The following is a 49,694-nucleotide window of genomic DNA, read 5'->3' on the forward strand; positions in this document are numbered from 1 at the left end:
GAGCAGAAGGAACTTGATCCGGCTTTTTTCGAGGGAGGTTTTGCTGCTCATGGCGTACTCGCGGAAGCCCCGGCCGCGGCAACAGGCTAGGCCGAAAAAGGGGGAGGTCGATGCTAGCATGCTGCGCCGCAGCATGAGGACGCGCACCCTGCGGGAAGCCCTGCGCCAAAGGGGTTTTCCCGATTGGAATTTAACAACAGTCCGTGCGCAAATGTGACGCGGCCGTGTCATCCACATGGCCTAGCATCCGCGCTTTCATTTTCCCATCAGGAGTCTTCATGCGATTCAAGACGCTCGCGCTGGCATCGGCGCTGGCCGCCACCACGCTGTTCAACGTGGCACATGCCCAGACCGAGATCCAGTGGTGGCATTCGATGAGCGGCCCGCTCGGCGAGTGGGTCAACGACCTCGCCAAGCAGTACAACGCCAGTCAGAAGGACTTCAAGGTCGTACCGACCTACAAGGGCCAGTATGACGAATCGATGACCGCCGCCATCGCGGCCTTCCGAGCCGGCAATGCGCCAGACATCTTGCAGGTATTCGAGGTGGGCACCGCCACCATGATGGCCTCCAGGGGCGCCATCAAGCCCGTGGGCGAGGTGATGACATCGGGCGGCGCCAAGTTCGACCCCAGTGTGTATGTGCCCGCCGTCTCCGGCTACTACACCGCGCCCAATGGCCAGATGCTGAGCTTCCCGTTCAACAGCTCGACGACCATCTTCTACTACAACAAGGACGCCTTCAAGGCGGCAGGCCTCGACCCGGAGAAGGCTCCCACCACCTGGCCCGAGGTGATCGCTGCGGCCGACAAGCTCAAGGCCAGCGGCCACAAGTGCCCCTTCACGACGAGCTGGATGAGCTGGACCCAGCTCGAGAGCTTCTCGGCCTGGCACAACACCCTGTATGCCACGCAGAACAACGGCTTTGGCGGCACCTCGGCGCGCCTGGCCTTCAATTCGCCGCTGCAGGTGCGCCACTTCGAGAACCTGGCCAAGATGTCGAAGGACGGCACCTTCATCTACAAGGGCCGCAACAACACGGCCGACGCCGCCTTCCCCTCGGGCGAATGCGCGATGATGACCGGCTCTTCGGGCCTGTACGCGCGCGTGGCCAAGGACGCCAAGTTCAAGTACGGCATCTCCACCATGCCCTACTACCCCGACGTGAAGGGCGCGCCGCAAAACACCGTGATCGGTGGCGCCAGCCTGTGGGTCATGTCCGGCAAGCCGGCCGACCACTACAAGGGCGTGGCAAGCTTCTTCACCTTCCTGTCCGACACCAAGGTGCAATCCGACAGCCACAAGCGCACCGGCTACCTGCCCATCACCACGGCGGCCTACAAGCTGACCGAAGCCTCGGGCTTCTACAAGGAAAACCCGGGCACCGACGTCGCAGTGACGCAAATGATCCGCAAGACCACCGACAAGTCGCGCGGCGTCCGCCTGGGCAGCTTCGTGCAGATCCGCACCATCATCGACGAGGAGACCGAGCAGATCTGGAGCGGCAAGAGGACCGCCAAGGAGGCACTCGACGCTGCCGTCAAGCGCGGCGACGAGCAACTCGAGCGTTTCCAGAAGGCGAACAAGGGCTGAGCCGGGTGTGAGGCGCCGGCATCTCCGGCGCCTCACCCACTACACTCGCAACCCGCCGCGCCCACCGCAGGGCCGGTGGGTTCTTCTTTTTCCGAGCCAATGTCCTAACTCCCCATGGAAAAACGCGTCCTCTTTCGATCTGCCTGGCTGCCCTGGCTGCTGGTCGCGCCGCAGATGGCGGTGATCCTGGTGTTCTTCTTCTGGCCGGCAAGCCAGGCCATCTGGCAATCCATGCAGACGGAAGACGCCTTCGGCACCTCCTCCGTCTTCGTCGGCCTGGAGAACTTCCAGACCTTGTTCGACGACCCGGCCTACATCGAGTCCTTCAAGGTCACGGCGCTCTTTTCTGTTCTGGTGGCCGGCAGCGGCATCGCGCTGTCATTGATGCTGGCCATCTTCGCCGACCGCATCCTGCGCGGGAGCCTGGTCTACAAGACCTTCCTGATCATTCCCTACGCCGTGGCGCCGGCGATTGCGGGCGTGCTATGGGTCTTCATGTTCTCGCCCAGCATCGGCGTGGTGTCGTACTTTCTGCACTACATGGGCATGGACTGGAACCATCTGCTCAACTCCAACCACGCTCTCGCGCTGATCGTGGTGGCCGCCGTCTGGAAGCAGATCTCCTACAACTTCCTGTTCTTCCTGGCTGGCCTGCAATCCATTCCCAAGTCGCTGATCGAGGCCGCCGCCATCGACGGCGCCGGGCCGCTGCGGCGCTTCCTCACGATCCAGTTCCCGCTGCTGTCGCCCACCACCTTCTTCCTGCTGGTGATCAACGTGGTCTACGCCTTCTTCGACACCTTCGCGATCGTGCATGCGACGACCGAAGGCGGGCCTGGACGTGACACAGCAATCCTGGTCTACAAGGTCTGGCACGACGGCTTCAAGGCGCTGGACCTGGGCGGCTCGGCCGCGCAGTCGGTGGTGCTGATGATGATCGTTGTCGTGCTGACCGTGATCCAGTTCCGCTACGTCGAAAAGAAGGTCCAGTACTGATGACCGTCCATTCCCCCGCTTCTTCCCTCGCCCTTTGCCGGATGCAACACCATGGTTGAACGCCGCCCCAGCCTCACGATCCTGTCGCATGCGGTGCTGCTCCTGGGCATTGCCATCGTGGCCTTCCCCATCTACCTGGCCTTCGTCGCGTCCACCCATACCCGCGACGCGATCCTGCGGGTGCCCATGCCGCTCCTGCCGGGCGGCCACATGTTCGAGAACTACAGCTCCGCCTTGCTTGGCGCAGACACCCAGGGCGCGCGCGTGGTGGTGGGGCGAATGATGTGGATCAGCCTGGTCACGGCGCTGGTCATCAGCATTGGCAAGATCGCGATCTCGCTGCTGTCGGCCTTCGCGATCGTGTACTTCCGCTTTCCGTTCAAGAAGATCGTCTTCTGGATGATCTTCGTGACCCTGATGCTGCCGGTCGAGGTGCGCATCCTGCCAACCTACAAGGTGCTGGCCGACCTCAACATGCTCAACACCTACGCGGGGCTGACGGTACCGCTGATTGCCTCGGCCACTGCCACCTTCCTGTTCCGGCAGTTCTTCCTGAGCGTGCCCGACGAACTGGTGGAGGCAGCCCGCATGGACGGTGCCGGGCCGATGCGCTTCTTCAAGGACATCCTGGTGCCGCTGTCGCAGACATCGATCGCGGCACTGTTCGTGATCCAGTTCATCTATGGTTGGAACCAGTATCTGTGGCCGCTGCTGGCCACCACCAGCGAGGACATGTATCCGGTGGTGATCGGCATCAAGCGAATGATCGCCTCGGGCGACGCCGCGGTGGACTGGAACCTGGTGATGGCCACTGCCATCCTCGCGCTGGTGCCGCCGGCTATCGTGGTGGTGCTGATGCAGCGCTGGTTCGTCAAGGGCCTCGTGGATACCGAGAAGTAACCGACAAAGAAGCAAACGACACAATGACTGCCATCTCTCTTCGCAACGTCATCAAGCGCTACGGTCACGGCGCCAAGGCCAATCAGGTCATCCACGGCGTCTCGGCCGATGTCAAGGAAGGCGAATTCGTTGTCATCGTCGGCCCTTCAGGCTGCGGCAAGTCCACCCTGCTGCGCATGGTGGCCGGCCTGGAGGAAATCTCGGCCGGCGAAATCTCCATTGGCGGGCGCGTGGTGAACAACCTCGAACCGTCCGAGCGCGACATCGCCATGGTGTTCCAGAACTACGCGCTCTATCCGCACATGAGCGTGTTCAAGAACATGGCCTACGGCCTGAAGATCGCCAAGGTGCCGGTGCCCGAGATCAAGACCCGCGTCGACAAGGCGGCCAAGATCCTCGAGCTGGGCCACCTGCTCGAGCGCAAGCCGCGCGAACTGTCGGGCGGCCAGCGCCAGCGCGTGGCCATGGGCCGCGCCATCGTGCGCCAGCCGCAGGTGTTCCTGTTCGACGAGCCGCTGTCCAACCTGGACGCCAAGCTGCGCGCGCAGACCCGCATCGAGATCCAGAAGCTGCACCGCGAGCTGGGCATCACCTCGCTGTTCGTCACGCACGACCAGGTGGAGGCCATGACGCTGGCGCAGCGCATCATCGTGATGAACGCCGGCGTGATGGACCAGTTCGCGACGCCCGAAGAGGTCTACAACCGGCCCGCCACCACCTTCGTCGCCAGCTTCATCGGCTCGCCGCCGATGAACCTGCTGCAGCACGCGCCCGGCGTGCGGCCCGGCCAGATCCTGGGCATCCGCCCCGAGCACCTGACGCTGGACGAGAGCGGCTGGTCCGTGCAGGTCGAATCGGTCGAGCTGCTCGGCGCCGAGCGGCTGGTGTACGGCCGCATCGGCGACGAGCAGATCATCATGCGCACCGACGAAAGCGACCACCCGCCGGTCGCGGGCGACACCGTGCGGATCGCGGCGCGCGAGGACAAGCTGCACTGGTTCGACGCCGGCTCCGGCAAGCGGGCCGACTGAACGATGCCGGCACGGATGAAGCCCTGGCCCTATCCGCGCTGGATCGCGCACCGCGGCGCCGGCAGGCTGGCGCCCGAGAACACGCTGGCGGCCTTTCGCCTGGGCGCGGCGCACGGCTTTCGCATGTTCGAGTGCGATGCGAAGCTCAGCGCCGACGGCGTGGCCTTTCTGATGCACGACGCCACGCTGGAGCGCACCACCAACGGCCACGGCACCGGCGGTGCGCAGCCCTGGAGCGCGCTGGCTCAGCTCGACGCCGGCGGCTGGCATTCGCGCGCCTTCGCGGGCGAGCCGCTCGCCACGCTCGAGAACCTCGCGCGCTTCTGCCTGGCCAACGGCCACCTGCTCAACATCGAGATCAAGCCCACGCCGGGCACCGAGCGCGAAACCGGCGAAACGGTGGCGCGGCTCGCGGCCCGGCTATGGCAGGGCGCGGCCATACCGCCGCTGCTCACCTCGTTCCAGGCCGAATCGCTCGCGGGCGCCCGGGCGGTGCAGCCCGAGCTGCCGCGCGGGCTCCTGCTCGACACGCTGCGGGACGGCTGGCTGGCCGCGGCCACCGGCCTGGACTGCGCCGCGGTGGTCTGCAACCACGCGCTCTGGGACGCCGCCACGGTGGCGCAGGTGCAGGGCGCGGGCATGCGCGCGCTGAGCTACACCGTGAATGACGAATGGGCCGCGCAGCGGCTCGTCGAGCTGGGCACCGACGGCATCATCACCGACCGGGTCGACCTGTTCAGCCCGGCCGTCTGACCGCTCCCCGCCGGCGCTGCCCGACAGACACACGCTGTCACGCCCCGCGCCGCGGGCCGGAAATGGCGCCTTCTATGATGGCAGCCATGTTTTCGATCCCCCGCCCGATTGCCTTTTGCCTGGCCGCCCTGCTGCTGATGTGCGGCGCCGCGGCGGCACAGCCGGGCACCAGCGGCGTCGGCGGCATCACGGCCGCCGCCGCGGCCCCGGCGCCCGAACCCACGGTGGCCGAGTTGCGCGAGCAGCTCACGAAGATCACCGCCTCCACCGACGCCACCGAGGACACGCGCCAGCTGCTGGCGCAGATCAACGACATCGGCACGCAGGCCGACAAGTTCGTTGCCGCGCGCGCCGGCGAGCTGGCCGACTTGAACGCCCGCCTCGGCGAGCTCGGCAATCCGCCGGCCGCAGGTGCCACCGAAGACCCCGACATCACGCGCCAGCGCGCCCGCCTCACGAAGGAGCGCAACGCGCTGGACGCCGACATCCGGCTCGCGCGGCTGCTGTCCATCGACGTGCGGCAGCGCGGCGCCGAGCTGGTGACCCAGCGCCGCGCGCTCTTCGAGGCGCAGATCACCGAGCGCGCGCCCTCGCCGCTCACCGGCGAGTTCTGGCGCGATCTGCAGGAGGCCTGGCCGAGCGATCTGGCGCGCCTGAAGACGATGGTGTCCGGCCTGCGCGACGGGTTCTCGCAGGCCATGCAGCAAGGCCCCCGCATGGCGGTGCTCTGGGCGCTGATCCTGGCGGTGCTGCTCGCGGTGCTCGGCACCTGGGTGGCCGAGCATCTGCTGACCCGGATCGCCGCGCGGCTGCTGCCGGCGGGCCGGCTGCGGCGTTCGCTGCTGGTGATTGCCGTCGTGGCGAGCCATGTGCTGCTGGTGGCCGTGGCGGCGCACGGCTTCGTGTGGGTGCTCGAGGAATACGCCACCTGGGAGCCGCAGGCGCGCAAGGCGATGCGTTCGATGGCGCAGGCGCTGGTGTTCATGGCCTTCGTCATCGGACTGGGCCGCGGACTGCTGGCCACCAGCCGCCCATCGTGGCGGCTGCCGCCGATTCCCGATGCCATGGCCACCCGCCTCGCACCGCTGCCGTGGTTGGTGGCGATGGTGGCTGCGCTGGCCTGGGCGCCGGTCGAGATCAATGCGCTGGTCGAAGCCAGCTTCGCGGCCGTGGTTGCCACGCACGTGCTCACCGCGCTGGTGCTCACCGCGCTCGTTGGCGCGGTGCTCCATCGGCTCCGGCCAATGCGCGCCGATACGCCGGACGCCGATCCGCCCGAGCGGCCGATGTGGGTAGGCCTGCTGGTGGCCTGCATCGGCGTGCTGATGGCGGCCATCTGGGTGCTGGTGGGGGTGGGCTACGTGGCGCTCGCGAGCTTCCTGGCCTCGCAGCTCACCTGGAGCGGCATCGTCGCGGCCGCCTTCTACGTGCTGTTCAAGTTCGCCGACGACGTCTTCATGGCCGGCGTGTCCTCGCGCAGCACTTTCGGCCAGCGCCTGCAGAAGAGCTTCGGCCTGGCGCCGCAGACGCTCGACCAGGCGGCCACCGTGCTCTCGGGCCTGAGCCGGGTGGCGCTGTTCTTCTACATGCTGATCGCGCTCGCGGCACCGCTGGGTACCGGTCCCAGCGAAGTGTTCCAGCGCAGCGGCAAGTTCGGCACCGGCGTGAAGGTGGGCGAATTCCAGCTGGTGCCGGGCGCCATCCTGAGCGCCGTCGCGGTGGCGGTGATCGGCTTCATCGTGCTCAGGGTCTTCAAGCGCTGGCTCGCGCGCAGCTACCTGCCCAGCACGCAGTTCGAGCCGGGCATGCAGAGCTCGATCACCACGCTGCTGGGCTACGTGGGCGGCATCCTGGTGGTCGCGTTCTCGCTGTCGGCGCTGGGCATCGGCATCGAGCGCATCGCGTGGGTGGCCAGCGCGCTGTCGGTGGGCATCGGCTTCGGCCTGCAGGCCATCGTGCAGAACTTCATCTCGGGCCTCATCCTGCTGGCCGAGCAGCCGGTGAAGGTGGGCGACTGGGTGGTGCTGGGCACCACCGAGGGCGACGTGCGGCGCATCAATGTGCGGGCCACGGAGATCCAGCTGGGGGACCGCTCGACGGTGATCGTGCCGAACTCCGAGTTCATCACGAAGACCGTGCGCAACATGACGCTGACCAACGCGGAGGGCCGGGTGCTGATCCGCCTGCCGATGCCGCTGACCACCAACGCGCAGCGCGTGCGCGAACTCATCCTGGACGCATGCCGCGCCCACGAGAGCGTGCTGGAAACGCCGGCGCCTTCGCTCACGCTCGAAGGCATCGAAGGCGGCCTGCTGATCTTCCAGGCCATTGCCTATGTGCCGAGCCCGCGCCTGGCGGGCAGCGTGCGCAGCGACCTGCTGTTCACCATCCTGGAGCGCCTGGACGCGGAGCAGCTGCCGCTGATGCCGTATGCGGCGGCGCCTGCGCCTGCGCCCGTGCCAGTCCCCGCGCCCGGTACCGCGGACGGCGCCGGCTCGGCCGGTTCCCCGGCCGGCTAGGCGCCGCACCGATCGTCCAAGCAGCGGGCAAATGCCCGCGCTGATCGATCAATTGTCCGGAGGCTCCCAAACGAACAATCAGCCATGAGCAGGCGTGCTGTCGCCAACGCTCGCCCGGAGCATCAATGGCTGAAGAAAGCGACCTCGAAAAAACCGAACCCGCCTCACCGCAGCGCCTCGAAAAGGCCCGCGAGGAAGGGGACGTGGCGCGGTCGCGCGAATTGGCGACCTTCGTGCTGCTGGGCACCGCCGTTGCCGGCCTGTGGCTCACGGCGGATTCGCTCGGTGCCATCCTGCGTGGCGCGCTGGCCCAGGGCTTGCACTTCGACCGCGCCGCGGCGTTCGATCCTTCCCACATGCTGGCGCGCGCCGGGTTCATGGGCCAGCAGGCGCTGCTCGCGCTTGCACCGCTGTTCGGCATGATGCTGGTGGCGGCCGTGGCGGCGCCGCTGATGCTCGGCGGCTGGCTGCTCTCGGCCAAGGCCCTGGCGCCCAAGTTCAGCAAGCTCGATCCGGTGGCCGGCGTGGGCCGCATGTTTTCGGCGCAGGCCCTGTCGGAGCTGTTCAAGGCGCTGGCCAAGTCGCTGCTGATCGGCGGCGTGGCCTGGCTGGTGATCATGGGCAACGTGGACGAGGTCTCCGCGCTGATGGCGCAATCGGAGCGCGCCGCGCTGCCGCAGATGATCGTGCTGGTGGCGCACAACTGCGCACTGATTGCCTCCGCGCTGTTCCTGGTGGCGCTGGCCGACGTTCCCTACCAGCTGTGGAGCTACCACCGCAAGCTGCGCATGTCGCGCGAAGACCTGCGCAAGGAACACAAGGAGAGCGAGGGCGATCCGCACATCAAGGCGCAGATCCGCCGCCAGCAACAGCAGATGGCGCGCCGGCGGATGATGTCCGAGGTGCCGAAGGCCGACATCGTGGTGACCAACCCCACGCACTTCGCGGTGGCGCTCAAGTATGTGGACCAGGACATGCGCGCGCCGCGCGTGGTGGCCAAGGGCAGCGACCTGATGGCCGCGCGCATCCGCGAGATCGCGCGCGAGAACAACGTGGCGATCCTCGAGGCGCCGCCGCTCACGCGCGCGCTCTTCAAGCACACCCGGCTCGGCGACGAGATCCCGGCCGGCCTCTACACCGCGGTGGCCGAGGTGCTGGCCTGGGTCTACCAGCTCAAGCGCTGGCAAAGCGAAGGCGGCGAAGCGCCGCGCACGCCGGCCGACCTGCCGATCCCCGAATCGCTCGAATACTCGCCGAAGACCGCCGCCGCATGAACGCCATGGCCACCTTTACGCGCCTGCAGGCGCAACTGTTCTCCGGCACCCAGTGGAAGGGCCTTGCCGGCCCCATCCTGATCGTGCTGATCCTGAGCATGATGGTGCTGCCGCTGCCGCCCTTCCTGCTGGACCTGCTGTTCACCTTCAACATCGCGATGTCGGTGATGGTCCTGCTGGTGAGCATGTACACCATGAAGGCGCTGGACTTCGCGGCCTTCCCGGCCGTGCTGCTGTTCTCCACGCTGCTGCGCCTGTCGCTCAACGTGGCCTCCACGCGCGTGGTGCTGATGCACGGCCACACCGGGCCGGACGCGGCGGGCAAGGTGATCGAGGCCTTCGGCCATTTCCTGGTGGGCGGCAACTTCGCGGTCGGCGTGATGGTGTTCATCATCCTGGTGCTGATCAACTTCATGGTGATCACCAAGGGCGCGGGGCGCATCGCCGAGGTGGGCGCGCGCTTCATGCTCGACGCGATGCCGGGCAAGCAGATGGCGATCGACGCCGACCTGAACGCCGGCCTGATCGGCGAGGACGTGGCGCGCAAGCGCCGCCAGGAAGTCGCGCAGGAAGCCGACTTCTACGGTTCGATGGACGGCGCCAGCAAGTTCGTGCGCGGCGACGCGATCGCCGGCCTGCTGATCATGGTGATCAGCATCATCGGCGGTCTGGTGGTCGGGATGGTCCAGCATGGCCTGGACTTCGGCACCGCCGCCACGACCTACACGCTGCTGGCCATCGGCGACGGCCTGGTGGCGCAGATTCCGGCGCTGGTGATCTCGACCGCCGCGGGCGTGATCGTCTCGCGCGTCACCACCGACGAAGACGTGGGCCGGCAGCTGACCGGCCAGCTGTTCTCCAATCCGCAGGTGCTCTTTCTGACGGCCGGCCTGATCGGGCTGATGGGGATGATCCCCGGCATGCCGAACCTGGCCTTCCTGCTGATCGCGGGCGGCCTCGCATGGCTGGGCCGGCGCATGCTCAAGCGCGCGCCGCAGGCCGCTGCCGAGCAGGCCGCCGCAGCCCAGGCCGCGGCCATGCCCTCGGCCGAGGCGCCCGAAGCGACCTGGGACGATGTGGCACTGGTCGACCCGCTCGGCATGGAGGTCGGCTACCGGCTGATCCCGCTGGTGGACCAGACCCAGAACGGCGAGCTGCTGGGCCGCATCAAGAGCATCCGCAAGAAGGTGGCCCAGGAGATCGGCTTCCTGGCGCCGGTGGTCCACATCCGCGACAACCTGGAGATCGCGCCCAACACCTACGTGATCAGCCTGAAAGGCGTGGAGATCGGCCGCGGCGAGGCCTTCCCCAACCAGTGGATGGCCATCAACCCCGGCCAGGTGAGCGGCACGCTGCCCGGCACGCCGACGCAGGACCCCGCCTTCCACCTGCCCGCGGTGTGGATCGACGCCAGCCTGCGCCAGGAGGCACAGGTGCTCGGCTACACGGTGGTCGATGCCTGCACGGTGATGGCCACGCACCTGAACCACCTGATCCAGACCCACGCCGCCGAGCTGCTCGGCCGCCAGGAAGTGCAGCAGCTGCTCGACCAGATCGGCAAGACCGCGCCCAAGCTCACCGAGGACCTGGTGCCCAAGATCATCTCGCTGAGCACGCTGCACAAGGTGCTGCAGAACCTGCTCGACGAAGAAGTGCCGATCCGCGACATGCGCACCATCCTCGACGTGATGGCCGAGCATGCGCCCACCGTCAAGGACGCGGCCGAACTCACCTCGCTCACGCGCCTGGCGCTCGGCCGCGCGATCACGCAGCAGCTGTTCCCGGGCGATTCCGAACTGCAGGTGATCGGCCTGGACGGCGCGCTCGACGGCGTGCTGCAGCAGGCGCTCACCAACAACAACGGCATCGAGCCCGGCTTGGCCAACAGCCTGATGCAGCAGACCCGCGCCGCCATCGCGCGCCAGGAACAGCTGGGCCTGGCGCCGGTGCTGGTCGTCCAGCATTCGCTGCGCGTGCTGCTCTCGCGCTTCCTGCGCCGCAGCTTCCGCCAGCTCAAGGTTCTCTCCCATGCGGAGATTCCTGACACCCGCAACATCAAGATCACCGCCACCATCGGAGGAAGAGTTTGAACATCCCGACAGACGTCCGCACCAGCGCGCGCAAGTTCGTCGCGCCCACCAGCCGGGAAGCGCTGCGCCTGGCGCGCCAGGCACTCGGCGACGAAGCCATCGTGCTGACCAACCGCGTGACCGCCGAAGGCGTTGAGATCGTGGCCATGGTGCAGGAAGACGTGGAAGGCGTGCGTGCGAGCGCCGCTGCCGCGCCGCCGACACCCCAGCCATTGACGGCAGCCATGGCCGCTCCGGCGCCCGCCATTGCCCCCGTCTCAGGACCCATCGCAGCGCCTGCCGCAGTCCCCGCGCCCCTGGCCGCGGACAGCGTGCTCGGCGAACTCCATTCGATGCGCTGCATGATCGAGGAGCAACTGGCCGGCGTGGCCTGGAACGAGAAGCAGCGGCGCGATCCGATGCGCGGGCGCCTGTTGCGCACTCTGCTGGGCGCCGGCTTCAGCGCCCGCCTCTCCAAGGCCATGCTGGAGCACCTGCCCACGGGCCAGAGCTATGCCCAGGGCATGGCCTTCGTGCGCTCCGAACTGATCCGCACGCTGCCGGTGCACGAGGACGAGGACGCGCTGCTGGCGCAGGGCGGCGTCTATGCGCTGATGGGCCCCACCGGCGTCGGCAAGACCACCACCACGGCCAAGCTCGCGGCGCGCTGCGTGATGCGCTTCGGCGCCGACAAGCTCGCGCTCGTCACTACCGACAGCTACCGCATCGGCGCCTACGAGCAGCTGCGCATCTACGGCCAGATCCTCAACGTGCCGGTCTATGCCGTGAAGGACGCGGCCGACCTGCACCTGGTGCTGCAGGACCTGCAGGGCAAGCACATGGTGCTGATCGACACCGTGGGCATGAGCCAGCGCGACCGCGCGGTGTCCGACCAGATCGCCATGCTCTGCAGCAGCCAGCGGCCCGTGAAGCGGCTGCTGCTGCTCAACGCCACCAGCCACGGCGACACGCTCAACGAGGTGGTGCACGCCTACCGCCACGGCGGCGGCAGCGATCTCGCGGGCTGCATCTTCACCAAGGTCGACGAGGCCACGCACCCCGGCGCGCTGATCGACACCGTGATCCGCCACCGCCTGCCGGTGCACTACGTCTCGAGCGGCCAGAAGGTGCCCGAGAACCTGATGCGCGCCGACCGCGCCCAGCTGGTGGACAGCGCGTTCCAGGCCAACAGCCGCAGCGCGCTGTTCGTGCCCGGCGAAGGCGACCTGCAGGACGGATCGGCGAATGCCGAAGCCTCCGCGGCCCACGCGGAGGCCGAACGCCAGCGGCTGCAATACCGCCAGCTGATCCGCGCCATGGCGCACGACGCGCAGGAAGTGGCCGCCGCGGCGTCGGCGCTGGCGGCCGCGCCGCTCGGCTTCGAGCAGGCGCGCGCACTCTGGCGGATGGCCGCCGACGAGGACATCGGCCACAAGGCGGTGCTGCAGGCGCTCATGGCGCATGCCGCGAGCGAGATCAGCGCAAGCTGCGACACGCACGTGCTGGCGCTCAGCGGCCAGGTCGGGCTCAAGTCCGACGAAGGCGGCGACGCCTACCAGTGCCAGGGCAGCCTGCTCTTGTCCGACCGCGGCGGACAACCGCTCGCGGCGCCCAACCAGTGGCTCTCCACCGCCGCGACCCGCAACGCCACCGACCCCACGCGCAAGCCCGGCGTGCGGCAGGTGCAGTGGCTGCGCCAGCAGGACTTCGGCAAGGCCGTGGTGCACATGCTGCCGCGGCTGCCCGCGGCCGAGCTCATGCTGCAGTGGCAGGTGCAGCGCCAGCAATGGATGGCGCGCGCACCGGGCTCCACGGCGGTGACCGATCCGCGCACCGGCGAATACGCCACGCTGACCGGCCTGGACTTCAATTTCGGCGATGCGCGCGCCGTGGTCTTCAAGGGCCGTGCCGCGCTGCAATCGGTGGCCGAGGCCCGGGTCACGCTGCGCAGCGACGGCGGCCTGCCCGGCCTTCGTTGCATTGCCACGCGCCTGACCGATGCGCGCAGCCACAAGGTGCTGGCGCAGAGCTATGCGCTCACCAACATCGGCCGCGACATCGGACCGCAGCAGCTCGCGCAGTGGCAGGGCTGGGCCGCCGAGGCCGAGCCCTGCCTGCGCCTGCTTCGCCAGGGCCTCTCGGTGCTGGGCGGCCTCGGCGAGGCGGGCGATCCGCACATGATGAAGCGCCTGCTCATCGCAGGCCAGGTGACCACCACCGTCTGGCGCCTGCAGCAGGCAAACGGCGACTGGGCCGGCCGCACCCGCGCGCTGTTGTCGCAGCTGACCGGCCGGCCCGCGCGGCCCGGCCGCCCCGTGTCGGGCAACGTGCTGTATGCCGGCATGGGCAAGCTGTTCTTCCTGCTGGAGGCGCTGGACACGTGAGCAAGCTGGTGTCGGATCAAGCCGATGGGCTGCGGCGGCTGCTTGCGCAGCCATCGGCGCGCATCATCGCGATCGCAAGCATGGGCAACCGGCCGGGCGCCACCACGGCGGCCATGAACCTGGCTGCCGCACTGGCCCACATGGGCAAGGACGTGCTGCTGCTCGACGAGCACAGGCCAGGGCCGGATACGGCGTGTGCGGCATGGGCCGCCGATCCGCTCGGAACGCTGGCCGACGTCGCCTCGCAGCGGCTGACCTGCGAGGGCGCCGCCGCGCGCGCCGAGTGCGGCGTGCACGTGCTGCCGGCGCCGCTCGGCGGGCAGCCCGACCACACCGACCCGCGCCTGCTCTGGGACGGCAGCATGATCCTGGTCGATGCGGCGCTCGACGCCGTCGGCAACCTGTCGCCGCTCGCGCGGCTGGCGGACGAGCTGGTGGTGGTGCTGCAGCCCCACCCGGCTTCCATCACCGCCACCTATTCGGGCATCAAGCGGCTGCACTACGCGCACGCGCTGCGGCAGCTTCGCCTGCTGGTCAATGGCGTGGCCGACCCCGAGGCCGCGCGCCAGACCATGGCCAACCTGGTCGACACCGGCAGCCGCTACCTGGCGGTTTCCATACAGCCGGCCGGCTGGGTCCGCGCCGACCCGCACCTGGCCGATGCCAGGCGCCTCGCCCGCACCGTGGTGGAGGCCTTCCCGGCCAGCCCGGCGGCCGTGGATTTCCGCGTCATCGCCGCCGCGGTCGCGCAGTGGCCCTGGCGCCCGACCGTGCGGCCGCAGGACAACCGGACCGCGCTCTGGCGGCCCGAGGCGCTGGCGCCGGAGCCCGCGACGGCACAAGAGCAAGAGACGGAAGAAAGGGACGGCCGTGTACACCGCGCAGGGAACCATTGAAAAGTCCCACCTGCTGAAGCAGCACCAGCCGATGGTGCGCCGCATGGCGCTCCAGATGCTGGCCAAGCTGCCCGCCAGCGTGGAGCTCGACGACCTGATCCAGGCCGGCATGATCGGCTTGCTCGACGCGTCCACGCGCTACCAGGACAACCGCGGCGCTCAGTTCGAGACCTTTGCCAGCCAGCGCATCCGCGGCGCCATGCTCGACGAATTGCGCGCGAACGACTGGGGCTCGCGCGGCCTGCGCCAATCGGCGCGCAAGGTGGAACAGGCCATCCAGGCGCTGGAACACCGGCTCGGCCGCTCCGCCAGCGAAGGAGAGATCGCCAGGGAACTGAAGATGGAGCTGGACGACTACCAGTCGCTGCTGCAGGACATCCAGGGCTGCCAGCTGCTCTACGTGGAAGACTTCGCACAGGACGGCGAATCCGAAAACCCCTGGCTCGAGCGCCAGGCGCAGGCCGACGCCCGGCTTGGCGGCGACGATCCGCTCGCACAGCTGCTCGAAGCGGGTTTCCGCCATGAGCTCGTCGATGCGATTGCCGCGCTGCCCGAACGCGACCAGCTGCTGCTGAACCTCTACTACGAGGAAGAGCTGAACCTGCGCGAGATCGGCGCGATCCTGGAAGTGACGCAGTCGCGCGTGTGCCAGCTGCACAGCCAGGCGATCAGCCGGCTGCGGGCGAAGTTGAAGGATTCGCTCTAAGCATTTCTGCCCGCACGACGACGCTTCCACATCACGCGGTCCGTCAAACAGTGATGAAAGTTCAAGGCGAAGTGCACTGTGCCCCTTGCCAGGCTGGCCTCGCCCGAATCTGGCATGGGCGGCCGCTCGATGGCGGGGCTATGCGCCAGGCGCGCCTGCGCCGAGCTGCTCGGCGAGCCCGACGATGATGCCCTCGGGTCCGCGGATGTAGGCCAGGCGGTAGGTGGCCCCGTACTGCATCTCGCCAATGATCTCGGCCCCGTGGGCGCGCATGCGCGCGACGACGGCGCCGATGTCATCGACGGCGAACATGATGCGGCGGATGCCCAGCGTGTTCACCGGCTGGTCCACGGGACCAAACCTGACCGCGTTGGGCGTATGGAACTTGTCCAGCTCGATGCCCTGTCCGTCGGGCGTGCGCATCATCGCCAGGGTGGCGCGGACATCCTCGAGCCCGATCAGTTGTCCAACCAAGGGCCCTTCCACGGTCGTTTCGCCCTCGAGCTTGAGACCCAGTTCGATGAAGAAGGCCTTGGTCGCTTCAAGATCGTCGACAACGATAAGGACGTTGTCCATGCGTTTGAGCGTCATATCCTTCCTCTCCTCACTTTAAAAGCAGGCATTCGGAGCCGCTATGGCGCCAGCGCCTTCTTCATGTACGCCATGTAGAAGCCCTGAATGTAGTCGTCGATGCGTCCGAACTCTTCGTACCCCTGCTTGAGGTAGAACGCGCGGGCCTGCCACTCGAATGTGTTCAGCGTCGCGTTGCGGGCGCCCAGCTCGCGGGCTTTCTGTTCCGCCACGGCGAGCAGCCTGCGTCCCACGCCCTGGTGCCTCGCTGCATCGTCCACGAACAGCAACTCCACGTTCAGCCAGTGCAGGAATACAAATCCGCGCAGGCCGCCTATGAGCGCGCCGCCCTGGTCTTTCGCGCTGAGCCAGACCGGCTGCACTTGTCCGTATTCGCCGACAAACCGGTAGTTGAACTGGCGCATGCGGCGACCCAGCTCGCCCGAGTGCACTTCCTCGGCCGTGGGGGTGTAGATCTCGAAGTTGTTCATGAATGGAAAGTCGGCTGCTGGCCGCATCCTGTCCCTTCAGCCCATCTCGATCGCAAGCCGCGGCCACCGCTCGCCGAACCGTTTTGCCGCAACCCGCTGCCGGTAGGTCGCAAGGCTTGCCCGCAGGGGGTTGTGCCGGACACGCAGCGCGAACAGGTCATCGAGTCCATGCGGCGCGACCACGCCCAGCGATTCATCCTCGTTCAGCCAGACGCCGACGCAGGTTGCAAACTCCGGCCAGGTCGCAACGCCTTCTTCCAGCGATGCGAGAGGAGGCACCACCTGGCCGAGGGCGCCGGCAAGCCAGCGGTGCACGCCCGCCTGATTCGTCACTTCCCAACGAAAGCCTGGCATGGCCGCATGAAGCCGATTCTCGAGGCCGGCATCGTGCTCCGGACCGGCCTTCGCGTCGAAGTAGACGACATCCAGGTCTTCGACGGCCGAGCGCCGATCGAACCCATGAAGGATGTCCCACACCAGGGACTGGATGGCGCCGGCGCCAATGCACCAGGACCGCAGCCCGAGCGAGCGCACGGCTCGCAGTGCGGCCATCAACTCGTCCGATGCCGCCACCATGGCGGCAAGCCTCTGCTCGTGGTCTGCCTGGGGGCCGGAAGTCATGCCCCGATGGTAAGCCGGCGGACCCGCACAGCCTCAGAACCCGAGGCTCTCCAGCAGGTCGTCCACCTGCGCCTGGCCCGTCACGGCCTCCGGGTTGCCCGGCACCACCTGCGGACCGTTCTGCAGGCTGCTGGCTTCGGCCTCGTGGCGCTTCTCGGCGTGCTTGTCGAGGTGCGAGTTGTCGATCAGCACCTGCAGCAGCTGCGTCTCGACGTCGTTGACCACTTCCATCATCTTCTTGATGACCTGGCCCGTGAGGTCCTGGAAGTCCTGCGCCATCAGGATCTCGATCAGCTGCGTGTTGATGGCGCCGGCCTTCTGCGGCACGTCCTGCAGATAGCCGCGCGTGTCCATCACGAGCTGGCGCGCATGGTCCAGCTCGACCGGGTTCGCAAACCATTCGTCCCAGCGCCGGCTGAGGCCCTTGGCGTTGCTTGCGAGGTCTTCCTGCAGCGGCTGCGCCAGGTCGATGGCGTTGAGCGCCCGGTGCGCCGCCCGCTCGGTCATGGAGGCGATGTAGCCCAGGCGGTCGCGTGCATCGGGAATGGCTTGCGCGGCCTTGGCCACCTGCTTGTCCAGCCCCAGCTCGCGCAGGCCTTCGCGCAATTGCCGGGTCAGCTGCCCGATGCGCCCGAGCAACTCTTCGGCCGTGTTCCCGTGCTCCGCGGGTTCGAGCGCAGCGTGTGTCATGTCAGGCCGCCTCTTTCTGGAGCTTCTCGAAGATCTTGGTGATCTTTTCCTCGAGCGTGGCCGCCGTGAAGGGCTTGACCACATAGCCGTTGGCGCCGGCCTGCGCGGCCGCAATGATGTTCTCCTTCTTGGCCTCGGCCGTGACCATCAGCACCGGCAGCTTGGCCAGCTCGGGATCGGCGCGGATGGTCTGCAGCATGGTGAGGCCGTCCATGTTGGGCATGTTCCAGTCCGACACCACGAAGCCGAAGTTGCCGCCGCGCAGCTTCTCGATGCCGGCCGCGCCGTCCTCGGCTTCGTCGACGTTGAGGAACTCGAGTTCCTTCAGCAGGTTGCGCACGATGCGCCGCATGGTCGGAAAGTCGTCCACGACCAAAATTTTGATGCTCTTGTCAATCACGATTCTTCAACTCCAACAGTTCGTTTTTCAAACCCGGTTCGTGCGTTCGCCGAAAGTGCGCAGATGGGCCAGCACGCGGCGCCCCATCTCTCCCAGCGGCGCCACTTCATCGGCGGCGCCCAAGGCGATGGCCTCGCGCGGCATGCCGAAGACCACGCAGCTGGCCTCGTCCTGCGCGAAGGTGTAGGCGCCGGCCCGCTTCATGCGCAGCAGGCCTTCGGCGCCGTCCCTGCCCATGCCCGTGAGGATCATTCCGATCGCGTTCTTGCCGGCGTGCCTGGCGGCCGAATCGAACAGCACGTCGATCGACGGCCGATGGCGATTCACCGGCGGCTCCTGGTCGAGCTGCGCCACGTAGTTGGCGCCGCTTCGCCCGAGCGACAGGTGAAAGCCGCCGGGCGCGATGTAGGCGTAGCCCGGCAGCACGCGTTCGCCATGCTCGGCTTCCTTCACGGTGATGCGGCACAGGCCGTTCAGGCGCTGCGCGAACGAGCGCGTGAAGCCGGCCGGCATGTGCTGCGCGATGAGCACCGCGGGCGCATCGGGCGGCAGCGGCAGCAGCACCTCGCGGATGGCCTCGGTTCCGCCGGTGGAGGCGCCGATGATGATGAGCTTCTCGGTGCTCAGGAGCGGACTGCGCAGCAGCGGCTCCTGCGGATCGCCGTCCGCCGCGCCCTTGGCCGAGGCGCCGTGCCGGCCCGGCAGCAGCCGCGCCGCGGCGGCCGTGCGGATCTTGCCGGCGATGAGCTCGGTGTATTGCAGCAGGCCGTCGCGCACGCCGAGCCGCGGCTTGGTCACGAAATCGATCGCGCCCAGCTCCAGCGCACGCAGCGCAATCTCCGAGCCGCGCTCGGTCAGCGACGACACCATGACCACCGGCATCGGCCGCAGGCGCATGAGTTTCTCGAGGAATTCGAGGCCGTCCATGCGCGGCATCTCGACGTCGAGCGTGAGCACATCGGGGTTCGTCACCTTGATGAGGTCGCGCGCCTGCAGCGGATCGGCCGCGGTGCCGACCACCGTCATGTCGGCCTGGCTGTTGATGATCTCGGTCATCACGCTGCGGATCAGCGCCGAGTCGTCGACGCAAAGTACCTTGATTTTCTTCATGCGATCCAGCTTCCCTTGCCGTATGTGGCAGACCATTTGCGCAGCAGTTCGCCCTCGTCGCGCTGGACCGCCTGGATGTCGACCGGCGCGCGCAGCTTGCGCACCACGGCCTTGCCGCTCGCTGGCAGCAGGCACACGCGGCGCGCATGCAGGCCGCGCAGGTCCTGCGCGGCGACGGCGATGCGCTGCTTCTCGAGGTAGCGCAGGACGAAATCGGCATTGCGCCCGCCGATGTTGAGCATGGTCATGTTCGCCAGCACTGCGGCGCCGCCGAAGACCTTGGCCTTGAGCCGTTCGCGGCGCGCGCCCGCGCGCAGCAGCTCGGCGATCAGCACGTCCATCGCATGGGCGCCGTAGCGCATGGCGCCGGCCTGCTCGCGCGAGCCCGCCTCGGCGTCGTCGGGCAGCATGAAATGGTTCATGCCCGCCACGCCCGCCTCCACGTCGGTGATGCAGGCGGCCACGCAGGAGCCCAGCACCGTCGTCAAGAGAACGCCGGCGTCGGTCACGTAGTACTCCGCCGGCAGCAGCTTGACCGCGGCGCAATCGAAGTCGCGGTCGAAGTAGTGGTGCGTGGCCACCGAACCCGGCACGGCCGCGGGCAGGAAGCCCTTCTGCGCAGCAAGATTGGTGTTCGCATGGGTGTTCATGCACGCGCCTTGCCCAGCGCGTACACCGTCTGCCCGACCGTCTTGAAGCTCTGGTTGACCAGCGAGGCGTTCTCCGAATGCCCCGCGAACAGCAGGCCGTGCGGCTTGAGCAGCGGCATGAAGCGGTCGAGCAGCTTCTTCTGCGTGGGCTTGTCGAAATAGATCATCACGTTGCGGCAGAAGATCGCGTCCACCGGCTCCTTCACGGGCCATGACGTATCGAGCAGGTTGAGCCGCGAGAACTTGACCATGGCGGCCACCTCGGGGCGCACCCGCACCTTGCCGGCGTTCGCGCCCGTGCCCTTGTTGAAGAAGCGCCGCAGGCGGTCGGTGGACATGCGGTTGGCCTGCTCCATCGTGAAGATGCCGGCCGAAGCGCGAGCCAGTACCGCGGTGTCGATGTCGGTGGCAATCACGCGCGCTGCGCTCGCACGCTCGCCGAGCGCCTCCATCAGCGTGATCGCGATCGAATAAGGTTCCTCTCCGGTCGATGCGGCCGCGCACCAGACGGTGAGCGGCTGGGTGCACTTGCGCGCCAGCTCCGCAAGCACCGGAAAGTGGTGCGCCTCGCGGAAGAACGAAGTCAGGTTGGTGGTCAGCGAGTTGATGAACAGCTGCCACTCCTGGCCGTCGCGGCTGTCTTCCAGCATGGCCAGATAGGCTGAAAATTCGGGCAGCCCGAGCTCGCGCAACCGGCGCGAGAGCCGGCTGTACACCATCTGCCGCTTGTGCTCGCCCAGCGCGATGCCGGCGCGCCGGTGGATGAGCGTGCGAATGCGCGAGAAGTCGCCGTCGGTGAAGAGGAATTCGGAGTCCATGCGCGTGCTCGCTAGGCCGCTTCGACCGGGGTCACGTCCTGCGACCAGGCCAGTGCCGACAGATGCGCGGCATTCACCTGGCCGGCGCTCAGGAGCAGCGCCTCCGCCAGGCGCGCCGCCTCGCCGGTGTCCAGCTCACAGGCCTCGGCCAGCGAGAGGAAGGGGCCGTACACGCCGCCGCGCGTGAGGATGGCCTGCTGGACCGAATCGGAAAGCTGCACCTTGTTGAGCACCTCCTGCATCGGAATGCCCAGCAGCTGGTCGATCAGCGAGAACATGCCGACCACGAACAGGTTGTCCGACTCGCCCCGCGGCAGCATGATCTCGCCCATCAGCTCGACGAAGCGGCCGCGCATGATGGCCCTCTTCATCATGAAGGGCGGGCTGCCCATGGGGTTGCTCGTGGCCAGCAGCAGCGAGAGCCAGCGGAACAGCGGCGAATAGCCGAGCATCGTCACCGCATGGTGCAGCGAATGGATCTCGACGCCCGCACCCACGGCTGGCGAATTCATGTGGCGCAGCAGCCGGTAGGTAAGCGCGGCATCGCGCTTGAGGGCGGCCTCGATCTCGCGCAGGTCCTCGTTGCGCTGGATCATCTGCAGGAGCCGCATGATCAGCACCGATTCGGGCTGCAGCGCGTGGCCGCCGGTGCTCGCCGCAGGCGGCGGCGGCAGGCCGCAGCTCGCATCGGCGAACACGTCGATGCGGCGCGCGGCGCAGGCCTCGAAGTCTTTCCACGAGGCCATGCGCGTGGCGATCGGCTGGATCGGCATGTGGTCCGGCTGTTCCTTGCCGCGCGCGGCCGCAACGAGCAGGGGATCACCGGCACCCACGTCGAAATGGCTCACCAGGCCGAGCAGCTCGGGATCTTCGGGCAGCGCCGTGGCGCGGCACAGCATGAAGCTGAACCCCTGCTCGTGCAGGAAGTGCAGGATCGGCCGCAGCTCCTCGTTGGCCAGGTCGCCGAGCTCCAGGCAGAGCACGGTGTACTCGGGCGGCAGCGATTGCAATGCGCCCAGCGCCAGCGCCTCTGCGTTCACATCGAAGAACAGTTCGCTGCGCCCCAGCCGCCATGGCGTGTCCGGCGGGTTGAGGTGCTCGGTCACGCAGGCCACGAGCGACTTGAACTGGCTGATCGCATCCGGAGCTTCTTCGGGCCTGGCCGCCGCGCGCCAGGCGAGCTTGTAGCCTGCAACGCGCTTGTGCGCATCGAGCAGCAAGGTGTAGGCCACGTAGCCCTCTGCATTGCGCGGCATCGCCAGGCCTCGGGCCCCTTGGGCTGCGGGCGTTTCCTCGGCCGCGGCGCGCCGGAAAAAATCAAAACGCATTGCATCGTCTCCGTGGGTTGTATCTGTCAGGCCGCGACCGGCTCCGTGCGGGCCGCGCGGGCCAGCACGGTGGCGCGCTCCACATGCGCACGCTGGATGCGCGGCATGGCATCGACGTCGATGATGAAGGCCACGCTGCCGTCGCCCAGGATCGTCGCGGCCGAGATGCCCGGCACCTTGCGGTAGTTGGTCTCCAGGTTCTTGACCACCACCTGGTGCTGGCCGAGCAGCTCGTCCACCAGGAGCGCGAAGCGCGTCTCGCCGGCCTGCACGATCACCAATATTCCCTGGGTCGGATCGGTCTGCGCGCCGGCCACGTCGAACACGCCGTGCAGCTCGATCAGCGGCAGGTATTCACCGCGCACCTTGATCACATGGCCGTCGCTGGTGATCGAGTGCAGGTGCTCCGTGCGCGGCTGCAGCGACTCGATCACGTAGCTCAGCGGCAGGATGTAGGCCTCGCTGCCCACCTTGACCGACATGCCGTTCAGGATGGCCAGCGTGAGCGGCAGCACGATGCGGGTGGTGGTACCCCAGCCCTCGCGCGAGCTGATTTCCACATGCCCGCCCATCTCCTGGATGTTGCGCTTGACCACGTCCATGCCGACGCCGCGCCCCGAGATGTCGGTCACCTGCTCGGCGGTGGAGAAGCCCGGCGCGAAGATCAGCTGCCACACCTCGTCGTCGGGCATGGTGTCGGTCACGGGCAGGCCCTGCTGCATGGCCTTGGCGAGGATCTTCTGGCGGTTCAGGCCCGCGCCGTCGTCGCTGACCTCGATCACGATGTTGCCGCCATGGTGCTGCGCCGACAGCAGCAGCTGCCCTTCGGCTTCCTTGCCCTTGGCGATGCGCTGCGCCGGCGTCTCGATGCCGTGGTCCAGGCTGTTGCGCACCAGGTGCGTGAGCGGATCGATGATGCGTTCGATCAGGCCCTTGTCGAGCTCGGTCTCCTTGCCGAAGGTGTCCAGGCGCACTTCCTTGCCAAGCTTGGCGCTGACGTCGCGGATCACGCGCGGGAAGCGGCTGAACACATAGTCCATCGGCATCATGCGGATCGACATCACCGATTCCTGCAGGTCGCGCGCGTTGCGCTCCAGGTGGCCCAGGCCGCTCAGGAAGCGCTCGCATTCCACCGGGTCGAGCATGGTGGCGGCCTGCGTGAGCATCGACTGCGTGATCACCAGTTCGCCCACCAGGTTGATGAGCTGGTCGACCTTCTCCACGTCGACACGGATCGAACTCGAATCCTTGGCGCCCGCCGCGGCGGCCGAAGCGGACACCGGCCTGGGTGCCGCGCTGGCCGTCGGCGCGGCTGGCTGCGGTGCGACGGCCGCCGGTGCTGGTGGCGCGGCGGCAATGGGCGCGGCCGCAGGAGCCGCATCGCCAGCGGGCTCGGCCGTGATCTCGATCTGCGACTCGTCGATGACGAAGCAGCACACGGCCACGATGTCGTCGGGCGCGCAACTGGTGTCGAGCACCACCGTCAGCTGGTCGCCGCTGCGCGTGCGCGACAGCAGCTTGCCGAGGTTGCCGAGTTCGTCGGCAAGCAGGTCGCATTCGCTGTCGGACAGGCGCGAGAACCGGATGCGCAGCGCCCCGCCCTGCGCGGACGCCGCGGCAGCGGAGGCAGCGGAGGCAGCGGAGGCAACGGAGGCAGCGGAGGCAGCGGGCACGGACACGGACACGGGCACGGGCACGGGCACGGGCACGGGTGCGGGTGCGGGTGCGGGTGCGGGTGCGGGTGCAGGCGCGGCCTGGGCACCATCGCTCTCCAGCGCCAGCTGGCGCAGCACCTCGCAGATGTGCGCCACGCGCTCGGGGTCGGGTTCGTTCTCGGCCTGGTAGGCGATCAGTTGTTCTTGCAAGGCGTCCTTCGTTTCCAGGAATGAATCGATCATCGAGCGGCTCAGCGTCAGCTGGCCGTGGCGCGCGCGGTCCAGCAGGGTTTCCAGAAGATGGGTGGTGTCGGTCAGCGCAACGAAGCCGAAGGTGGCCGCGCCGCCCTTGATCGAATGCGCGGCACGGAAGATGGCGTTGAGCTGCTCGCTGTCGGGCGCCTCGGCGTCCAGCTCGAGAAGCAGCTGCTCCATCTGTGCCAGAAGCTCGACGGCTTCGACAAAAAATGCCTGTGTGAACTGACTGAGATCCATCGTTGCTCCGAACCGGCGTGCATGCGTGCCGGCGTCAATGTCTTTAGGGGTGCGTGGGTGCCGGCGACCCTTTGACGGTCACCTTGAGGTTGTCGGTGGGCGCGGAAAGCGGCGGCGAAGCCTTCGACCTTGCCGGCAGGATGGCGCCGGCGCCGCGACCGCCGCTGTTCTCGTTCTCGATCTGCTGCTGCGTGCGGTGGTTGAGCAGGATGATGCTGATGCGCCTGTTGATCGGATTGCGCGGATGGCTCCGGTCCAGGTGCATGCTGTCGGCCAGGCCGACCACGCGCAGCACCTTGTTCTCGGCCATGCCGCCCATCACCAGTTCACGCCGCGAGGCATTGGCCCGGTCGGCGGACAGCTCCCAGTTGCCATAGGAGCGGTCGCCGTTGCTGTAGACAAAGGCATCGGTGTGACCCGACAGCGTGAGCTTGTTGGGCAGCTCGTTGAGCGTGGGCCCGATCTCGCGCAGGATGGCCCGCATGTGCGGCACCAGCTGCGCGCTGGCCAGGTCGAACATCGGGCGGTTCTCGTTGTCGACGATCTGCAGGCGCAGCCCCTCGGTCGTGATGTCGATCAGGATCTGCGAGCGGAACTGCCGGAACACCGGGCTGTTCTCGATGAGCTTGTCCAGCCGCTCCTTCATGCTGGCCAGGCGGTCCGCATCGGCGTCGTCCTCGGCGTCGGCGCGCTGCACCTCGCCGTCGGCCCGCGTGCTCGGGTCCATGCCGCCGCCGGGAACCACGCTGATGCTGGTGCTGCTCTTCTCGCCGCCGCTGATCGCCACCTTCAGCGGCATGCGGAAGTGCTCGGCGATGCCTTCGCGCTGCTTCGGCGAGGTATTGGACAAGAGCCACATCACGAGGAAGAACGCCATCATCGCGGTCATGAAGTCGGCATAGGCGATCTTCCAGCCGCCGCCGTGCCCGCCGCCCCCGTGGGCGGCAACGCGCCTGACCACGACCCTGTGCTTTTCCGTGCCCATGACGATGCGCCGCGCCGCTCAGCGCGCCTTGACTTCGCGCACGTGGCTGTCCAGCTCGGTGAAGCTGGGCCGCTCGGTCGAGAACAGCACCTTGCGGCCGAACTCCACCGCCAGTTGCGGTGCGTAGCCGTTGAGGCTGGCCAGCAGCGTGACCTTGGTGCACTGATACAGCTTCATGCCCTCGGACACCTTCTGGTCGATCAGCGAAGCCAGCGGCGAGACGAAGCCGTAGGCCAGCAGCACGCCGAGGAAGGTGCCCACCATGGCGTGCGCGATGAGCGCGCCCATTTCGGCGGGCGGCAGGTCGGCCGAGCCCAGCGCATGAACCACGCCCATGACGGCCGCGACGATGCCCAGCGCGGGCAGCGCATCGCTCACGCGCGAGAGGCTGTGCACGGGCATCTCGGCCTCGTGCTTGATGGTCTCGATCTCGTGGTCCATCAGCGCCTCGATCTCGAACGCATCGGTATTGCCGCTGATGACCAGGCGCAGATAGTCGCACAGGAACTCCATCACGCCGGCATCGGCCAGGATCTCGGGGTAGCGGCTGAAGATCTCGCTCTGCGCCGGGGCCTCCACGTCGGACTCCAGCTTCATCATCCCTTCCTTGCGCGCCTTGGCCAGCAGCTCGTAGAGCAGCGCGAGCAGGTCCAGGTAGAGCTGCCGGTTGTGCTTGGACGAGCGCAAAAGCAGCGGCAGCTCCTTGAGCGTGGCCTTGATCGTCTTGCCGTTGTTGCCGGCCAGGAAGGCGCCCAGCGCGGCGCCGCCGATCATCAGCAGCTCGACCGGCTGGAACAGCACGCCGAAGTGCCCGCCCATCAGTGCATAGCCGCCGAAGACGGCGCCAATCACCACCAGATACCCAACCAAAAGGAGCACGCGCTTCCCCTATTGCCCTTGAGGCGTCGATTCAAAAGCCCTGCCCGGCGGGCAGGGTCCGTGTCAGTGGAGCCCCGCGGCGCCCGGCGCCGCCTCCACGCCAAAACCCATGCCTTCGATGCCGAGCGCGGCGGCCTCGCCGTCAGCGCCGCGCTTGGCGCCGCGCACCTTGCCCGCCCGCGACGGCGGCCGGCAGAGCACGCACACGTAGCCGCTCTTGTGGTCGTGCGCATGCGCGACGAACTGGCCCGAGCAGCGGCAGCAGGTGCTCAGCTGCAGCATGTCGCTGTCGAAAAAGCGCACCATCGTGTAGGCGCGCGTGAAATCCAGAATTGGCTCGCTGTCCTGCGCCGCAATTTGCTGCAAATAAAGTTTGTAGCTTTTAATCAATATCCAGACTTTTTCTTCGTCCGAATGAATTTTCATGAATTGATACATGTTGTAAAACATTGACGAATGGATATTCGCCAGCCACGTCATGTACCAATCCGTCGAAAAGGGGAGCAATCCCTTGGGCGGTGAAACCCCTTTGATTTCCTTGTAGAGCCGGATCAGCCGCTCGCGGCTCAGGCCCACCTCCGATTCCAGGAACTGCAGCCGGGCGCCCAGCTGGATCAGCTGGATCGCGAGCTGCACTTCCCGCACCTCGCCCAGCACGCTCTTGCGCGTCATGCAGCCACCGCTGCTTTTCGGGTCTGCAGGCTTCGTGCCGACATCAGGATCGACATGTGCGCTTGTTGCAGCATCGTATCCTTACCTTCGCCAACCACCGCGGACATCGAGGCATGCTCGTCCAGCCGGAAACTGCACAGCAGGAAGTTCGACGCCGCCAGCTTGACGATTTGCGCCAGCGACATGCTGGCCAGCATGTCGGCCAGTTCGCTGCTCACGCCAAGCCGAAACATCGCCGCCACGCGGTCCTGCTTCACCAGCTTCTGCGCCAGCAGCATGTAGGCGAGGTTGATGTCGCCGATTTCCCGGGAGATTTCGCCGTTGGCTACGCTCATCACGTTATCCGTTTCCAAAATGCACTCCGTTCAGTCATGTCCTGATCGAATTATTCACAATATTTAACACTTGTAACCTTCTGCACTACTCAAACTGTAAACAGGACTACAAGTACATGTAAGCTTTTGTTGCAATCGCACGACGGGCTTACGTCGATGCGACTGGTTCTCAAAAATAATGACGATTCAATGAAAAAACATTAGTCGGGTCGGCCTGCCGTCTGGCCCCTGCCGTTCTCGATTCCGTGGATCCACGCCATGACCTCGGCCACCGCCAGATAGAGCTGCGGCGGGATCTGCCGATCGAGGTCCACCTGCATCAGCAACCGGACCAGGTCTGGCGAGGCGTGCACGTAGACACCGTTCTCGCGCGCCTGCCGCAGGATCGATTCCGCCGTCACGCCATAGCCCTTGGCCACGACCACCGGCGCCTTCGCGGTGTCGGCGTGGGACAGGGCCACGGCGCCCTGGCGCGGCTGCGCGGGGGCCGTCATGCGGTGCGCTCCATGGCCGTGATCTGCAGGTCCTGCAGCCGCAGGCCCGCAGCCTCGAGACGCGGTGCCAGTTCGCCGCCGTTGCTGCGCAGACGGGCCAGCGTCGCGGCCTCGCTTGCGGCCAGGTGCGCCTGGACCAGTTCGCCCGCGAGGCTCAGGCGAAGATCCACCGCGCCCAGCTTCGGCAGCGTGAGCGACACCGTGGTCGTCCAGCGGCGCGCAGGTGTGCCGCGATCACCGCCGCGGCCTTCCGGCGCATCGCCGGGTTGCCCGGTTTCTTCGTGGATCGACCACGCCATCGGCACATCCGGCCACGCCTGGCCGCTCCAGCGGAACACGGCGGTGGCCAGCAGGTCGAGCTGCTGGTGCACCAGCGCGGCGGTCTGCGGATGGATCAGCTCGGCCGCGGCCGGCACTGCCGCGCGCGCCGAAGCATTGGCTGCAACGGTTTCGCCGGCGCCGAGGCTGGCCATGCGCTCTTCGCCGGTCAACGCGGCCATATGGCTTGCCGAAGCAACCGCGGCCTGGTGAGTCTGTGCGAACGGCGCGCCGGTGCTCGAAATCATCTCGGACGGCAGTGCCTGCGGCAATGCACCGGGCGGCGCGGGAGCGGGTTCGCCGGCAGCGAAGAGCGGCGCCGCGGCAGCAGGCTGGACCGCAACCGGCCGGGACAGCGCAAGCGGCTGCGGCGTGCCAGGCACGGCCGGCCGCTGCAACGGCTGCAGCTGCGTCAGGCGAACCTGCGGCTCCTCGGCCAGTTGCGACAGCGTGCGCTGCCCCAAGGCGAATTCGAGCAGATGCGATTCATAGAAGAGCCCGCTGCCGCTCACCGATCGTCCCAGCGCGGCCGCGAGCATGGCGCCGGACGGAGCTTCCTGCGGCGACGCCCACAGCGGCGCCGCACCGCGCACCGGCTCCGGTTCGGCATCGAGGTCCGCCAGCACGGCGCTGATGACGCGTGCCGCCGCCGACCACTGCGTGTCGATCGAGGGCGGCGCATCGGCGCGCGGCAGTGCAGGCGCGGCGCCAGCCTCAAGGCGCGTTTCGAGCGGCGCATGGGACGGCAGCCGGACATCGTTCTTGACCTTCTGGATCTCGGCCATCGGCCCCACCGGCATGCTGGTGCCGACCTCGGTCTGCAGCACGGCGAGGTCCGGCCGCGCCGAAGAAAGCTTCGAGGCAAGCAGCGCATCGACGGCAGGTCCGATCGGTCTGTTCATGGCTTTGGATGCAGCGTCCAGCGATCAGTGCGGCAGGCCGTAGGCCTTGCCAAGATCGCTGCGGTTCTGCAGCTGGGCCATCTTGGCCACCAGGCGCTCGAGCTGCGGCTTGACCAGTCCGCACACCTCGTCCTGGTCGGCGTGGATGCGCGCGATCAGGCCGCGCACGTGCTCGAGCTGAGCGGCGTCCAGCGACACCGCGCCGACGGCCTTGAGCCGGTCGACCAGCGCCGCGCAGCGGGCCTCGAGCTCGGGCAGCCGGTCCCACTCCCTCGCGCGGGCCAGCGAGGCCATGAGCGACATGGCCGAGGCGAGCTCGCCATAGCAATGGATGACTTCGTGGCGGACTGGCACGGCCTGCGCTTCCAATGTGAAGGTGTCAATTGCCGGCACTGGCGCCGCCGATCTCGCGCCATGCCGACGCGACGTTCTCGAGCAGCGCCTCGGCCTCGTCGAGCGCCTTGGGCTCGTTGTGCAGGTTGGCGTAGAGCAGCCGCCGAATGACGTAGTCGTAGAGCGCCGACAGGTTGTCCACCAGTTCGGCGCCGGCCGCGCCGGCGGCCTTGGCATCGAGGCCGGCCTTCAGGCCGTTGTCGACGATGCTCACTGCCTTGGAAATCGCGTTGCCCTTGGCGGCCATCTCGCCGGCCGCCATGTGGTGGCGGGCCATGCCGATGCTGGTGACGACGCCGTCGAACAGCATCACGATGAGCTGGTGCGGCGACGCGCTCATGGTGCGCGTTTCCATGCCGACGCGTGCATACGCGCTGGCGCCGGTTCTGAAGGTGTGAGGGGTGTACATGGCTGCTCCGCTGGAATGGCTACTTGCTGCTGCTCTGCATGCTCGCGAACTGCTGCGTGAGATAGTTGCTGGTGCTGTTCATCTGGCTCATGAGCAGGTCGAGCTGGGTGAACTGCGCGCGATAGCGCTCCACCTTGGCGTCCACGCGCGTCTTCATGTCGGCGTACTGCTCGTCGAGCTGCTTGAGCGAGGCCGTCATGCCATCGGAAGCGACCTTGAGGGCGCCGCCGGTGGACGTGAGGTTGTCCACCAGCGCGCTCAACTGCTTGCCGTAGCCGGCGGTGCTGCCGGTGGCGCTCGCGAACAGCCCGGAAACGCCGGCCAGGTTGCTGGCGAGCGCCGACTTCAGCTTGGCCGAGTCGACCGCCATCGTGCCGTCCTTCTGGAAGGCGACGCCGATTTCCGACAGCACCTTCATGTCGTTCGGGCCGCCGGCCTGCGGCGTGGTGAGCGCCTGCCGGATGCGCGTCTGCAGATTGCGCAGCGTCGAATCGCCGACCAGCGCGGCACCGGTCTTGGAGTCCTGGTCGTAGGTGGTCAGCTTGTTGGCCGTGGCCTGCAAGCTGTTGTAGGCCTTGACGAAATCGTTGATCGCCGACTCCACCGCGGCCGTGTCGGCCTCGGTCGACAGGTTGCTGGCGCCCGTCTTGAGCAGCGTCAGCGTGGTGCCCTGGATGGCTTCCTTGACGGTGTTGCTCGCACTGGTCACGGCGATGCCGTTCACGGTGAGCTTTGCGTTCTGCCCCGCCACCGTCTGCTTCAGGTTCTGCGTGCCCGCGGGATCGTTGTTCAGCAGGTTCTGCAGCGCCGCATCGCCGGCCACCGAGACGCGCATGCTCGAGGTCTCGCCGGTCTGCGAGGAAGTCAGCACGAGCCGGTTGGGCGTGCCGCTGCCGTCGTTCACGATGCTGGCGGAGACGCCGGCCTTGGCCGCGTTGATGGCGTCGCGGATGCCCGCGAGCGTGTTGTTGCTGCCGTCGATGGTGATCGGCACGGCGGTGCGGGCGGTGTCCGGCGTGAAGCCTGCACCCGTGTACGTGCCCGTTGCCGCATCGAGCGTGCCGCCGGTGATGGCGCCGAAATCGATGGTGATGGTTCCGCTGCCGATGGCCGAGGTGGTGCTTGCCTGGCCGGCCGCAACCAGCGACTGCGACTGCGCAAGCTGCGTCACCTGGATGGCATAGGTGCCGGCCGTGGCCGCGCTTCCGGCTGCCGCGGTCAGCACGTCAGCCGCACTGGAGGCGGCCTTCACGCCCTGGAAGAGCGCGGGGTCGGACAGTTTCTTGGCCGCGGCCTGCAACGTGCCGAGCGAGCTTTGCAGCGTGCCGTAGGCCGAGAGCTTGCTCGTGTAGCTCACCTGGCGCTGCTGGAGCGCCACGAGCGGCTGGCTCTCCGCCGTCTGGAGCTGGGTGAGCAAGGTGCTCAGCTCGAGGTTGGAGCCAACGCCCAGGCTGCTGATCGATGCCATGTTGAGATTTCCTGATGTCTGTGAATGAGAAAGCGGCGCCTGTCAGGCTTCCCGGCTCACCAAAAGGCCGGGCGCCTTGCCCAGCACCTTGGCGATGCGCACCACTTCCTCGGAAGGGATCTGGCGGATGACCTCGCCGCTTTCCCGGTCGATCACCCTGACGATGAGCCTGTCGGTGTCTTCGTCCATCTCGAACTGCAGCCCGACCCCGCGGCTGTGCAGCGAAGCGTTGGCTTCCTTCACCGCCTGCGCGACCTGCACGGGCGTGGCTGCTTCTTCCACGGCGTCCGATGGCGCGGCCACGGCCTCCGCGGCGGCCTTGCCGGCGGTGCGCTCGGAGAGCGCCTGCATCCACCACGAGCCGTCTGCCGCGGGGCTTACGGGGATCGACATGATTTCCACCTTCTTGTCTTGATTGCTTTCGCTGTCGTCTGCGGCCTGGCCGGGGCCAGGCCGCAGGGAACAGCGCAGGCGGAACCGGGCTTTCGCCCGGACGGCTGCGCAATGCCTTCTTCTCAGATCAACGCAGGAGCGACAGCACGCCTTGCGTGGTCTGGTTCGCCTGGGCCAGCACCGAGGTACCGGCTTGCTGCAGGATCTGCGCACGGGTCATGTTCGACACTTCGGTTGCGTAGTCGGCGTCTTCGATGCGCGAACGCGAGGACGACAGGTTCGTGATCGCGGTGCCGAGGTTGGAGATCACCGAGTCGAAACGGTTCTGAACCGCACCCAGCGAGCTGCGCAGGTCGTCGACTTGCTTCAGTGCCGCGTCGATCGCTTCGAGGGGGCTGCCCGTCGCGCCGGTCTGCAGGCTGGCAACGGAGACCTTCGAGGTGTCGACGGTGAAAGCGGCCGTGCCGGCGGTCGTGGCCGTGTCGGCGGAAGCCGGGTCGAGCGCGATGTAGCGGAACATGGCGGTGCCGTCGACCGCGCCGGTGAAGCCCTGGTTGATCAACGACGAGGTTTCGCCGGCGCCGGTGGGCGTGATCGAGACTTCAGCGAACAGGTTGCCGTTCTTGTCGGCAACCGTGTTGCCGGTGAGCGTGGCGCCGCCTGCGGCCAGGCCGAGCTTGGTCGACAGGTCGTCGGTGGTCTTCTCGGCGACGGTCGTCGTGGTGACGGCCGTGGTGGAACCGTAGAGGGCCTGCAGCTGGGCAGCCGTGGGCGCATCGCCTGCAGCCGAACCGGTCACGCCGTCGAATGCGAAGGCAGCCGTGGCGGTCGGGCCGGCAACGTTGAAGCCTTGCATGCCGAGCGTCTTGGCGCTGATTTCCTTCAGGTCGATGGTGATGGTCTCGCCGTCGTTGGCACCGACCTGGACGGTCAGCGGCTTGGCCGACGACGAGAGAACCTTCACGCCGTTGAAGTCGGTCTGCTTCGAGACGCGGTCGATTTCACCGAGGCGCAGCTTGATTTCGTCCTGGATGGACTGCAGGTCGCTGCCGGAGTTGCTGCCGTTGGCGGCCTGCACCGACAGTTCGCGAACGCGCTGCAGGTTGTTGTTCACTTCCTTGAGCGCGCCTTCCGTCGTCTGCGCCAGCGAGATGCCGTCGTTGGCATTGCGCGAGGCTTGCGTCAGGCCGCGGATGTTGGCCGTGAAGCGGTTGGCGATGGCCTGGCCGGCAGCGTCGTCCTTGGCGCTGTTGATGCGCAGGCCGGAAGACAGGCGCTGGATCGCCGTGTTCAACGACGATTGCGACGCGTTGAGGTTGTTCTGCGTGAGCAGGGAAAGGCTGTTGGTGTTGATGACTTGCGCCATGTTCGACTCCTGATAGACAAAGGTTGTGGACTCCGGCCCTCAGGCCGCAACGCTGGACCCGCTCCCACTGTGAGACTCAAGCCATCGTTGGTTTAGTTATCGGCAGGGCTTTTCAAACATTTAGAGTCCGGCGCAAAAAAAGATGCGCGCCCCACAACCTCCGGGTTCAGGCGGGTAGGTTCATCACTTCCTGGTAGGCGGCTACCAGCCGGTTGCGCACCTGCAGCCCGGTCTGGAACGCCACGTTGGCCTTCTGCAGGTCGACCATCACGTCGTTCAGCGCCACGCCGGGCTTGCCCATTTCGAAGTCCTCGGCCTGGCTGTAGGCCTTGGTCTGCGCGGTGCTGATGCTGTCGAGCGAGCGCCGCAGTTCGGCCGCAAAGCCCCCGGGCTGGGCCGCCTCGGCGGCGGGTTGCGCAATGCCGCTCTGGAGCGCGGTGGCGCGCATCTGCTGCAGGACGGATTCGATGGCGGTAATCGACATGGCGTGCTTTCTCTTCTCTCTCGTGAAACTGGATGGGGACAAGGAGGACCAGGGGCCTTCCCGCGTGTTTTCAGCGTAGCAGGCGAAGCCGCGGCGACATGCGCCCAACTGACGGCAAAACCCGCAGTTGTTCGACCAATCGAATATGGCCCGGCTGCTGAGAATCAACGCCGAACCCATAGCTCGCTGACGACACCACGGCCCCCTCGGCATGACCCCAGAACATCGACGCCTCCAGCCCCTCGCCAAGAATCCGCGCCGCCCCGTGCACCCGGCCGCGGCGGAGGTTGCGCAATGAGTTCGGCGGCCCCCGCGGGCGCCAGCCCGGCGCCCTCGCCTGCCTCCGGCCTTGCGGAGCGCCTGCGCGCCCAGCCGAAGCTGCCGCTGATCGTCGGCGCGGCCGCCATCGCCGCGGCCGCGGCGGCGTTCCTGCTCTGGAGCCGCGCGCCCGACTACGGCGTGCTCTACACCAACGTGACGGACCGCGACGGCGGCGCCATCATCGCGTCGCTGCAGCAGATGAACGTGCCCTACAAGTTCGCCGAGGGCGGCGGCGCGATCCTGGTGGCGCGCGACAGGGTGCCCGAAGTGCGCCTGAGGCTCGCGTCGCAGGGCCTGCCCAAGGGCGGCGGGGTCGGCTTCGAGCTGATGGACAACCAGAAGTTCGGCACCAGCAACTTCGCCGAACAGGTCAACTACCAGCGCGGGCTCGAAGGCGAACTGGCGCGCTCGGTCGAATCGATCGGCTCGGTCGAGTCGGCGCGCATCCACCTGGCCCTGCCCAAGCCTTCGCTCTTCGTGCGCGACCAGAAGAAGCCCTCGGCTTCGGTGATCCTGACGCTGCACCGCGGCCGCAGCATCGACGAAGGCCAGGTCAGCGCGATCGTGCACATGGTCTCCAGCAGCGTGCCCGAGCTCAATGCCAAGAGCGTGACGGTGGTCGACCAGCACGGCAACCTGCTGTCGGCCGCCAATGCCGGCGCGCGCGGGCTGGACGTGAGCCAGCTGAAGTACGCGCAGGAAATCGAGCAGGGCTACATCCGCCGCATCGAGGCGATCCTGCAGCCCATCGTGGGCGCGAGCAATGTGCGCGCGCAGGTGGCGGCCGAGATCGATTTTTCCGTGGTCGAGCGCACCGAGGAAAGCTACAAGCCGAACCAGGACCCGCGCGCCGCGGCCATCCGCAGCCAGCAGTCGAGCGAATCGATGCAGCAGGGCGCCACGCCGCCGGGCGGCGTGCCGGGTGCGCTGTCGAACCAGCCGCCGCAGACGCCGAGCGCGCCCATCACCGCGCCGCCGAACGCCGCGGCACCTGTGCCGGGAGCCGCCGCAACCGCCACGGCGGCCAGCACGGCACCGGGCAGCTCGCGCAAGGACACGACCACCAACTACGAACTCGACCGTTCGATCCGCCATGTGCAGCAAGGCGCGGGCGGCGTGAAGCGGCTGTCGGTGGCCGTGGTGGTGAACCACCGCGAAGCCGCGGACAGTGCCGGCAAGCCGAGCCAGCGCGCGCTCACGCCGGCCGAGGTGGAGCAGATCCGCAACCTGGTCAAGGAAGCGATGGGCTTCAGCCAGGAGCGCGGCGATTCGCTCAACGTGGTCAACAGCGCCTTCGCCCGCGAAGGCGGCGACGGACAGGCCGGGCCCGCCCTGCCGTTCTGGCGCGACCCCGCCAACCTCGGGCTCGCCATGACCATCGCGCAGTACCTGCTGATTGCCGGCCTTGCGCTGTTCGCCTGGTTCGCGGTGCTGCGGCCGCTGCTGCGCAAGCACCTCGCGCCACCCGCCGCCGCGGTGCCCGAAGCGGCGCCGGCCGCCCCTGGCGCGGCCGACGACGAGGCGGCCGCGCAGACCAACGCGCGGCAGCGCGAGATCGAGCGCCAGAAGGCCGACCTTGACTACGCACACCAGACCGCCGACCAGGACCCGCGCCTGGTGGCCACGCTGATCAAGCATTGGATGAACACATGAGCGACGCAGGCACCCGGAAAAGCGCAATCTTGCTGATGTCCCTGGGCGAAGACCGCGCCGCGGCCACGCTGCACCACCTGCCCGCCACCGAGGTGCAGGCCTTGGGCGTCGCGATGGCCAGGCTGAGCCAGGTCTCCAAGGACGAACTCGCGGCCGTGCTGGCCGAGTTCCGCATGGAGACCGAGCAGTTGTCCGCACTGCACCTGGGCTCGGGCAGCTACATCCGCGCCGTGCTGCGCAAGGCGCTGGGCGACGACCGCGCGAGCAACCTGCTCGAAGACATCCTGCAGCCCGACGAGCCGCACGGCGGCATCGAGCGGCTCAACGACCTGGAAGCCAGCGAAGTCGTGGAGCTGGTGCGCGACGAGCATCCGCAGATCCTGGCCACGCTGCTGGTCCACCTGGACCGCAAGAAGGCCTCCGAGGTGCTCGAACGACTACCCGAGCGCCTGCGCCACGACGTGATCCTGCGCGTGGCCACCTTCGGCGGCGTGCAGCCGGCCGCACTGGCCGAACTGACCGACGTGCTCACCGAGATGCTCTCGGGCGAAGGCCTCAAGCGCAGCCGCCTGGGCGGCGCGCGCACCGCGGCCGAGATCGTCAACCTCATGAACAGCGCGCAGGAAGAAGAGGCCATTGCCCACGTGCGCGCCCACGACGAGGCGCTGGCCCAGCGCATCGTCGAGGAGATGTTCGTGTTCGAGAACCTGCTCGACCTGGAGGACCGCTACATCCAGCGCCTGCTCAAAGACATCGAGTCCGATTCGCTCATCGTCGCGCTCAAGGGCTCGGCGCCCGAGCTGCGGGACAAGTTCCTCAAGAACATGTCGCAGCGCGCGGCCGAGACGCTGCGCGAGGACATCGAGCTGCGCGGCCCTGTGCGCGTGTCGCAGGTCGAGACCGAGCAGAAGGCGATCCTGCAGGTCGTGCGCCGCCTGGCGGATGCCGGCGAGATCGTCGTAGCCGCGCCTGGAACCGATGACTTCGTCTGACGCCTTCCCTGCTGCCGCGCGTGCGCGCCTGTCCGCCTGGCAGCGCTGGGAGATGGGCGCTATCGACGCGGACGCGCTCGCAGCGCGCAGCGCCGGCATCGAAGCGCCCGCACCGCCGCGCGTCGACCCGGCCGCGCTGGCACGCGAGGCCGAGCTCGAGCGCCTGCGCCTGGAAGCGCGCGCCACCGGCGAGGCCGAAGGCCGCCGCGAAGGCTGGGCGCAAGGCCATGCCGAAGGGCGCGCCGAAGGCCTGGCTGCCGGCCTGGCCGCGGCCGGCGCGCATGCCGAGCAGCTGCGCGCACTGGCCGCAGCGCTGCCGGCCGCACTGCGCAGCGCGGAAAGCGAGCTCGGCGATGCCATCCTGGCGCTTTCGCTCGACGTCGCGCGCCAGGTGATCCATCGCACCCTGCGCGTCGAGCCCGAATGGGTTCTTGCGCTGGTGCAGGACCTGCTGCACGCCGAACCCGCGCTGCAGGGCGAACCGCGCCTGCTGCTGCACCCCGAAGACCTGGCGCTGGTGAAGAACAGCCTCGGCGGCGAACTGCAGGCCGCCGGCTGGCAGCTGCGCGCCGACGACACGCTGGCCCGCGGCGGCTGCCGCGTGCGCTCCGCGAGCGGCGAGATGGACGCCACGCTCGCGACCCGCTGGAAGCGCGTGGCCGGCGCCTTCAACCGCGATGCCGAACCCGATGGAGCCTGAAGCCATGCAAGCCACAGCAAGCACCGCCGCGCCCGGCGCGGTCAACCCGCACCTCAAGTCCTGGCTCGGCTCGCTCGCGCAGGCCCGCGGCGAGGTCGGCCTGTGCGCGACCATCGCCACCTCGGGCCGCCTGACGCGCGCCGTCGGCCTGGTGCTGGAGGCCGTGGGCCTGCAGCTGCCAGTCGGCAGCGACTGCCTGATCGAACTGCCGCCCGGCTATCCGCAGCGCCATGCCGAGGCCGAGGTGGTCGGCTTTGCCGGCGACCGCCTGTTCCTGATGCCGCAAAGCGAAGTGGCCGGCCTGCTGCCGGGTGCACGGGTGTTTGCGCGGCCCGGCCCCGCGCAGTTCGCGGGCGGCGCTTCCGGCGATGCCCACACCAAGCGGCTGCCGGTGGGCGAAGGCATGCTCGGGCGCGTGGTCGATGCCGCCGGACGGCCGCTTGACGGCCTCGGCCCGCTCGACGTGAGCCGCAGGGTGCCGCTGGGCGCCCCGCCGATCAATCCGCTCGCGCGCGCGCCGATCGATTCGGTGCTCGACGTGGGTGTGCGCGCCATCAACGCCATGCTCACGGTGGGCCGCGGCCAGCGCATGGGCCTGTTCGCGGGCTCGGGCGTCGGCAAGAGCGTGCTGCTGGGCATGATGGCGCGCTACACCAGCGCCGAGGTGATCGTGGTCGGCCTCATCGGCGAACGCGGCCGCGAGGTCAAGGACTTCATCGAGAACACGCTGGGCGAGGAAGGCCTGGCCCGCTCGGTGGTGGTGGCCGCGCCGGCCGACAACTCGCCGCTGCTGCGGCTGCAAGGTGCGGCCTATGCCACCTGCCTGGCCGAGTACTTCCGCGACCAGGGCCGCGACGTGCTGCTGATCATGGATTCGCTCACGCGGTATGCGATGGCGCAGCGCGAGATCGCACTGGCCGTGGGCGAACCGCCGGCCACCAAGGGCTATCCGCCCTCGGTGTTCGCCAAGCTGCCCGCGCTGGTGGAGCGCGCCGGCAACGGCGCGCGCGATGCCAACGGGCGCGGCGGCTCGATCACGGCCTTCTACACCGTGCTGTCCGAAGGCGACGACCAGCAGGACCCGATCGCCGATTCGGCGCGCGCCATCCTCGACGGCCACGTGGTGCTGTCGCGCACGCTGGCCGAGGCCGGCCACTACCCGGCGATCGACATCGAGGCCTCCATCAGCCGCGCGATGACGGCGCTGATCGCGCCTTCGCAGTTCGACACCGTGCGCCGCTTCAAGCAGGCGCTCTCGCGCTACCAGCGCAACCGCGACCTGATCAGCGTCGGCGCCTATGCGGCCGGCCACGACCCGCAACTCGACCAGGCCATCGCGCTCTATCCGCGCATCGAGGCCTTCCTGCAGCAATCGATGCACGAGCGCTGCGACTACGCCGCGTCCATCGAGCGCATGGGCAGCCTCTTCGAATCCGCCTGATCCATTCCCCTTCACAGGAGTTGCCATGCCGCACAAGCTTCCGCTCGACACGCTCACCGACCTCGCCCGCACCAGGACCGACGATGCCGCGCGGCAGCTCGGCCTGCTGCAGAACGCGCAGGTCAGCGCCCACCAGAAGCTGGAGCTGCTGCTGCAGTACCGCCAGGACTACAGCGACCAGCTGCAGGTGCTGATGGAGAACGGCCTGCCCTCGGCCCAATGGCACAACTACCGCAACTTCCTGGGCACGCTCGACGGCGCCATCCAGCAGCAGCAGGCCATCGCCGCGCAGGCGGCCAGCCGGCTCGACCATGGCCGCAGCGAGTGGCAGCAGCACAAGCGGCGCCTCAACTCCTTCGACGCGCTGGCCGAACGCGCGCGGCGGCAGGAACTCGTGGTCGGCGCGCGGCGCGAGCAGCGCGACAGCGACGAACGCACGGCACGCAAGTTCTTCGACCGCGCCTCCCAACCGACACCCTGACGCATCCGCCGCCATGCCTTCCCCCATTGCCCCTTCCTTCAGCCCGAACGCGGCTGCCTCCGCGGCTTCTTCCGCGGCCTCCGGCGCACGCGGCCGCAATGCCGAGGAGCCCGGCGGCCGCAGCTTCGATGCGGCGCTGTCCCGCTCTCGCAACGCGGGTGCAGCGCAGGCGCCGGAAGAAGCCGAATCGTCCGCGCTCGAAGCCACGCACCGCCGAAAGGCCTCGCGCGCCGGCGATCGCAAGGACGAGCTTCCCGCCGAACTGTTGCCGATGTCCTTTTTCGCGCCCATGGTGGCGCCGCCCTCCGCCGCCACCGCTGCGCTGGCCGCCGGTGCGCCTGCGGCGGCCTCGATGCCCGATGGCATCCAGGCCCTGGCGCCGGGCGATGCGCCGGTCGACGCGCTGGCTGGTGATACCGCGGACGCTGCGGCAGGCAAGACGGCCATCGCGGTGGATGCCGAAGACGAAGCCACCGCGCAGGCGAAACCGGCAAACGGCGCGCATCAGGCCACGGCCTCGGAAGCTGCGCAACCGGCGGATGCACGCGCCGCCGTGCAGGCCGCAGCCGCTGTGCCGCCGCCGCCCGCCGCGGGCGCAAGCCCGGCCGCGACCCCGGCTGCCGATGCTGCAGCACCCGAAGCCGCCACCGCGGCTACCGCAGCCACCGTCACCGAACCACGCGGTGCATCCACCGCCTCCCTCTCCGCCGATGCCGACACCGATTCGGCAGCGGCCCCCGCCATGATCTCCGCCGACAAGACCGCCGACCTGGCCGCCGCATCCGACGCGGCGCCCGCCTCCACCAGCGTGCCCGCCTCGATGCCGTTCACGCCGGCCGCGGCCGCCGCCGCGCGTACGAACGTGCCCCCGGCTTCGCCGCACACGCCCATCCTCAGCGTGGAGCCGTCCGTCGGCTCGGCCGCCTGGGGCAAGGCCATCGGCCACCAGGTGCTGCGCATGACCGCGGCGGGCTACCAGGTGGCCGAGCTGAACCTGAACCCCGCCGGCCTCGGCCCGCTCAAGGTCACGCTCACCATGGGCGACAACCAGGCGCAGGCGATGTTCGCCTCGGCCCACGAGAGCGTGCGCAAGGCGCTCGAAGTGGCGTTGCCGCAATTGCGCACCAGCCTTGCCGACCACGGCATCAGCCTGGGCCAGGCCTCGGTCGGCGCAGAGTCGCATCCCTCGCCCGGACAAGGCAGCGCCTTCGGCCAGCAGCCCCAGCAGCAGGGATCGCCCCGCCAGGCCGACTACCCGGGGGCCAGCCGCGCGCAAGCCATTGCCACCGCCGAGCCGCTGCGCGGCACGCCGGCGCCCGCCACGCTTCGCAGGCCCAGTGCCGGCGTCGACACCTTCGCATGAGATGGTGAACGCGGGATCTGAGGCCTTTTCCCGCGCTTGATCAGCCCTTCGCCTGCCAGTCACCTGGCAAAGAATAGTCCGAAACCGATTCGCTTCGCAGCACCCATATGGCTACCAGTCCCCCTGTCGCACTCGCTCCCGTTCCCCCTTCCCCCGCACGTTCATCGAAGCTGTGGATCGTGCTCCTGATCGTCGCGCTGGTTGGCGCGCTGGCCGCCGCCGGCGGCTATTTCCTGCTGCGCCAGCGCGCATCGGCCGAGCCTGCCGCAGCCGCTGCACCGGTGCCGGAAAAGCCGATCTTCGTGACCCTGGAGCCGCTCACCGTCAACGTGCAGTCCGAAGGCCGCGGACGCTTCCTGCATGTGGGCATGGCCCTCAAGGTGCGCGACGAACAGGCCAAGGCGCGCATCGTCGAATTCATGCCCGAGATCCGCAGCCGGGTGCTGCTGCTGCTGTCGAACCGCCCGCCCGAATCGCTGGTGACGACTGCCGACAAGGCCCGCCTGGCCGAGGAGATCCGCGTCGAGCTGAGCCGCCCGCTGGGCGCCGGCCTGCCGCCGCAGGAGATCGCCAGCGTGTCCTTCAACACCTTCGTGGTGCAGTAACCCTTTCCGGACCGCCGATCCATGGCCTATGAACAAGTGCTCTCCCAGGACGAGGTCGACGCGCTGCTGCAGGGCGTCACCGGCGGCGCGCCCGAGCAGAGCGATGGCGCCGCCGCCCGCACGGACGGCCTGCCGGTGTATGACCTGGGTGCGCCCGACCGCGTGGTGCGCAGCCGCATGCACACGCTGGAGGTCATCAACGAGCGCTTTGCCCGCCACCTGCGCAGCTCGCTGCTGAACTTCATGCGGCGCAGCCCCGACATCTCGGTCGGGCCGGTGCACATCCAGCAGTACGGCGAATTCGTGCGCCACCTGCCGGTGCCGGCCAACATCAACATGCTGCACATGAAGCCGCTGCGCGGCACGGCACTGTTCGTGTTCGATCCCAAGCTCGTGTTCCTGGTGGTCGACAACCTGTTCGGTAGCGACGGGCGCTACCACGTGCGCGTCGAGGGGCGCGACTTCACGCGCACCGAGCAGCGCATCATCAAGCGCCTCCTGAACCTCACGCTGCAGTGCTATGCCGACGCCTGGCAGCCGGTGTTCCCGCTGAGCTTCGACTACGTGCGCGCCGAGATGCACGGCAAGCTCGCCAACATCGTCGCGCCCAACGAGGTGGTGATCAACACCACGCTGCAGATCGAGTTCGGCCCGGTGGGCGGCTTCCTGCACGTGTGCATTCCCTATTCGATGATCGAGCCGATCCGCGACCTGCTGTCCAACCCGGTGCAGGACGAGATCGAGGTCGACAAGCGCTGGGTGCGCCAGATGTCGCAGCAGATGCAGAGCGCCGACGTGGAGCTCAGCGCCGAATTCATCACGCTGCCCTCGACTATCGGCGAGGTGCTCAAGCTGCAGGTGGGCGACGTGCTGCCCATCGAGCTTCCGTCGTCGATCACCGCGCGCGTGGACGGCATTCCGGTCATGGAATGCGGCTACGGGGTGTCGAACGAGCGCTATGCCCTGCGCGTGCTGCAGATGATCTCCCACCAAGACAGCGATCCGAAGAACGACCATGACTGACAACACCCCATCCACCAGCGATGCGGACGACTGGGCCAGCGCGCTGGCCGAGCAGACCGCGGCCTCCGCGCCCGCTCCCGCCTTCGCCCCTGCCGCCCCGCCGGCGATCGCTCCCGCACCGGCCGCCGCTCCCGCCGGCAGCCGCGTGTTCCAGCCGCTGCAGGCCCAGGCGACCGGCGCCGGCTCGCCCGTGGACGTGGAGCGCATCCTCGACGTGCCGGTGCAGCTGACGGCCGAGCTCGGCCGCACGCGCATCACCATCAAGAGCCTGCTGCAGCTCTCGCAGGGCTCGGTGGTCGAGCTCGACGGCCTGGCTGGCCAGCCGCTGGACGTGCTGATCAACGGCTACCTGATCGCGCAGGGCGAAGTGGTGGTGGTCAACGAGAAGTACGGCATCCGCCTGACCGACATCGTCACGCCCTCCGAGCGCATGCAGAAGCTCGGCCGGTCATGAACCTCTCCGTCCGTCGGCTGCGGCAGGCCGCGGCTTCGGTCGCGGCCACGGCCTGCGGCCTCGCGGCCCACGCGGCGCTGCCGACCGTGCCCTCGCCCGCCGAGGCGGCACCGGCGGTCGGTGCCTCCAGCCTGCTGCAGGCCGGCTTCGGCATGTTCACGGTGCTGGGCCTGATCTTCCTGTGCGCCTGGGCCGCGCGCCGCTTCGGCCTGCAGCGCCTGGGCGGCGGCCATTTGGTGAAGGTGGTCTCCAGCACCATGGTCGGCCAGCGCGAGCGCGTGGTCGTGGTCGAGGTCGGCGGCACCTGGCTGGTACTGGGCGTCGCGGCCGGCCGCATCAACGCACTGCATTCGCTGCCGGCGCAAGCGCTGCCCACGGCGCCGGCGGCCAGCGCAATGCCCGACGCCCGCCTGGCCGGCGCGGCGGGCCTGTTCGCCCAGAAGCTGCGCGATTCCCTCGGCCTTGCGCAGCGGCCCCACCCATGATGCGCACCGCCCGCCAACGAAGCCTTTTCGGCTTCGCGCTGATGCTGCTCGCCCTGGCGCTGCCGACGGCGGCGTGGACGCAGGGCCTGCCCGGCCTCACCAGCACGCCCGGCCCGGGCGGCAGCCAGACCTGGTCGCTCAGCGTGCAGACGCTGGTGATGCTGACCTCGCTCACCTTCCTGCCGGCGCTGCTGCTGAGCATGACGAGCTTCACGCGCATCCTCATCGTGCTGGGCCTGCTGCGCACGGCCATCGGCACGCAGTCGTCGCCGCCCAACCAGATCCTGGTGGGCCTGTCGCTGTTCCTGACTTTCTTCGTGATGGCGCCGGTGTTCGACAAGGTCCACGACGAGGCCTACAAGCCTTTCTCCGAAAACAAGATCACGGCCGAGAAGGCGCTCGAGAAGGGCATTGCGCCGTTCAAGTCCTTCATGCTGAAGCAGACGCGCGAGAACGACCTGGCCCTGTTCGCCAGGCTCGCGAAGATCCCCGACATGCAGGGGCCGGAGGAGGTGCCGCTGCGCATCCTGCTGCCCTCCTTCGTCATCAGCGAGCTGAAGACCGCGTTCCAGATCGGCTTCACCATCTTCATTCCGTTCCTGATCATCGACCTGGTGGTGGCCAGCGTGCTGATGTCGATGGGCATGATGATGGTGCCGCCCGCCTCCATCGCGCTGCCCTTCAAGCTGATGCTGTTCGTCATGGCCGATGGCTGGCAGCTGCTGATCGGCGCACTGGCCCAGAGCTTTTATCTTTAGAGGCGCGCAATGACTCCCGAATCCGTCATGTCCCTGGGCAGCCAGGCCATCCACGTCTCGCTGCTGCTGGGCGCGCCGATGCTGCTGGTGGCGCTCGTGGTGGGCCTGGTCATCAGCATCTTCCAGGCTGCCACGCAGATCAACGAAGCCACGCTGTCCTTCATTCCCAAGCTGCTGGCGGTGTTCGCGGTGCTGGTGCTCGCCGGCCCCTGGATGCTGGCGCAGATGCTCGACTACATCCGCACGCTGTTCTCGAGCATCCCGCAGCTGGTCGCTTGAGCGCGCGCTGACATGCCCGCCATCTTCTCCGTCACCTCGGCGGAGCTGACCGCCTGGCTGACGGCCTTCCTGTGGCCCTTCGTCCGCATGCTGGCGCTGGTGAGCACCGCACCGGTGTTCGGCGAGCCCGGCGTTGCGCGCCAGACCAAGGTGGCCGTTGCCGCGCTGCTGGCCGTGGCCCTTGCACCCACGCTCGGCCCGATGCCCGCGGTGCCGGTGGTCTCCGCGGGCGGCGTGTGGATCCTCGTGCAGCAGGTGCTCATCGGCGGTGCCATCGGCTTCACGATGCGCATGGTGTTTGCCGCCGTGCTGGCCGCGGGCGAGTACATCGGCCTGCAGATGGGCCTGTCGTTCGCGTCCTTCTTCGACCCCATGGCCGGCGGCGCCACCATGGTCGTCGCGCGGCTCTTGCACATGCTGGCCATTCTTCTTTTTTTGGCGGTGGACGGCCACCTGCTGATGCTTGCGGCGCTGGCCGAGAGCTTCCACACGCTGCCCATCGCCGATGCGCCCCTGGCCGCGCAGGGCTGGATGCTGCTGGTGTCCGGCGGCGGCCGGATCTTCGCCAACGGGCTGATGCTGGCGCTGCCGCTGGTGACGGCGCTGCTCACGCTCAACCTCGCGATGGGCATCCTGAACCGGGCTTCGCCGCAGTTCAGCATCTTCGCGGTCGGTTTTCCGCTGACGCTGCTGGCGGGCATCGGCATGCTGCAGCTGCTGATGCCGCAGCTCGGCGCCTTCCTGGAGCCGCGCTTTGCCGCCGCGCTGTCCTCGGTGCTCCAGCTGACGCAGGCGCTGCGGCCCTGAGCCGCACGCCCGTTCGCATTCACAGGTAGTTGAACAGCGCAATGCTGTGCAGCCGCGCGAAGGTCTGCTGCGTGGCCTTGAGCGAGGTTTCGCGCTGCAGGTACTCCGAGATGGCGCTGGCCGGGTCCAGGTCCACCAGCTCCGAGAGGTAGGCCTTGTCGATCAGGCCGCGCGAGGCGCCGCTGGTGTCGAGGGCGTCGAGTTCGTTCATGCGCGAGCCGATCGACGACATGACCGTGAGCACGTTGTCGTGCGCGTTGGTGATCTTGACGTTGAAGGTGCTGAGCGCGTTGAGCAGATCGGCCTTCGCCGCGTCGCCGTTGCCGGCCAGCGGCTGCCTGAGCGCGGCGACCAGCTCGCCGATGGCGGCGAACACGTCGGTGCCCGCATTGCGCGCGGTGGCCACCTGGAAGGTGTCGCCATCGGCCGGTGCACCGCTCATGGTGATCTGCAGGCCGCCGAACGAGATGGCGGCACCCGGCACGTAGGCACCCGACGCGGCCACCACGGGCGGCGTGTCCTGCGTGGCCACCGTGTAGTTGCCGCCGCTGAAGCTGATCACGAAGTCCTTGCCGTAGTTGGCCGCGCCCGCGTCGGTCACGCCCACGGAACCGAAGACGCCGGAGCCGGTGTTGCCCACGCCCGCCGAGCTCACGTAGCCCGCGCCGCCCTGCACCGACTGGAACACGCTGCGCCCGTCGTCCGTGGTCGACATCTGGCGCGACACGTCGATCTGCATCAGCCGCTGGCCCTGGTCGCCCATGTACTGGATGCCGCCGCCGGCGCCCGCCACGAAGGGCTGGCTGGCGCTCTTGAAGCCGGCGAACAGGAACTGGCCGTTGCCGTCGTCGGCGTTGGCCACGTTCACGAGCTGGTCCAGGTTGCCCTGCAGCGTGGTGGCCAGCGAGGCGCGGTCGGCATCCGACAGCGTGCCGTTGCCCGCCTGCACTGCGAGCGTCTTCATGTTCTGCATGATCGAGGTGGCCGACTTCAGCGCGGTCTCTTCCTGCGAGAGCGAGAGCATCGCGCGGCTGCGGCTGGTGGCGTACTGCGCCGACTCCGCCATCGACTGGCTCACGCCCAGCGCGCGCGCGGCGGCCACCGGATCATCGGCGGCCGTCAGGAACTTGGTGCCCGCGGCGAGCTGCTGCTGGATGCGGAACAGCTGCTGCTGCTGCGAACCCAGCGAGCTCATGCTCTGGGCGTAGAAGGATTGGGTGCTGATGCGCATCGCGACTCCGTAGGTTCTTCTTCAATGGCGGCCGGTTCAGCCGCGGATGCCGAGGATCGCGTCGAACATGGTCGACGCGGTCTGGATCACCTTGGCATTGGCCTGGTACATCTGCTGGTACATCAGCAGGTTGGCGGTTTCCTCGTCCTGGTTCACGCCCGAGATCGAATCGCGGCTCGCGCGGATCTGGCCCGTCACGCTTTCCTGGGTGGTCGAAGCCACGCGGATTTCCATGGCGCGGTTGCCCACCTCGCTCACCAGCTTGGCGAAGGCGCCGTTGAAGGTGGAGGTGCCGCCGTCCATCGCGGTCTTGCGCTGCAGCGCGCCGAGCAGCAGCGCGTTGCTGCCGTCGGACACGCCACCGGCGTTCTTGCCGATGGTGAAGGTGTCGCCCCCGGCGGGCGCGCCGCTGAGCTTGACCTCGATGCCGTCGAAGCGGATGGAAGCGCCGGCGGTGTAGGGCACGGCCGTGCCGGCGGGATAGTTGGTGGAGCTGCCGTCGGCCAGCGTCACCGTGACTGCGGAGGTGGCCGGAAAGCCCGACAGCGTGTTGGCCGCGGCATCGTAGGCGAGCGTGACCGCCCCGGCCAGCGGCGCGGCCAGGTAGCCCGCATCGACCACGGCCGGGCTCAGCGCGCCGGTGCCCTTGTTGCCGACCGCCTTGCCCGTGACCAGCGGCGACGCGGCGGCCACCTTGGCCGTGTCGCGCACCAGCACGTCCATGTCGCGCGCGCCGGTGCGCGTCGGCTGCACCAGGAAGGAATCGCCGGCCTGCGCGGTGCCGCTGGCCACCGCGAGGCTCACGCCGTCGAAGCTGGCGGGAAGGGTCGTGAAGTCGCCCATCGACTGCTTGTCCGACAGCCGCGTGACGCTGTAGGTGAGCGTGCCCGCCACGTCCTTCACCTGCACCGAATAGTCGCTGGTCGTGAGCTGCGAGGTATCGGCCACGCTGGCGCCGAGCACCATGTCGCCCGCATTGCGCGCATTGGAAAACACGCCCGGCGCGGCTTGCGAGAAGAAGTCGGTGCCCAGCACGCCATTCAGGTCGACGCCGAGCTTGTGCTGGTCGTTGAACTCGCTGCCCAGCGCCATGGCCAGGCGGCCGACGGCGTTCTGCGTGCTGGTGAGCGTCTCGGCGCGGAAGGCCAAGAGGCCGCCCAGCGATCCGCCGCTGAGCACGTCGTCGTTGAGTTCGGACACGGTGCCGGTGAGGCCGACCAGCGCCACCGCCTTGCGCGTCGGGTCGGCGGCGGACGAAACGGCCTGCAGCTGCGCGGCCCGGTCGCCCAGCACCAGCGTCTGGCCGTTGCCGATGAAGACGTTGTACTGGCCGCTGTCCTGCTCCAGCACCTTCACGCCCACGATCTTGCCGAGCTCGCTCACCAGCTGGTCGCGCTGGTCCATCAGGTCGTTGGGCGGCTGGCCGCCGGCCATGGCACCGAGCTGGCTGATCTGCTGGTTCAGGCTCGCGATCTGCGTCGCATAGGTGTTGATCTGCGCGGTGCTGCCTTCGATCTGGTCGTTGACCGAACTGTTGAGGTCCGTGAGGTACTGGTCGGTGGAGCGGAACTTGTTGGCCAGCGTCTGCGCCGCGCTGATGAGCTGCTGGCGTGCCGCCGGATCGGCCGGCGTGTTGGCCACGCCCTGCACGCTGGCGAAGAAGCTCTGCATCAGCGGCGTGAGGCCTGCGGTCTTGTCGGCCAGCAGCGAGTCGATGCGGTTGATCTGCGATCCGTAGCTGGCGAGCGCCGCGCCCGCGGCTTCGGCGCCGTTGAGCTGGGCCGTGAGATAGCTGTCGTAGCTGCGCTGCACCGTGGTGACGCGCGCACCGTTTCCGATGAACCCCGCACCGGTCGTCGTGCCGCCGTTGGACGAGACCAGCGCGGTCTGACGGCTGTAGCCGGCGGTGTATACGTTGGCCGTGTTGTGGGCCGTCGTCATGAGCGCGGATCGCGCGACGCTCAGGCCGGACAGGCCCGTTTGGAACATCGACATGAGGCTTTACCTGTAAAACGTTTTCTTGTTGGCACCGGGCATCGCTTGCGATGCCTGCTTCCTGTCTATCGGCAGGCGGCGCGGAAAATGAAGTGCCCGGTGGAACATTTCGGCTGGCTGCGCTTTCAGGCGGCGCGCCTGAACACGCTGACCGACGCCACCAGGCTCGCGGCCTGCTCCTGCATCGACTGCGCCGCGGCCGCCGCTTCTTCGACCAGCGCCGCGTTCTGCTGCGTCACCTGGTCCATCTGCGCGATCGCCTGGTTCACCTGCTCGATGCCGGTGCTCTGCTCCTGGCTTGCCGCGGTGATCTCGCCCATGATGTCGGTCACGCGCTTGACGCTGTCCACGATCTCGTCCATCGTGCGGCCCGCTTCTGCCACCTGGCGGCTGCCGGCTTCGACCTTGTCCACCGAGTCATCGATCAGGCCCTTGATTTCCTTGGCCGCGGCGCCCGAGCGTTGGGCCAGGTTGCGCACTTCGGAGGCCACCACTGCAAACCCTCTGCCCTGCTCGCCGGCTCTTGCGGCTTCGACAGCGGCATTGAGCGCGAGGATGTTGGTCTGGAAGGCAATGCCGTCGATCACGCCGATGATGTCGACGATCTTCTTGGACGAGCTGTTGATGGAGCCCATGGTGTCCACCACCTGGCTGACCACGCCGCCGCCGCGCACGGCGACTTCCGAGGCAGAGACCGCCAGCTGGTTGGCCTGGCGCGCGTTGTCGGCGTTCTGCTTGACCGTGCCGGTGAGCTGTTCCATGGAGGCCGCCGTCTGCTCCAGCGAGCTGGCCTGCTCCTCGGTGCGCGAGGACAGGTTCTGGTTGCCCGCCGCGATCTGGGTCGAGGCCGACACCACGTTCGACACGTTGCTGTCCACGTCCACCACGATGGCCGAGAAGTTGGCGCTCATCTGGTTCAGCGCACGCAGCAGATGGCGCATCTCGTCCTCGGGGCGGACCTCGAACCTCGCAATGCCTCCGGAGGCGATGGCCTGCGCCACCTGCACCGCCTGGTCCATGGGCCGGAACACCGTGCGGTCGAGGAAATAGCCGAAGCCCGCCCAGGCCAGTGCGCACACCACGGCGCCCGCGGCCCAGGCTTCGGGGCCGGCCCAGCCGAGCCAGCCCGCGGCGCCGAGCACCAGCATCGACACGGCCGCGGCCGTGGCCGAGCCCAGCACACGCAGGCGGATGGGAAGACGGCGCAGGCGGGCCAGGATGCTTGTCCAGCCGCGCTTGACGACTTCGCCCTGCCGGATCGCCAGGCCCTGGGCCTGGCCTTCCCTGAACCTGCGATAGAGCTGCTCGGCCTGCGCCACGTCCGCGCGATCGGGCTTGCTGCGCACCGACATGTAGCCTTCGACCTCGCCCCTGCGGCGGATCGGCGTCACGTTCGCAAGCACCCAGTAGAAGTCACCGTTCTCGCGCCGGTTCTTGATCACACCGGTCCAGGGCAGCCCCTGCTTCAGGGTTTCCCACATGTCGGCAAAAGCCTCGGGCGGCATGTCGGGATGCCGGATCATGTTGTGCGGCTTGCCGATGAGCTGCGCCACGGCGTAGCCGCTGGCGGCCACGAAGGCCGGGTTGACGTAGGTGATGCGTCCCTTCAGGTCGGTGCGCGACACCAGTGCTGCGTCGTCATCGAGCAGGTATTCTTTGGCGGTAACGGGTAGATTGACTCTCATGAATTCCGGGTCGATGGGTTTGTTTTTTTCTAGGCGAAGGCTGGCTCTGTGGACCGCAGCGCCAGGGCTGCGTGGGCACCGCCGGATGCGCCGGGCGAAAGGGCCGGGTCGCGCGCGCTTCTTGCACCGGCCTCGAGCCTGAACACGCTGACCGACGCCACCAGGCTCGCGGCCTGCTCCTGCATCGACTGCGCCGCGGCCGCCGCTTCTTCCACCAGCGCCGCGTTCTGCTGCGTCACCTGGTCCATCTGCGCAATCGCCTGGTTCACCTGCTCGATGCCCGTGCTCTGCTCCTGGCTCGCGGCCGTGATCTCGCCCATGATGTCGGTCACGCGTTTCACGCTGTCCACGATCTCGTCCATCGTGCGGCCCGCT

The 49,694-nt window shown here is 68.1% G+C and carries 51 protein-coding genes (1 of these 51 only partly in view); 24 read left to right on the top strand and 27 right to left on the bottom strand.

Features of this window, described 5'->3' with window-relative positions; translation table 11 throughout:
* Positions 1 to 51, bottom strand: the 5' portion of a protein-coding gene (gene serA / locus EJO66_RS05190) for a phosphoglycerate dehydrogenase (RefSeq protein ID WP_124956682.1). Its footprint begins 1,182 nt before the window's first position; 51 of the gene's 1,233 nt are visible here — the first part of the coding sequence; its start codon is at positions 49 to 51; its stop codon lies beyond the left edge, outside the window.
* 227 nt (positions 52 to 278) lie between these two features.
* On the opposite strand from serA, the gene ugpB reads away from it, so the two are divergent.
* The 11 genes from ugpB to EJO66_RS05245 all read left to right on the top strand — a co-directional run bounded on the left by ugpB (position 279) and on the right by EJO66_RS05245 (position 15,120).
* The gene (gene ugpB / locus EJO66_RS05195) at positions 279 to 1,592 is read left to right on the top strand and encodes a sn-glycerol-3-phosphate ABC transporter substrate-binding protein UgpB (RefSeq protein ID WP_124956684.1); all 1,314 of its coding nucleotides are present in this window, start codon (positions 279 to 281) and stop codon (positions 1,590 to 1,592) included.
* A 114-nt stretch (positions 1,593 to 1,706) separates the two neighbouring features.
* A complete protein-coding gene (gene ugpA / locus EJO66_RS05200; protein ID WP_124956686.1) occupies positions 1,707 to 2,588 on the top strand; it encodes a sn-glycerol-3-phosphate ABC transporter permease UgpA in 882 nt (293 codons plus the stop codon).
* A gap of 51 nt (positions 2,589 to 2,639) precedes the next feature.
* Entirely contained in the window at positions 2,640 to 3,488 is an 849-nt protein-coding gene (gene ugpE, locus EJO66_RS05205; RefSeq protein ID WP_124956688.1) for a sn-glycerol-3-phosphate ABC transporter permease UgpE, read from the top strand.
* A gap of 23 nt (positions 3,489 to 3,511) precedes the next feature.
* Positions 3,512 to 4,519, top strand: coding sequence for a sn-glycerol-3-phosphate ABC transporter ATP-binding protein UgpC (gene ugpC / locus EJO66_RS05210; RefSeq protein ID WP_124956690.1), 1,008 nt, complete (start codon positions 3,512 to 3,514; stop codon positions 4,517 to 4,519).
* A 3-nt stretch (positions 4,520 to 4,522) separates the two neighbouring features.
* Entirely contained in the window at positions 4,523 to 5,272 is a 750-nt protein-coding gene (ugpQ, locus tag EJO66_RS05215; RefSeq protein WP_124956692.1) for a glycerophosphodiester phosphodiesterase, read from the top strand.
* Between the two features lie 74 nt (positions 5,273 to 5,346).
* Entirely contained in the window at positions 5,347 to 7,791 is a 2,445-nt protein-coding gene (locus tag EJO66_RS05220) for a DUF3772 domain-containing protein (protein ID WP_125964723.1), read from the top strand.
* 125 nt (positions 7,792 to 7,916) lie between these two features.
* The gene (gene flhB, locus EJO66_RS05225; RefSeq protein WP_124956696.1) at positions 7,917 to 9,065 is read left to right on the top strand and encodes a flagellar biosynthesis protein FlhB; all 1,149 of its coding nucleotides are present in this window, start codon (positions 7,917 to 7,919) and stop codon (positions 9,063 to 9,065) included.
* Positions 9,062 to 11,155, top strand: a complete 2,094-nt coding sequence (flhA, locus tag EJO66_RS05230) for a flagellar biosynthesis protein FlhA (RefSeq protein WP_124956698.1) — start codon at positions 9,062 to 9,064, stop codon at positions 11,153 to 11,155. Before flhB ends, flhA begins: the two co-directional genes overlap by 4 nt.
* Positions 11,152 to 13,518 (top strand): flagellar biosynthesis GTPase FlhF, encoded by a 2,367-nt coding sequence (flhF, locus tag EJO66_RS05235; protein WP_124956700.1) that lies wholly within the window; start codon positions 11,152 to 11,154, stop codon positions 13,516 to 13,518. Before flhA ends, flhF begins: the two co-directional genes overlap by 4 nt.
* Entirely contained in the window at positions 13,515 to 14,414 is a 900-nt protein-coding gene (locus EJO66_RS05240; RefSeq protein WP_124956702.1) for a MinD/ParA family ATP-binding protein, read from the top strand. The genes flhF and EJO66_RS05240 overlap by 4 nt, the downstream gene beginning before the upstream one ends.
* Entirely contained in the window at positions 14,389 to 15,120 is a 732-nt protein-coding gene (locus EJO66_RS05245) for an RNA polymerase sigma factor FliA (protein WP_124956704.1), read from the top strand. Before EJO66_RS05240 ends, EJO66_RS05245 begins: the two co-directional genes overlap by 26 nt.
* A 138-nt stretch (positions 15,121 to 15,258) precedes the next feature.
* On the opposite strand, the gene EJO66_RS05250 is transcribed toward EJO66_RS05245, so the two are convergent.
* The 22 genes from EJO66_RS05250 to fliE form a co-directional block, all read right to left on the bottom strand.
* Complete coding sequence (locus EJO66_RS05250; protein WP_124956706.1) at positions 15,259 to 15,711, bottom strand: VOC family protein; 453 nt, start codon at positions 15,709 to 15,711, stop codon at positions 15,259 to 15,261.
* A gap of 41 nt (positions 15,712 to 15,752) precedes the next feature.
* Positions 15,753 to 16,181: a GNAT family N-acetyltransferase gene (locus tag EJO66_RS05255; protein ID WP_125964724.1), complete on the bottom strand. Its 429-nt coding sequence runs from the start codon at positions 16,179 to 16,181 to the stop codon at positions 15,753 to 15,755.
* Positions 16,182 to 16,217: 36 nt separating this feature from the next.
* On the bottom strand, positions 16,218 to 16,757 hold the full coding sequence (locus EJO66_RS05260; RefSeq protein WP_125964731.1) for a nucleotidyltransferase family protein: 540 nt from the start codon (positions 16,755 to 16,757) through the stop codon (positions 16,218 to 16,220).
* Between the two features lie 78 nt (positions 16,758 to 16,835).
* Positions 16,836 to 17,492 (bottom strand): protein phosphatase CheZ, encoded by a 657-nt coding sequence (cheZ, locus tag EJO66_RS05265; protein ID WP_124956710.1) that lies wholly within the window; start codon positions 17,490 to 17,492, stop codon positions 16,836 to 16,838.
* Between the two features lies 1 nt (position 17,493).
* The gene (gene cheY / locus EJO66_RS05270; protein WP_026284205.1) at positions 17,494 to 17,889 is read right to left on the bottom strand and encodes a chemotaxis response regulator CheY; all 396 of its coding nucleotides are present in this window, start codon (positions 17,887 to 17,889) and stop codon (positions 17,494 to 17,496) included.
* Positions 17,890 to 17,919: 30 nt separating this feature from the next.
* Positions 17,920 to 19,002 (bottom strand): protein-glutamate methylesterase/protein-glutamine glutaminase, encoded by a 1,083-nt coding sequence (locus tag EJO66_RS05275; RefSeq protein WP_124956712.1) that lies wholly within the window; start codon positions 19,000 to 19,002, stop codon positions 17,920 to 17,922.
* Positions 18,999 to 19,652: a chemoreceptor glutamine deamidase CheD gene (gene cheD / locus EJO66_RS05280; RefSeq protein ID WP_124956714.1), complete on the bottom strand. Its 654-nt coding sequence runs from the start codon at positions 19,650 to 19,652 to the stop codon at positions 18,999 to 19,001. The genes EJO66_RS05275 and cheD overlap by 4 nt, the downstream gene beginning before the upstream one ends.
* The gene (locus tag EJO66_RS05285; RefSeq protein WP_124956716.1) at positions 19,649 to 20,470 is read right to left on the bottom strand and encodes a CheR family methyltransferase; all 822 of its coding nucleotides are present in this window, start codon (positions 20,468 to 20,470) and stop codon (positions 19,649 to 19,651) included. Before EJO66_RS05285 ends, cheD begins: the two co-directional genes overlap by 4 nt.
* A gap of 11 nt (positions 20,471 to 20,481) precedes the next feature.
* A complete protein-coding gene (locus tag EJO66_RS05290) occupies positions 20,482 to 21,798 on the bottom strand; it encodes an EAL and HDOD domain-containing protein (protein ID WP_125964725.1) in 1,317 nt (438 codons plus the stop codon).
* A gap of 26 nt (positions 21,799 to 21,824) precedes the next feature.
* Positions 21,825 to 23,948, bottom strand: coding sequence for a chemotaxis protein CheA (gene cheA / locus EJO66_RS05295; RefSeq protein WP_125964726.1), 2,124 nt, complete (start codon positions 23,946 to 23,948; stop codon positions 21,825 to 21,827).
* 43 nt (positions 23,949 to 23,991) lie between these two features.
* Positions 23,992 to 24,933, bottom strand: a complete 942-nt coding sequence (motB, locus tag EJO66_RS05300) for a flagellar motor protein MotB (RefSeq protein WP_124956722.1) — start codon at positions 24,931 to 24,933, stop codon at positions 23,992 to 23,994.
* A gap of 18 nt (positions 24,934 to 24,951) precedes the next feature.
* Complete coding sequence (gene motA, locus EJO66_RS05305; RefSeq protein ID WP_124956724.1) at positions 24,952 to 25,812, bottom strand: flagellar motor stator protein MotA; 861 nt, start codon at positions 25,810 to 25,812, stop codon at positions 24,952 to 24,954.
* 63 nt (positions 25,813 to 25,875) lie between these two features.
* Entirely contained in the window at positions 25,876 to 26,484 is a 609-nt protein-coding gene (flhC, locus tag EJO66_RS05310) for a flagellar transcriptional regulator FlhC (RefSeq protein ID WP_124956726.1), read from the bottom strand.
* Positions 26,481 to 26,819 carry a flagellar transcriptional regulator FlhD gene (gene flhD / locus EJO66_RS05315; RefSeq protein WP_185738250.1) on the bottom strand — a complete coding sequence of 113 codons (339 nt, stop codon included), beginning with the start codon at positions 26,817 to 26,819 and terminating at the stop codon, positions 26,481 to 26,483. Before flhD ends, flhC begins: the two co-directional genes overlap by 4 nt.
* Positions 26,820 to 27,019: 200 nt before the next feature.
* Entirely contained in the window at positions 27,020 to 27,313 is a 294-nt protein-coding gene (locus EJO66_RS05320; protein WP_124956730.1) for an EscU/YscU/HrcU family type III secretion system export apparatus switch protein, read from the bottom strand.
* Positions 27,310 to 28,533, bottom strand: a complete 1,224-nt coding sequence (gene fliK, locus EJO66_RS05325; RefSeq protein WP_124956732.1) for a flagellar hook-length control protein FliK — start codon at positions 28,531 to 28,533, stop codon at positions 27,310 to 27,312. Before fliK ends, EJO66_RS05320 begins: the two co-directional genes overlap by 4 nt.
* 24 nt (positions 28,534 to 28,557) lie before the next feature.
* Positions 28,558 to 28,887: a flagellar protein FliT gene (locus EJO66_RS05330; RefSeq protein WP_223262161.1), complete on the bottom strand. Its 330-nt coding sequence runs from the start codon at positions 28,885 to 28,887 to the stop codon at positions 28,558 to 28,560.
* Between the two features lie 25 nt (positions 28,888 to 28,912).
* Positions 28,913 to 29,335: a flagellar export chaperone FliS gene (fliS, locus tag EJO66_RS05335; RefSeq protein ID WP_124956734.1), complete on the bottom strand. Its 423-nt coding sequence runs from the start codon at positions 29,333 to 29,335 to the stop codon at positions 28,913 to 28,915.
* Positions 29,336 to 29,354: 19 nt separating this feature from the next.
* Positions 29,355 to 30,803, bottom strand: a complete 1,449-nt coding sequence (fliD, locus tag EJO66_RS05340) for a flagellar filament capping protein FliD (protein ID WP_124956736.1) — start codon at positions 30,801 to 30,803, stop codon at positions 29,355 to 29,357.
* Positions 30,804 to 30,845: 42 nt separating this feature from the next.
* Positions 30,846 to 31,196, bottom strand: a complete 351-nt coding sequence (locus tag EJO66_RS05345; RefSeq protein WP_124956738.1) for a flagellar protein FlaG — start codon at positions 31,194 to 31,196, stop codon at positions 30,846 to 30,848.
* A 127-nt stretch (positions 31,197 to 31,323) separates the two neighbouring features.
* Positions 31,324 to 32,562 carry a FliC/FljB family flagellin gene (locus EJO66_RS05350; RefSeq protein WP_124956740.1) on the bottom strand — a complete coding sequence of 413 codons (1,239 nt, stop codon included), beginning with the start codon at positions 32,560 to 32,562 and terminating at the stop codon, positions 31,324 to 31,326.
* Positions 32,563 to 32,728: 166 nt separating this feature from the next.
* A complete protein-coding gene (gene fliE / locus EJO66_RS05355) occupies positions 32,729 to 33,046 on the bottom strand; it encodes a flagellar hook-basal body complex protein FliE (protein WP_124956742.1) in 318 nt (105 codons plus the stop codon).
* Positions 33,047 to 33,340: 294 nt separating this feature from the next.
* Between fliE and fliF the strand changes: the two genes are divergently transcribed.
* The 13 genes from fliF (at position 33,341) to fliR (ending at position 44,408) form a co-directional block, all read left to right on the top strand.
* Complete coding sequence (fliF, locus tag EJO66_RS05360) at positions 33,341 to 35,020, top strand: flagellar basal-body MS-ring/collar protein FliF (RefSeq protein WP_124956744.1); 1,680 nt, start codon at positions 33,341 to 33,343, stop codon at positions 35,018 to 35,020.
* Complete coding sequence (gene fliG / locus EJO66_RS05365) at positions 35,017 to 36,012, top strand: flagellar motor switch protein FliG (RefSeq protein ID WP_124956746.1); 996 nt, start codon at positions 35,017 to 35,019, stop codon at positions 36,010 to 36,012. The genes fliF and fliG overlap by 4 nt, the downstream gene beginning before the upstream one ends.
* Positions 35,999 to 36,712, top strand: a complete 714-nt coding sequence (gene fliH / locus EJO66_RS05370; protein ID WP_124956748.1) for a flagellar assembly protein FliH — start codon at positions 35,999 to 36,001, stop codon at positions 36,710 to 36,712. Before fliG ends, fliH begins: the two co-directional genes overlap by 14 nt.
* Entirely contained in the window at positions 36,702 to 38,153 is a 1,452-nt protein-coding gene (gene fliI / locus EJO66_RS05375; protein WP_276311948.1) for a flagellar protein export ATPase FliI, read from the top strand. The genes fliH and fliI overlap by 11 nt, the downstream gene beginning before the upstream one ends.
* Positions 38,154 to 38,178: 25 nt before the next feature.
* The gene (gene fliJ, locus EJO66_RS05380; protein ID WP_015866946.1) at positions 38,179 to 38,634 is read left to right on the top strand and encodes a flagellar export protein FliJ; all 456 of its coding nucleotides are present in this window, start codon (positions 38,179 to 38,181) and stop codon (positions 38,632 to 38,634) included.
* Between the two features lie 13 nt (positions 38,635 to 38,647).
* Positions 38,648 to 39,997 carry a flagellar hook-length control protein FliK gene (locus EJO66_RS33185; protein ID WP_124956752.1) on the top strand — a complete coding sequence of 450 codons (1,350 nt, stop codon included), beginning with the start codon at positions 38,648 to 38,650 and terminating at the stop codon, positions 39,995 to 39,997.
* 107 nt (positions 39,998 to 40,104) lie between these two features.
* Positions 40,105 to 40,602: a flagellar basal body-associated protein FliL gene (gene fliL, locus EJO66_RS05390; RefSeq protein WP_124956754.1), complete on the top strand. Its 498-nt coding sequence runs from the start codon at positions 40,105 to 40,107 to the stop codon at positions 40,600 to 40,602.
* Positions 40,603 to 40,623: 21 nt separating this feature from the next.
* Entirely contained in the window at positions 40,624 to 41,625 is a 1,002-nt protein-coding gene (gene fliM / locus EJO66_RS05395; RefSeq protein ID WP_124956755.1) for a flagellar motor switch protein FliM, read from the top strand.
* A complete protein-coding gene (gene fliN, locus EJO66_RS05400; protein WP_124956757.1) occupies positions 41,618 to 42,079 on the top strand; it encodes a flagellar motor switch protein FliN in 462 nt (153 codons plus the stop codon). Before fliM ends, fliN begins: the two co-directional genes overlap by 8 nt.
* Positions 42,076 to 42,564, top strand: coding sequence for a flagellar biosynthetic protein FliO (fliO, locus tag EJO66_RS05405; protein WP_124956759.1), 489 nt, complete (start codon positions 42,076 to 42,078; stop codon positions 42,562 to 42,564). The genes fliN and fliO overlap by 4 nt, the downstream gene beginning before the upstream one ends.
* Positions 42,561 to 43,322: a flagellar type III secretion system pore protein FliP gene (gene fliP, locus EJO66_RS05410; protein ID WP_124956761.1), complete on the top strand. Its 762-nt coding sequence runs from the start codon at positions 42,561 to 42,563 to the stop codon at positions 43,320 to 43,322. The genes fliO and fliP overlap by 4 nt, the downstream gene beginning before the upstream one ends.
* A gap of 9 nt (positions 43,323 to 43,331) precedes the next feature.
* Positions 43,332 to 43,601 carry a flagellar biosynthesis protein FliQ gene (gene fliQ, locus EJO66_RS05415; protein ID WP_015866953.1) on the top strand — a complete coding sequence of 90 codons (270 nt, stop codon included), beginning with the start codon at positions 43,332 to 43,334 and terminating at the stop codon, positions 43,599 to 43,601.
* A gap of 12 nt (positions 43,602 to 43,613) precedes the next feature.
* Positions 43,614 to 44,408: a flagellar biosynthetic protein FliR gene (gene fliR, locus EJO66_RS05420; protein ID WP_124956763.1), complete on the top strand. Its 795-nt coding sequence runs from the start codon at positions 43,614 to 43,616 to the stop codon at positions 44,406 to 44,408.
* A 19-nt stretch (positions 44,409 to 44,427) separates the two neighbouring features.
* On the opposite strand, the gene flgL is transcribed toward fliR, so the two are convergent.
* The 4 genes from flgL to EJO66_RS05440 form a co-directional block, all read right to left on the bottom strand.
* Positions 44,428 to 45,639, bottom strand: coding sequence for a flagellar hook-associated protein FlgL (flgL, locus tag EJO66_RS05425; RefSeq protein ID WP_124956765.1), 1,212 nt, complete (start codon positions 45,637 to 45,639; stop codon positions 44,428 to 44,430).
* 36 nt (positions 45,640 to 45,675) lie between these two features.
* On the bottom strand, positions 45,676 to 47,634 hold the full coding sequence (gene flgK / locus EJO66_RS05430) for a flagellar hook-associated protein FlgK (RefSeq protein WP_124956768.1): 1,959 nt from the start codon (positions 47,632 to 47,634) through the stop codon (positions 45,676 to 45,678).
* Positions 47,635 to 47,759: 125 nt separating this feature from the next.
* Positions 47,760 to 49,319, bottom strand: a complete 1,560-nt coding sequence (locus tag EJO66_RS05435) for a methyl-accepting chemotaxis protein (RefSeq protein ID WP_124956770.1) — start codon at positions 49,317 to 49,319, stop codon at positions 47,760 to 47,762.
* 29 nt (positions 49,320 to 49,348) lie between these two features.
* The coding region (locus EJO66_RS05440) for a methyl-accepting chemotaxis protein (protein ID WP_240648512.1) at positions 49,349 to 49,694 on the bottom strand (346 nt) is incomplete at its 5' end.

It is taken from the genome of Variovorax beijingensis, from assembly GCF_003951285.1.
Classification (GTDB): Bacteria; Pseudomonadota; Gammaproteobacteria; order Burkholderiales; family Burkholderiaceae_C; genus Variovorax; species Variovorax beijingensis.

Bases quoted from the DNA above. Each gene is read 5' to 3' on its own strand.
- fliH (WP_124956748.1), top strand. From the start codon at position 35,999: ATGACTTCGTCTGACGCCTTCCCTGCTGCCGCGCGTGCGCGCCTGTCC.
- fliQ (WP_015866953.1), top strand. From the start codon at position 43,332: ATGACTCCCGAATCCGTCATGTCCCTGGGCAGCCAGGCCATCCACGTC.
- fliL (WP_124956754.1), top strand. From the start codon at position 40,105: ATGGCTACCAGTCCCCCTGTCGCACTCGCTCCCGTTCCCCCTTCCCCC.
- EJO66_RS33185 (WP_124956752.1), top strand. From the start codon at position 38,648: ATGCCTTCCCCCATTGCCCCTTCCTTCAGCCCGAACGCGGCTGCCTCC.
- ugpA (WP_124956686.1), top strand. From the start codon at position 1,707: ATGGAAAAACGCGTCCTCTTTCGATCTGCCTGGCTGCCCTGGCTGCTG.
- EJO66_RS05250 (WP_124956706.1), bottom strand. From the start codon at position 15,711: ATGACGCTCAAACGCATGGACAACGTCCTTATCGTTGTCGACGATCTT.
- fliG (WP_124956746.1), top strand. From the start codon at position 35,017: ATGAGCGACGCAGGCACCCGGAAAAGCGCAATCTTGCTGATGTCCCTG.
- fliN (WP_124956757.1), top strand. From the start codon at position 41,618: ATGACTGACAACACCCCATCCACCAGCGATGCGGACGACTGGGCCAGC.
- EJO66_RS05260 (WP_125964731.1), bottom strand. From the start codon at position 16,757: ATGGTGGCGGCATCGGACGAGTTGATGGCCGCACTGCGAGCCGTGCGC.
- fliF (WP_124956744.1), top strand. From the start codon at position 33,341: ATGAGTTCGGCGGCCCCCGCGGGCGCCAGCCCGGCGCCCTCGCCTGCC.
- ugpQ (WP_124956692.1), top strand. From the start codon at position 4,523: ATGCCGGCACGGATGAAGCCCTGGCCCTATCCGCGCTGGATCGCGCAC.
- flgL (WP_124956765.1), bottom strand. From the start codon at position 45,639: ATGCGCATCAGCACCCAATCCTTCTACGCCCAGAGCATGAGCTCGCTG.
- motB (WP_124956722.1), bottom strand. From the start codon at position 24,933: ATGGGCACGGAAAAGCACAGGGTCGTGGTCAGGCGCGTTGCCGCCCAC.
- fliD (WP_124956736.1), bottom strand. From the start codon at position 30,803: ATGGCATCGATCAGCAGCCTGGGCGTTGGCTCCAACCTCGAGCTGAGC.
- flhA (WP_124956698.1), top strand. From the start codon at position 9,062: ATGAACGCCATGGCCACCTTTACGCGCCTGCAGGCGCAACTGTTCTCC.
- ugpE (WP_124956688.1), top strand. From the start codon at position 2,640: ATGGTTGAACGCCGCCCCAGCCTCACGATCCTGTCGCATGCGGTGCTG.
- fliI (WP_276311948.1), top strand. From the start codon at position 36,702: ATGGAGCCTGAAGCCATGCAAGCCACAGCAAGCACCGCCGCGCCCGGC.
- EJO66_RS05255 (WP_125964724.1), bottom strand. From the start codon at position 16,181: ATGAACAACTTCGAGATCTACACCCCCACGGCCGAGGAAGTGCACTCG.
- EJO66_RS05290 (WP_125964725.1), bottom strand. From the start codon at position 21,798: ATGCGTTTTGATTTTTTCCGGCGCGCCGCGGCCGAGGAAACGCCCGCA.
- fliO (WP_124956759.1), top strand. From the start codon at position 42,076: ATGAACCTCTCCGTCCGTCGGCTGCGGCAGGCCGCGGCTTCGGTCGCG.
- EJO66_RS05350 (WP_124956740.1), bottom strand. From the start codon at position 32,562: ATGGCGCAAGTCATCAACACCAACAGCCTTTCCCTGCTCACGCAGAAC.
- cheZ (WP_124956710.1), bottom strand. From the start codon at position 17,492: ATGACACACGCTGCGCTCGAACCCGCGGAGCACGGGAACACGGCCGAA.
- EJO66_RS05320 (WP_124956730.1), bottom strand. From the start codon at position 27,313: ATGACGGCCCCCGCGCAGCCGCGCCAGGGCGCCGTGGCCCTGTCCCAC.
- cheD (WP_124956714.1), bottom strand. From the start codon at position 19,652: ATGAACACCCATGCGAACACCAATCTTGCTGCGCAGAAGGGCTTCCTG.
- fliK (WP_124956732.1), bottom strand. From the start codon at position 28,533: ATGAACAGACCGATCGGACCTGCCGTCGATGCGCTGCTTGCCTCGAAG.
- flgK (WP_124956768.1), bottom strand. From the start codon at position 47,634: ATGTCGATGTTCCAAACGGGCCTGTCCGGCCTGAGCGTCGCGCGATCC.
- fliS (WP_124956734.1), bottom strand. From the start codon at position 29,335: ATGTACACCCCTCACACCTTCAGAACCGGCGCCAGCGCGTATGCACGC.
- EJO66_RS05220 (WP_125964723.1), top strand. From the start codon at position 5,347: ATGATGGCAGCCATGTTTTCGATCCCCCGCCCGATTGCCTTTTGCCTG.
- EJO66_RS05345 (WP_124956738.1), bottom strand. From the start codon at position 31,196: ATGTCGATCCCCGTAAGCCCCGCGGCAGACGGCTCGTGGTGGATGCAG.
- flhD (WP_185738250.1), bottom strand. From the start codon at position 26,819: ATGAGCGTAGCCAACGGCGAAATCTCCCGGGAAATCGGCGACATCAAC.
- flhC (WP_124956726.1), bottom strand. From the start codon at position 26,484: ATGACGCGCAAGAGCGTGCTGGGCGAGGTGCGGGAAGTGCAGCTCGCG.
- fliP (WP_124956761.1), top strand. From the start codon at position 42,561: ATGATGCGCACCGCCCGCCAACGAAGCCTTTTCGGCTTCGCGCTGATG.
- cheA (WP_125964726.1), bottom strand. From the start codon at position 23,948: ATGGATCTCAGTCAGTTCACACAGGCATTTTTTGTCGAAGCCGTCGAG.
- fliE (WP_124956742.1), bottom strand. From the start codon at position 33,046: ATGTCGATTACCGCCATCGAATCCGTCCTGCAGCAGATGCGCGCCACC.
- EJO66_RS05435 (WP_124956770.1), bottom strand. From the start codon at position 49,319: ATGAGAGTCAATCTACCCGTTACCGCCAAAGAATACCTGCTCGATGAC.
- fliM (WP_124956755.1), top strand. From the start codon at position 40,624: ATGGCCTATGAACAAGTGCTCTCCCAGGACGAGGTCGACGCGCTGCTG.
- ugpB (WP_124956684.1), top strand. From the start codon at position 279: ATGCGATTCAAGACGCTCGCGCTGGCATCGGCGCTGGCCGCCACCACG.
- EJO66_RS05285 (WP_124956716.1), bottom strand. From the start codon at position 20,470: ATGGACTCCGAATTCCTCTTCACCGACGGCGACTTCTCGCGCATTCGC.
- EJO66_RS05275 (WP_124956712.1), bottom strand. From the start codon at position 19,002: ATGAAGAAAATCAAGGTACTTTGCGTCGACGACTCGGCGCTGATCCGC.
- ugpC (WP_124956690.1), top strand. From the start codon at position 3,512: ATGACTGCCATCTCTCTTCGCAACGTCATCAAGCGCTACGGTCACGGC.
- fliR (WP_124956763.1), top strand. From the start codon at position 43,614: ATGCCCGCCATCTTCTCCGTCACCTCGGCGGAGCTGACCGCCTGGCTG.
- flhB (WP_124956696.1), top strand. From the start codon at position 7,917: ATGGCTGAAGAAAGCGACCTCGAAAAAACCGAACCCGCCTCACCGCAG.
- fliJ (WP_015866946.1), top strand. From the start codon at position 38,179: ATGCCGCACAAGCTTCCGCTCGACACGCTCACCGACCTCGCCCGCACC.